This is a genomic window from Rhodocaloribacter sp., from assembly GCF_056451265.1.
In genome coordinates this window covers 1-57,671 of record NZ_JBWOPL010000025.1, presented here as the reverse complement: position 1 = coordinate 57,671, position 57,671 = coordinate 1, and the positions used below count along the sequence as shown (strand labels likewise).

The window sequence follows — 57,671 nt, the reverse complement described above, 5'->3', positions numbered from 1 at the left end:
CCTTGCGCTTCAGGTGATCTATCGGGGAGAAGCGGTGGACCTCCGGGGGCGGGAGCGCGTCGCCTTCGAAGCGAAAGGGCGGATCAACCGGAAAGACTTCGGCCTGACGTGGAACAGCGTCCTCGAAACGGGCGGTCTGCTCGTAGGCGAAGAGGTCGAGGTCATGCTCGAGGTTCAGGCCGTCCGGGAGACGCCGGGCGAGAAAAGCGGGTGATGCGGCGGCAGGCGGCGGCAGGCGGCTTTTCAGGCAAGTGCGAGCCGACGGGTGGCTTTTCTCCGAAATCCTCCTATTTTAATCGGCTCCGCCGGCAAGGGCCGGGCGGGCTTTTCCTGTCCCAATCATCGAGAAGACGCCATGATCCACCGTCACGCGCTCTTATGGATTGTCGTTGTGTTGTTGACTCTGTCGGCGTGCCGCCGCCCCGAGCCGCTCGGCGAGGCGGCCGCGGCGCTCGCCGACGGGTGGAACCGTCTCGCGCCCGGCGGAGCGACCACGTGCTCGGACGGGAGCGAGTATGCGTTCTTCGTCCGGCGCGGCGACCCGGAAAAATTGCTCATTCACTTCGAGGGCGGCGGCGCGTGCTGGACCGGCGAGACGTGCGACCTTCAGGCGAAGCCTACGTACGATCCGACGGTGGACGAGAAGGACAACCCCGCTCATCGAAACGGCATCTTTGATCTGGAGAACCCCGACAACCCGTTCGCCGGATACAGTATGGTCTTTGTCCCGTACTGCACCGCCGACGTGCATCTCGGCGACCGGGTGACGACGTACGAGGTGGCTGCCACGGACAGCACCGAAGCGCATACGGTGACGATCCGGCACAAGGGGGCCGTCAATGCGCGCGCCGTGCTCGACTGGACGTTCGAGAATTTCCGCACGCCGCAGGCGATCTTCGTGACGGGCAGCAGCGCCGGCGCCATTCCCTCGCCGTACTATGCCTCCATCGTCGCCGACCGCTATCCGGAGGCGCGCACGGCCCAGCTCGGCGACGCCGCCGGCGGCTATCGGCGTAACGATACGGCCCGGCAGATCGACGACCGGTGGGGCGTCATCGAGGTGGTGTCTCAGACGCCGGGCTTCACGCACATCACCCCGGACAACTTTTCGTACGAAGCCCTTTACGTGGCCGCCGCCCGGCGGCATCCGGAGATCCGCTTTGCCCGCTACGATGCCGCCGACGACGAGGTGCAGCGCTTCTTCCTCGGGCTCACGGGGGAGACGGACGCCCCGCTCGTATCCCTGATCCGGGCCAATCAGGCGGACATCGACCGCGAGGTGGACAACGTGCGGGCGTACCTCGCCCCGGGTACGGTGCACACGATCCTCTCACGCCCCGAGTTTTACACGTACGAGGTGAACGGGCGGCGCTTCCGGGACTGGGTTGCGGATCTGGCGGCGGGAGAGGCGGTGGCCGATGCGCTGTGCGACGCGTGCGACGCGCCCGCCGAGCCCGCGCTCGAGCACGCCACGGAATGAGCGAAGGAGGGGCGTCATGGACGTCGAAAGTCTGTACCGGTATTGCCACGCTCGCAAAGGCGTCACCGAGGGCATGCCCTTCGGCGAAGGCGTGCTCGTCTTCAAGGTGATGGGGAAGATGTTCGCGCTCATCAACCTGACGCGGTTGCCGCTGAGCGTCAACCTCAAGTGCGATCCCCTGCGCGCGCTCGACCTCCGCGAGCGGTATGAGGCCATCGAGCCGGGCTATCACATGAACAAGAAGCACTGGAACACCCTGCGGCTCGACGGCGACGTGCCGGACGACCTCGTGCGGGAACTGGTCGATCACTCGTATGCACTCGTCACGGCCAGCCTGAAGAAGGCCGACCGTGAGGCGCTGGCGCGGCTATGAAGCTCGACGTGCTCTATCTCGACAACCACCTGCTCGTCATCAACAAGCCGCCGGGTTTGCTCTCACAGGCCGATCGCACGGGCGACGTGGACGTGCTCACCCTCGGCAAGCCTTTTCTCAAAGAGCGGTTCCGGAAGCCGGGCAATGTCTTTCTCGGGCTCGTGCACCGTCTCGACCGTCCGGCGTCCGGGGTGATGGCGCTGGCGCGCACGTCGAAGGCGGCGGCGCGTCTGTCCGAGCAGTTTCGGAAGCGCACGCCGGAGAAGCGCTACCTCGCGCTCGTCGAGGGGCGGTGGGAGGGCGCGGGGGCGGCCGTCGATCACCTTGTGAAAGAGGGGCGGACGGTGCGCGTCGTGCCGGAGAGCTATCCGGGGGCGAAACGGGCTGAACTGCGCTGGCGGGTGCTCGGCACGGCAGAGGGACTGAGCCTCGTGGAGGTGGCGCTCGCCACGGGGCGTCCGCATCAGATCCGCGTGCAAATGGCGCATCGGGGCCACCCCATCCTCGGCGATGTCCGATACGGCGCCGCCCGTGAACTCGACGGGCGAAACCTGGCGCTTCACTGCTACCTGCTGGGGCTCACACACCCGACGCGAAAGGAGCCGATGCGCTGGTCCGCGCCGCCGCCCGCCGCGTGGGGCCGCCGCTTCCGCGACGAAGTCGCGCGCTTGCTCGCCTCGGCGTGAAGGCCGCTCACTCGTCGATGCGGTACGTCTGTACGCCTCGGGAGCACTCGCCCGGCCCCGGCACCACACAGACGCCGTCCGTTCGGAACGGGTCGAGCACGACCGGGAGGTACTGGTACGTCTCGAAATGCTTCGGCTTGCGGTGAAGGCGCTCGGCCATCGCGTGGCGGAACGTGTGATACGCTTCCCGGCCGATCAGGATGTATTTCGCTTCCGCGCCGGAAGCCCGGATCTGGCGGATCCCGTCGTCGATGAAGTCCAGGATCTCCTCTTGTGCGGGCGCGCGTTCGATGATGACCATGCGTAAAAGGACGTGAAAGGTTCGCGGGAGGACGCTTTCGGGGACCGTGAACGATGTCCGGGTTATGAATCGCCGGAGCCGGTCGATACCCGGAAGGAATATAGCACGCGACGATTTCGGACGCACGAGCGTCGATTCCGTGGCGTTCGGAGAGGCGCGGAGAAGGTGCAAAAAACGCTGTTTTCGAGAAGAAATAGCGATCCGGAGGCCTCCGGGGATTATTGAAAACTTCAATGACCCGGTGGAACTGGGTAGACTAAATTCTTTGTACCAAAGAGAGGAGAGAGATGCAGGGGGGGACACGAAAGACGTGGGGCCATGACGCCGCGAGAATTTTTGCGCAGGTACAGGTATGACGGACGGCTCGTAACGGGGGGCTATTTCCCTTCCGGTCCGCTTACCGTGAGCCGTGGCGATCGCGTCGGGGTGGTGTTGCTTTATCCCGGAGGACCGAGCGGACGAGACGACATCGCGCCCTATCTCAACCGCCTGTTCATGGATCCGGCGCTGGTCGATCTTCCGCTGGGCAAGGTCCTGCGTCCGATGCTCTGCCGCATGGCGGCGGCGGCGCTCTCGAAGTCCGTCGGCAAGGAATACGAGGCCATCGGCGGGCGTTCGCTCATCAACCGGTTCGCCAACGAACAGGCGCGGGTCCTCGAGACGGTGTTGAACCGGCGCTTCGGGGCGGACGGCGGAATCGAGTTCCGGACCTATCTCGCCGCGCGATACGGGCGGCCTTCGAGCGAGGAGACGGCCCGGCAGATGGAAGCCGAGGGCATCACGCACGTCGTCCTGCTCCCGCTGTATCCGCAGTACTCGAAAAGCACCTCCGGCTCCTCTCTGGTCTACTGGTGGACGCTCGGACAGGCCGGTGAAATCCCATCGTGGCCGACGACGTACGTCTTCGAATATGCGGCCCATCCCAAGTATATTCAGGCGCTCAGCGAACGCATCGACGAGGCCCTTCAGCGCTTTCCGCGTGGGGTGCGCGCCCGGGTGCATCTGGTCTTCAGCGCGCACGGCACGCCCCTCCGCGAGATGACCGAGCGTCACGATCCGTACTGCTGCCTCATCCACAGCACCGTGGACCGGGTGATGAAATACCGGGGGAACGACCACCCCTTCCACGTCGCTTTTCAGAGCAAGCTGGGGCTGGCCGAGTGGCTGACGCCCGGCACGTCGGAGAAGGTGCAGGAGCTGGCGCAGGCCGGACACGACGCCGTGCTCGTGGTTCCGATCACGTTCGTGCTGGATTGCCTCGAAACGACGTACAAGCTCGACGTGAAGCTGCGCGAGGAGGCAGAGCGTGCCGGGATCCGTCATTATGAGGTCTCCTCGGCTTTGAATTGTCACCCGCTCTTCATCGAGGCGCTGGCCGAGGTGGCGGTGTCTCAGCTTGTCGGGGACGAGGGCGAGACGCCGACGGCCCTCGGCGGCGACGGGGTGCCGCCCTATGCGCTGTGCCCGCTGAACGAGCGGGAAGCCTTTGCGGTGACGGATCGGACGGAGCGCTGTGAACAGTGCCCGGCGCTCATCGAAGCCCAAAAGTGGGCGTCGGCCGCCGGAACGGCGCATTCGGTTCGCGTCAAGCCCTCGCGCGGCTCCGACTGATGCCCCGACGCGCCGGAGCAAACATCTCGCTTCTTTTCGCGGGCGTCGCCGGTTCCGCGCTCCTCAGGACGCGAAGTATTGTTCCAACTCTTGCAACGTGGCGTCGGACGTGGAGAGGTCGCGCACGATGCGCCCGGCTTCGAGCACGGTGATCCGTTTGCATACCTCGGTGACGTGGACGAGGTCGTGGCTGGAGATGATCATCGTCGTGCCGTGGGCCGCATGGAGCATGCGCAGGAGCTGTTTCAGCCGGATCTGTGAGGGAGGGTCGAGGTTGGCGAAAGGCTCGTCGAGCAACAACAGGCGCGGACGAACGAACATGGCGGCGATGAGGCCGATCTTTTTGGCGTTGCCCATCGAAAGGTCGCGGATGAACCGGGTCGTCTCTCCGAAGACCTCGTCCGGATAGAACGACTGAAACGGCCTCCGTGCGACGGCCGCCTCGGATTTCGAGAGGCCGTAGATGCTTCCGATGAAGTCGAGGTACTCGTCCACCGTCAGGAAATCCATCAGGAACGAGGGATCGAGGTAGGAGCCGGTGTGAGCTTTCCACGCGTCGTTTCCGGCGACGTTGCGCCCGTCGATGTGGACCTCGCCTTCGGTGGCCGGAAGGAGGTCGAGCACGAGGCGGAGGAAGGTCGTTTTCCCCGCGCCGTTGCTGCCCACGAGTCCCACGATCTCGCCCTCCTCGATGCGGAGGGCGGGGACGTCGAGCGCGCAGTGCTCGCCGTAGGTTTTCTTGAGTCCGAGAACGTCTAGGGTCATGTCAGCGACGGAATCCTTCGGCCATGGCGAATTTATGGCGCGTGAAGCGTGAGGCAAAATACGCGACCCACAGGCGCACGAGCAAGAGGCTCGCCAGACCCAGCGCGCCGAGGATGATCAGACCGCTTTGCGGGGCGTGGCGGAAAAAGAAGAGGAAGAGGGTCGGAGGGAGGGCCGTGGGGACGAACCAGAGCCAGTGCGCCGCGGAGAAGCCTTCGTAGTTGAAGAATCCGCCGCTCTTCGAAGCATCGACCGGCCTTCGATTGCGGAGGGCCAGCGTCATCACCACCACCGTGGTCACGCCCGCATTGTAGAAGAGAAAGGCCGCGTGCAGGCCCAGAAGGTCGGGGCGGAACCAGAGGAAAAGGGGCAGGCTGAGGAGGAAAAGGGCCAGGCACGAACCCTGAAGGAGCAAAAGCTTGGCGAGGATGAGCTTTCCGGGGCTCACGTTTCGGGCGAGCAGGCCGTCGAAATAGCTGCTTTCCCAGCTGAACATGAGTTGCCCGTAGTTGAGCACGAAGCCCCCGGAAGCGAAGAGCCCGATGACGGCTCCGAGGAGGAATCCGTCTTTCACGGCGGGGTTGGCGAGGAAAAAGAGGAGGTACAGCGTGGAGAAGAGAAGTGAGATGAGCAGATAGTGCCGGGGACGGCGGTTCCGCCACATCATCCGCGCTTCGAGGAGGAGCAGTTGCCCCACCGGCCCGGCGTTTTCGAGCCAGGGGAGGCGCCAGGTGTTCCGTCGCGCGGGCCGGACGCGCTCTTCGGTGCGGAGGCGCTGAAGGAGCATCCGGTGGGAAGCCACGGCGAGCCAGACGGGGAGCGCGAGCACGAGCAGGAGCGCGGCCGTGCTGTCGTGGAGGAGCGCGTCGAAAAGGGCGGTCGAGGCGGTCTGCGCAAGGTGGTAGCCGAAGCGTTCATCGAGGTAGACGAGCGTGAGGAAGCCGCCCATCGTCAGAAGAAAACGGGTCTCATGGCGCGTGAGGACCGAACGGATGAGCAGGTTGGCGAAGTTGGAGGCGACGAGGGCGCACACGACCCCCGCGAGCCATGCCGCCGCTCCCGCCGACGGGTACGTTCCGAGGACGTACCGGCCCCAGAACGGCACGAAGAAGAGCAGGGGATACACGTTGTGCAGGCTCAGCAGCGAGGTCGCCTGAAAAAAAAGGGCGAGCCGAGACCGCGCGATGGGGAGATGGAGGTAGGGCCGGAGTTTCAGGCTCGGCGTCTTTTGAAACAGAAACCGGAGCGTGAACAGGCCGAAGAACGCCGGAAGCGCGTACGCATTCACGAGGGCGACGGGCAGATGCCCCGGCGCGAGCCGGCTTGCAAAAAGATCAAAGTACAGGCCGAGCACGATCAAAGTGAAACTCACATACAGTCCCATGACCGCGAAGACGGCCCACACGAAGAGGTTCTGCCGGGCCTTGAGCGAACGGAAGAACGTTCGCCACTGGTTCCGGGTCAACAGGCGATAGGTCACGGAAGGGCTCATAGCGGGTGAAAATAACCGTGCGCGCCGAAAAAACCCGCCTTCCCCATGAGAAAGAGGGGGCAGGTGGGGCGTACGCTCACAATTATTACGCCTTACTTTGCCGGGCCGCTCTCCTGGCGAGCGTCACGACCGGGAGGGGGCGAGGACCGTCGGGGTCTCGGACGCGGCTTCGGCAGGTGGTTCGGCCTCGTCCCCGGATCGGCGGATCAGATAGAAACCTGCATAAGCGTACCGGTTCAGGCGCGCGTCTACGGAGACCTCGGGGACGTAGGCGTGGCGCACGTCGTCGAGGGGGCGGAGGCCGTCGCAGCCGTTCCGGAGGACGGGGTCGAGGAGCGAGACGCCGTCGGGCCCTCGGAGGAGCACCCACGCGTGCCCCGGCCCCTGAAGCCCGCGCGCGGCGCAACGCCCGGCCACGAACTCGGCGTCATGCCCCATCTCAACGAGCTTCCGCCATGACCACAGAGCGAAGTCCTCACAGTCGCCCCGGCGCAGCTGCTCGAAGGTGAGCGGGTGCTGCCAGAAATCGACGTCGTGGAAGAGCTCCATGTCCCGCACGTACGCGCATCCGCGCAGCCAGGCCAGCATTTCCTCTATGCCCGAGACGGACACGCGGCTCTCTCCCTCGAAATACCACGAGAAGTCGCGCTGAGCGCCTTTGCCGTAGAGGGCCAGCGGGACGTCGTTGGGGAAGCGTTGCCAGGGGTCGTTGAAAGAGACGGTGCGCAGGAGCATGCGGGAGAGCGGCCGGGAAAATCGGGAGAGTACGTCGCGCAGCATCGGCATCAGGGGTGGGTGAACGTCGCGGGGCGAAGCATTCTGTACGGGCCATCGCGCCGTGGGGTTCACCGGACGAGCGACAGCGTGACGGAGCGGCTCCCGCCATCGGGTGTCGAGAGGCGGGCGAGGTAGACGCCGGCGGCCAGGGGCCGCCCTCCGCCGTCGGCGCCGTCCCAGCGTAGGCGGGTCGTTCCGGCAGGCGCGGGGCCGTCGAAGAGGATGCGCACGCGCCGTCCGAGCGCGTCATAGACGGCCAGGCGCACGCGCTCGGCTGCAGGGAGCGTGAAGGCGAGCGTCGTCTCCCCGGAGAACGGGTTGGGGAAGCCGGGTTCGAGTGCGGGCGCGGAGGACGGCGCTTCGGACGGCTCCACGGCGGTGACGAGGTCCGTCAGATTCGACAGATCGAGCCGGTAGATGCCGCGCCCGTGCGTTCCGGCCAGGAGCACGCGCTCGTCCGGGATGAACTTCAGGTCGTTGACGACGACGAAGGGCAGTCCGTCCATGAGCGCCTGCCAGGAGCGGCCCTCGTCGGGGCTCACGTAGGCGCCCACGTCCGTGCCCACGTAGATCACCTCGGGGAAGTCGGGGTCCACGGCGAGCGCGTTCACGGGAGCCTCGGGCAACCCCGCCGAGACGTCCTCCCACGTCGCGCCGAGGTTGCGCGTGCGGAAGACGTGCGGCTCGGCGCTCTTCCATTTGAGGCCGGAGAAACTCACGTACGCCGTTCGCGCCTGTACCGGATGCACGGCGATGCGGGTGACCCAACGCGTGGGAAGCGTCCCCGTGACGTCGCGCCAGGTTGCGCCGTAGTCGTCCGAGACCCACACGTTGCCGTCGTCCGTTCCGGCGTAAAGGACGTCGGAGTCCGAGGGCGCGACGGCGATCGCGCTGATCGTGCCGAGGAGCGGATAGGCGCCTTTCGTCAGGTCGTCGCTGATGGCCGTCCACGTGGCGGCGCGGTTGGTGGTGCGATACACGCGGTTCGTGCCCGTATAGAGCACCGCCGGGTCCTTCGGGTCGATCACGAGGGGCGCGTCCCAGTTCGTCTTTTCATCCGGGTCGATGCCGGTTTTCACCGAAACGAAGGAAGGCGTGAGGGTTTGCGAGCGCCGGAGGTTGCCCCCCTGCGTTTCGGCATAGATACGGTTCGGGTCTTCGGGGTCGATGACCACGTAGAAGCCGTCGCCGCCGAGGATCTTCGTCCAGTCGTCGAGGGCTCCGGTGAGCGTGCGGACGGTTCCGTTATCCTGCGTGCCGCCATAGAGACGCTCCGGATGGCTCGGGTCGAAGGCGATCTCGTAAAACTGCGTGTTCGGCAGGTCGCCCGCGCGTGTCCACGTCTCGCCGCCGTCGGTCGAGCGCGCGACGCCTCCGTCGTTGCCGTTGAGGAGCGTCTCGGGGTCGTCGGGAAAGAAGGTGAGCGCGTGATGGTCGACGTGGATGCCGGGCGTGGTGGTCCAGGTGGCGCCGCCATCGCCGGAGCGCATGAGGAGCACGTCCATCACGTAGACGACGTCCGGGTTCGTCGGATGTGCGCGGACCTGCCCGAAGTACCAGCTGAAGCCGCCGAGGCCCTGCGCGACGCCCCGGTTCGGGTCGGCGTCGCGCCAGGTGTCGCCGCCGTCGTCCGTGCGATAGAGGCCGAGGTAGCCCGCGCCGTCGGTGAAGAGGGCGTACAGCACGTCGGGATGATCGCGGCACAGGGCCAGCCCGATGCGTCCGATGTGCACGCGTCCGTCGAACCGGCGCTGCTTTTCGGGGTCGGGCAGGCCGTGCGCGGGGCCGAGGCGCTCCCACGTGTCGCCGCCGTCGCGGCTGCGCCAGACGGCGCTTCCTTCGCCGTAAAGGAACGAGCCGCTCACGCGCCGAACGCGCTGCCAGGTGGCGGCGAAGATCGTGTTCGGGTCGTCGGGGCGGATCACGACGTCGATCACGCCGGTGGAGTCGTTCACCGCGAGCACCCGCGTCCACGACGCGCCGCCGTCCTCGCTCCGGTAGAGCCCGCGCTCGGGCGTCGGGGCGAAATAGCTTCCCATCGCCGCCGTGAAGACGCGCTTCGGGTTCGAGGGGTCCACCACCACGCGCCCGATGCTCACGGTCTCGCCGAGCCCCATGAAGCGCCACGTCTCGCCGCCGTCGTCGGATTTGTAGAGGCCGCCCCCGGCGAAGTTGTTGTGTCCGCCGTTGGCCTCGCCTGTGCCCACGTAGATCACGTCCGGGTCGCTCGGGTCGAGTGCGAGGTCGCCGATGGTAAGAAGCGCCTGCTCGTCGAAGATCGGCCTCCACGATAGTCCCCGGTCACCGGAGGTGAACACCCCGCCGGTGGCGGCGGCGGCATACAGCCGGTCGGGATCGTCCGGTGCGACGGCCACGTCCACGACGCGACCGCCGACGTTGACCGGCCCGGCGAACGACCACGCGGCAAAGGTCCGTCGTTTGGGCGCGCGGCGGAGGGCCTTCGCCTGATCGAGGGCGTCGCGGAGGGCGTGCGGGTCGGCCCGGAAGTACGGATAGGTGCGCTGAAGCCACGCCCGCTCGTCGGGCCGCTTCTCCACGCGCGCCTCCTCCACGCGCGCCGGACGCTCAGGCACGGGGCGCAGCCAGAGCGCGAGACCGAGCAGAAGCACGGCCGAGAGGACGTGGAAGGGGCGTTTCATGGAGCGCGTACGGCGATTTCCGGAAAGGATACGCGATCCGGGACGTACGATCAGGGCCAAAAGAGATGCCGTCCCCCGGGGAGCTCCGGGGGCGGCTCTTCACTCATTGCACGGTGACGTGGATCTCGTCACGGTACTGATCCCCTTCGAGGGCCACGTGCGCGCCGTCGGCGAACTGAAGACGGAGCGTGTGCGGGCCGGGGGGAAGCGTCAGGTCGGCTTCGAGCGCACCGGTGCCGAAGTGGAGATGATGCTCGTCCTTCGGGATTACCTGCCCGGCAGGGACGAACGTCGTATCGACGAGGATGTGGAGATGGCCGGCCCCCTCCTTCACCTCGCCCGCAGGCTCCACCGAAAGGCCCTTCACGCCCATCACCACGTGAAACGTCGTGGGCACGACGGAGGAGTCGGCAGGCTCGACGAAGAACACGCGGACCTCCGGTGTGGATTCGGCGGCGGACGACTCGGCGTGCTCGGGCGTGGGCGACTCCGTTTGGCCGCCGCATGCGGCGAGCCCCAGTGAAAGAAAAGCGACAAGAACGGGAAAGAAAAGCGCTGACCGTTTCATGGTTTCGGTGGGTGGGATGGATGATGAGAAGAGACCGATGGAACAAAGATACTGAAGAAGATAACTCCCATGCATGTTCCGGGGAAAGCGTACCGGGACGGGCGCTCTCGCACGATCTTCATGGCGAAAAGCCGGGCGGGCGCGTATCTTCTCCCCGCAAAACCGCCCTTTCGCCGCCGCATCGTGCCAGGCTTGTGACCGAAGACCGCTCTCCGATAGCCCGCCTCGACGTCGAGAACGTGGGGCATCGTTTTGGCCGGCGCATTCTTTTTCGGAAGCTGACGTTTCGGCTCGAAGGCGGGCGCACGCTCGCGGTGACGGGCGCGAACGGTTCGGGCAAATCGACGCTCCTCCGGATCCTCGCCGGGGTGATGGAGCCTGTGCGCGGCACGGTGACGCTGACCGCAGACGGGCGCGTCATCTCCGCCGAGGAACGCCCCCTCCACACCGGCATGGTCGCGCCGTATCTGAACGTGTACGACGACTTCACGGCGCGGGAGAACCTCCGGTTCATCGCCCGCGCGCGTCGCCTCCCCGGGGCCGCCGCGCGCATCGAAGCCGCGCTGCGAGCGGCGACCCTTCTGCCTCGCGCCGACGACCGCGTGGCGACGTACTCGTCCGGCATGAAACAGCGCATCCGTTTTGCCGCCGCGCTTCTCCCCGACCCGCCGATGCTCCTCCTCGACGAGCCCACATCGAACCTCGACGCGCCCGGTCGTGAGATGGTGGCGCGGATCATCGCGGAGCGGCAGGCGGCGGGACGTCTCATCGTCGTCGCCACGAACGACCCGGACGAGGCGGCCCGGTGCGACGAGGCCTTGTGCGTGGAAGATTACCGCTGACGCGCGCCGCTCAGGCGCGGGCAAGCGCGAGCGTGGCCAGGTCGACGGCCGCGGCTCCCGCTTCGCGGAGCGCGAGCGCGGCGGCGGTGGCGGTAGCGCCCGTGGTCAGCACGTCGTCGACGAGGAGGACGCGCCGACCCGTGACGGCTTCCGGCGCGGCGACCTCGAACGCGCCGAAGACGTTTTCCCACCGGCGGCGACGGGAGAGGGTGGTCTGAGAGCGGGTGGCGCGGATGCGGCGGAGCGCTTCGGGACGGCACGGCGTCCCGAGCGTTTCGGCCAGGCCCTCGGCCAGGAGCGCACTCTGGTTGTATCCGCGTTCGTAGAGTCGCACCCGGTGAAGCGGCACGGGCGTCACGAGGTCCGGGCGCGGACGGGCGGAGGCCCGATGCGTCTGCCCGATGAGCGCGCCGAGTCGGCGGCCATAGGCGGGACGGTTGCCGTATTTGAGGGTGTGCTGGATGCGCCGGAGCGTGCCCCCCTGATCGAAGACCCACAGCGCGAAGGCGTCCTCGAACGGTGGGGCCGGGCCGGGCAGGGCGGCCAGCCGCGCGGCAAGGTCGGCGGCGTCGGCGCGCTCGAGGCGGCGGAGGCAGTCGCGGCACACCGGCCCGTCGTCCGCCGGAGCGCCGCACCCGAGGCAACACGGCGGCGCCAGGAGCCGGAGCAGGCCGCGCCACACCGTGCTTGCCGCCGTGGTCATCGCGGCCGGGACGTGTCGCAGAGGCGGGACGCGCATCGCGCCGTGGATTGGAAAATGGTGAAAAAAGAAGCGAGACGCGCCGATCCCGGCGCCGGGGTTCCCTATGCCGACGAAAACTTCGTATACTGAACGCGCATCGTGAAGACCGGAACCGCGCGCGCGTCGCCCCCCAATCTAAGACACGGAGAGAGATTCTGCATGACTACCCGCAAACGCAAAGGAATGCTCATCAAGAACACAAACCCGCGTCCGGTGAAGATCGCCATGGCGACGCGGACGCTGGTGCTCAAACCGGGCGAGGAGCAGTTGATCACGGCGGATGAGGTGCGCGATACGGTTTTGCGGGAAAAACTGCAGGTGCGCGCCGTCTCCATCGTGCGTCCGGCGACGGAATCGGAGGAGGAGGCTTTGCTTCGAGAGCAGGTCGGGACCGCCCACCGTGAGGAAGCCGACGGGGTGGACGAGGCGTGAGCGCCCCGGCAAGCACACGGTTTTGAGAATCATTTCGAGGCGAGCAGCATGAAGGTCCTGGCGCTGGAACCCTGGTACGGCGGTTCCCACCGCAACTTTCTCGACGGATTTCGCAAGCACAGCCGCCACACGATCCATCCCGTCACGATGACGGCGCGCTTCTGGAAATGGCGCATGCACGGCGGGGCGGTCACGATGGCGCGCAAGGCTCTGCAGGCGCTCGAGCAGGGATTCGTGCCGGACGTCATCTTCGCCACGGACATGGTCAATCTGCCCGCCTTCCTGGCTCTGACGCGCCGGCGCTTCGCGGGCATTCCGGTGATCTATTATCTCCACGAGAACCAGCTCACCTATCCGCTTCCGGAAGGGACTGAGCGGGACGAGACGTACGGCTACATCAACTACCTTTCGTGCCTCGCCGCCGACCGGGTCGTCTTCAACTCGCGCTTTCACCACGAGGAGTTCATGGAGGCGCTGCCCGTGCTGCTGCATCGCTTCCCGGACTACACCCACCTCCGCACCGTCCCCGAGATCCGGCAAAAGTGCGAGGTGCTGCATCTCGGCATGGACCTCGCCGCGCACGACCGCTACCGGGCGGACTATCCGGCGCACGAGTGGGGCCCGGGCATGAAGCCGCCCATCGTTCTGTGGAACCAGCGATGGGAGTACGACAAGAACCCGAAGGCCTTCTTCCGCCTCATGAACCGTCTCGACGACGCGGGCTTCCGCTTTCGTCTGATCCTTGCGGGCGAGCATTTCGAGGAGAAACCCTCCGAGTTCGAACAGGCCTTCGAACGCTATGCCGAACGCATCCTTCACTACGGGTATGCGGAGGATTTCGAGGAGTACAGTCGCCTGCTTCACCGCGCCGACCTCATCGTTTCCACTTCGCTCCACGAGTTCTTCGGCATCGCCGTCATGGAAGCCATTTATTGCGGCTGTCATCCCCTGCTTCCGAACCGTCTGAGCTACCCCGAACTCATCCCCGACTCGCTCCACCGCCCGCTCCTTCACGCGCCGGTGCTCTATGAGGACGAGGACGAGCTTTTTCACATCATGGCGGCCATTCTCAAGGGCGAGGAGCGCCCGCTGCCGGTGGACACGCTCCGAAGCATCCCGGAACGCCTCGACTGGCGCACGCACGTCCGGCGCTTCGATGACCTGGTCGAAAGCGTGGGCGTGCGGGAAGATGCCCCGGCGGCGTAAACGAAAAGCGCGCGAAGTTCGAGCTCCGCGCGCTTTTTCGGGAAAAACCGGACCGGGTCAGTCCATGTTCTCGATGAGGGCTTCGCCGAACTCGCTGCACTTGAGGAGCGTCGCGCCTTCCATGAGGCGGTGGAAGTCGTACGTCACGCGCTTCTGGGCGATGGTCTTTTCCATGGCGTGGATGATGAGGTCGGCCGCCTCGTTCCATCCCATATACCGGAACATCATCTCGCCCGAGAGGATGAGGGAACTCGGGTTGACCTTGTCGAGCCCGGCATACTTCGGCGCGGTGCCGTGTGTGGCCTCGAAGATGGAAGCGCCGGTGTCGTAGTTGATGTTTGCCCCCGGCGCAATGCCGATGCCGCCCACCTGCGCCGCGAGCGCGTCGGAGATGTAGTCGCCGTTGAGATTGAGCGTGGCGATGACGTCGTACTCGGCGGGTCGGGTGAGGATCTGCTGGAGGAACGCGTCGGCGATGACGTCCTTGACGATGATCTCGCGTCCGTCGTCCGTCGTGATGACCTGCCACGGGCCGCCGTCGAGGTCCTTCGCGCCGAAGACCTCTTTCGCCGTCTGATAGCCCCAGTCGCGGAAGGCGCCTTCGGTGTACTTCATGATGTTGCCCTTGTGGACGAGCGTCACGCTCCGGGCGTCGGTCTCGATGGCATGCTTGATGGCTGCGCGCACGAGCCGCGCCGTGCCTTCCTTCGAGACGGGCTTGATGCCGATGCCGCTCGTCTCCGGGAACCGGATGTTCGTCACGCCCATCTCGTCCATGAGGAAACGGATGACCTTCTTGACCTCGGGCGTTCCGGCGCGAAACTCGATGCCAGCGTAGATGTCCTCCGAGTTTTCCCGGTAGATGACCATGTGCACGAGTTCCGGGTGCTTCACGGGGGAGGGGACGCCTTCGAAGTAGCGGATCGGGCGCACGCACGCGTAGAGGTCGAGCTTCTGCCGGAGCGCCACGTTGAGCGAGCGGATGCCGCCGCCGACGGGCGTCGTGAGCGGGCCCTTGATGGCGACGAGGTGATCCCGGATGGCGTCGAGGGTGTCCTGCGGCAGCCATTCCCCGAACCGCTCATACGCCTTTTCGCCCGCGAAAACCTCGAACCAGACGATCTTTCGCGTGTCGCCATAGGCCTTGGCCACGGCGCTGTCGAAGACGTTCCGGGCGGCGCTCCAGATGTCCGGACCGGTGCCGTCGCCTTCGATGAACGGGATGATCGGACGGTCGGGCACGTGCAGGCGGTCCGCTTCCATGGTGATGCGGCTGCCTTCGGCGGGGGGCGTCAAATGTTCGTAATCGGACATGGCGGATGTGGATTTCGTGATCGGAAAAGGGAGTCGCGGGAGCGGCGCGGGAAAATACGTGTTCGGGGAATGGTAAGTGCGGTGGGAAAGGGGTGCGCGGCCTCGTTCGGGGCGATTTAATCAAAAAAACAAATCGCGACGGGAGAGGGCCTCAGAGCTTGCCGATGAGGCTCCGCAGGCGCAGTTCCCACACCTTGAGGGCGGCCTCGCGGACGATGGCTTTGCTCATCTTCGACTGCCCCTCGGTGCGTTCGGTGAAGATGATCGGCGCCTCGACGAGGCGGAAGCCCTTGCGCCAGGCCCGGTAGTTCATCTCGATCTGAAACGAATACCCGTTCGACTTGACGCGGTCGAGGTCGATGGCTTCGAGCACGCGGCGGTGAAAGCATTTGAAGCCCGCCGTCACGTCGCGGACGGGCAGGCGGGTGATGAGGCGCGTATAGATGCCGGCGCCGTAGGAGAGGATGAGCCGGGAGAGCGGCCAGTTCATTACCCGCACGCCGTCCACATAGCGCGAGCCGATGGCGAGGTCGGCGCGTCCCGATCGGACGGGTTCGATCAGACGGGGCAGGTCTTGCGGGTTGTGCGAGAGGTCGGCGTCCATCTCGCAGATGTACGTGTACTCGTGCGCGAGGGCGAAGCGGAAGCCGGCGAGGTAGGCCGTGCCGAGTCCCTGCTTGGCCGGGCGTTCGATGAGGTGAATGCGACCGGGAAAACGACGCTGAAGCTCGCGCACGCGCTCGGCGGTGCCGTCCGGGGAGCCGTCGTCGACGACGAGGACGTGCAGGCCTTCCGGAAGCGCGAGCGTCTGTTCGAGCACCGCCCGAATGTTTCGGGCTTCGTTGTACGTCGGGATGATGACCAGCGCGCGCCCGGCGATCTCATGGCCGGACCGATCGGCGGGCGGGGATGGGGAAGGCTCCAAAGCGAATCGGTGGTCCTGTTTATCGTGCGCCGGAATATCGCTAATAATTCGGCAAAAGACGAATGCCGTGTACGGGCGCGGTTTCGGGCGGTGGGGTTCCCCGGGTCTCCGGGGTCCGGGAGGCCTTCAGGCGTCGTTCCGGTCTTCCCCGTTCTTGAGGTGCGCGCGCAGAAACTCGATCGTGTGTTCGAGCAGTTCCTCCGGCGGGTTGACGGCCTCGTCTTCTTTGACCAGTTCGAGGGTCATCAGATATTGCTCAAAGTAGGGTTTGCACTTCGCGCACTGATCGAGATGCATTTTGAAGCGCGCCTGTGTTTCGGGGGGCAGCACGCCCTCGATATATTCGGCGAGAAAGCGGTTGACTTCCTGGCAGGAGGGGGAGGGGCGAAAGATCTCGCGTATTTTCTCAAGGAGATGAAGCATCTTGATGCGAGGTGAAGTCCTCTCGTTTACGGATGAAATCACGAGCGAAAGTAACGGTCGAGCAGGCTGCGGAGGGCCTGTCGCGCGCGGTGCAGGCGGACGCGCACGGCGCCGTCACTGATGTTGAGTATTTGCGCCACCTCCGCCGTCGAAAGCTCTTCGATGTCGCGCAGGGTGACGACGAGGCGATAGTCGGGCGGGAGTTTCTGTATGGCTTCGTGGACCAGCCGTTTGCGTTCGGAGCGTTCGGCCATTTTGTGCGGGTTCCAGGCTTCGTAGTTGCCGGTATGCATCCCCCGCGAGAAATCGGGCTGGAGCCGCTCGATGTCTTCGTCGGAGAGGGTATCGTATCGGCGTGATTTCCGGAGCGAGGCTCGCGCGAGGTTGATGCCGATGGCATAGAGCCACGTGGTCACCTTGGATTCCCGGCGGAAGGTGTGAAAGCGTTTATAGGCCTGCAGAAACGTTTCCTGCAACACACTTTCCGCTTCATGATGATCGTTGACGATCCGATAGATCACGCGATAGAGGCGCGTGCTCTCCTGTTGCACCAGCTGTTCGAAGGCCTTGGGGTCGCCTTCGAGGAGGGCCTCAAGATCTATGGGAGCGCGCGCGGACCGGGCCTTCGTACCCGGCTCTTGTGCTTGGGTCTGCTTGAGTTTAGGCACGTTACACCTGCTCGTTGTTCCTGCAAAAGATCGTAGCGCGTGTTACATGTTCGTTACATTTGGTGTGGGTGCATCTCCCGGAATGGACGCAGGTTCGGTTCGACGGGGGGCATGCGGGTGGTGGAATCGGGGCGGGAGTGGCGAAAGGCGGCGCCTTCGCACCGGCGTTGCGCCTCTTCAACGAGACGCCCCGGTTTGCGTTCCGTGCGCGAGGTTCCCATAAAGAACGGGTTAATGCTGGGTTTTGCGACTGCAAAAGTCTTATTTTCCCAAGCTCGCATCGAAAGGGCCTTCGCGTCGCTCTCCACCAAAATATCAGGACGACGAAGGCGGGTATAAGATGCACGTGCCATCCCCCGGACTACCACTCAAGCATGGAAACATATGGCCAGCGAGACGAAAAAGCGCACGCCGAAACACACGCCGAAACAGGCGGCGGATGAGGGACTCACGGCTGAGCAGCAGGACGTCGATATCCCGAAGAGCATCAGGGTCAACCGGACCTTCAAGACGTACCGGGCCGGGCAGTACGGTCACGAGGACGTCGGGCTGTCGGAGGAGGAGGTGCTCGCCATGTATCGGAGCATGCTGTTGCAGCGTCGCTTCGAGGAGCGCGCCGCGCAGATGTACGGCAAGCAGAAGATCGGGGGTTTCCTCCACCTGTACATCGGCCAGGAAGCCGTCTCCACCGGAGCGGTCAACGCCATCCGTATCGGGCGCGACTCGGTTATTACCGCCTACCGCGACCACGGCCACGCCCTCGCCCTGGGCATGAGCGCCGACGAGTGCATGGCCGAGCTCTTCGGCAGGATCGACGGGTGCTCGCGCGGCAAGGGCGGCTCGATGCACTTCTTCAGCGCCCGTCACCGCTTCTTCGGCGGTCACGGGATCGTCGGGGCCCATGTGCCGGTGGGCACGGGCATCGCCTTCGCGCACAAGTACCAGGCCGACGACGGCGTCTGCCTGACGTTCTTCGGCGACGGCGCCGTGGGGCAGGGCGCCATCCACGAGGCTTCGAACCTGGCGGCGCTCTACGAACTGCCCGTGGTCTTCATCATCGAGAACAACCAGTACGCCATGGGCACGGCCACGACCCGCGCCTTCGCCGAGACGATGTTCATCAAACACGCGCTCAGCTATCACATGGAAGCGTCGCTGGTCAACGGCATGGACGTCTTCGCCGTCTCCAAAGCCGTGCGGGATCACGTCGCGATGGCGCGGGACTTCAAGCCCTCGCTCCTCGAAGTGCGGACGTACCGCTATCGCGGGCACTCGATGAGCGACCCCGGAAAATACCGGACGAAGGAAGAGCTGGAACGGAAGAAGCACGAAGATCCGATTCTCCGCCTGAAAATGTATATCCTCGAGCACGAGATGGCCGACCTCGACGCGCTCGACGCGATGGACGAGGACGTGAAGGAGGAGGTGCGCCGCTCGGTCGAGTTTGCCGAGAACAGCCCGTTCCCGCCGCTCGAAAGCATTTACGAGGACGTCTATACGCAGAAGGATTATCCCTTCCTCGCGTGAGTTCAAGGCGCGAAGGGGGGCGGGCATGGTTCGCCGGCGCTCCGCTTCTCCTCGTCACCGGACCTTGAACCTGAACTTTAAACCAGAATCCACCCAATGGCTGAATTACAGTTTCGTGAAGCGATTCGCGCCGCCATGGTCGAAGAGATGGAGCGGGATGCGACCATCTTTCTCATGGGCGAGGAAGTGGCGCAGTACAACGGCGCGTACAAGGTGAGCGAGGGCATGCTCGACAAGTTCGGGCCCAAGCGCGTCATCGACACGCCGATCAGCGAGAACGGTTTTGCGGGCCTCGGCATCGGGGCCGCGCTCAACGGCCTGCGTCCGATCATCGAGTTTATGACGTTCAACTTCTCGTTCGTCGCCTTCGACCAGCTCATCAACAACGCCGCCAAGATCCGGTACATGTCGGGCGGGCAGTTCAAGATCCCGATCGTCTTTCGCGGGCCGAACGGCGCCGCCGGGCAACTCGCCGCCACGCACAACACCTCGACGGAGTCCATCTATGCGACGATCCCGGGCCTGAAGGTCGTTGCTCCGTCGAACCCGGATGACGCAAAGGGTCTGCTCAAATCGGCCATCCGCGACGACGACCCCGTCCTTTTCCTCGAAAGTGAGGTGATGTACGGCATGCGCGGCGAGGTCTCGGAGGACGAGGATTACCTCATCCCCATCGGCAAGGCGCGTGTGGCGCGGGAGGGCACGGACGTGACCCTCGTGGCCCACAGCAAAAGCTACTGGATCGCGATGCGCGTGGCCGACCGCCTCGCCGAGGAGGGCTACAGCGCCGAGGTGATCGACCCGCGCACCATCCGTCCGCTCGACATCGACACCATCGTCGATTCCATCCGGAAGACGAACCGGTGCGTCATCATCGACGAGAGCAACCCATACGCGAGCATCTCTTCGGAGATCACCTATCAGATTCAGGATCGCGCCTTCGACTTCCTCGATGCGCCCATCGTGCGGATCACCGCCAAGGACACCCCGGCGCCGTACGCGAAGAACCTGATGGAGTATTACATGCCCCAGGAGGACGATGCCTACCGGGCGTGCAAAAAGGTGATGTACGTCGATTAAGTACCGGATCCCGGTAGGCGGGACGTCTCGCGCGCTCCGTTCGCGGCATCCAGACTCTGAACTCCCAAATCGAAGATCGTATTATGGCTATTCCTGTTGAAATGCCGAAGATGAGCGACACCATGGAAGAGGGGGTGCTCGTCAGCTGGCTCGTCGACGAAGGCGCGAAAGTGTCGGCGGGGGACGTCATCGCTCAGGTGGAGACGGACAAGGCGACGATGGACCTGGAGGTGTACGACGACGGCGTTTTGCTCAAGAAGGTGGCGCAAGAAGGCGAGGCCGTGCCCATCGGCGGGCTGATCGCGGTGCTCGGCAAGGAAGGAGAAGACATCTCGGACGTCCTGGCGAAGTACGGCGGCGACGGCGGGCCGAAGGCGGCTCCGCCGGAAGCGCCTGCGCCGTCCGAAGCGCCCTCCGGTGACGGCGCCGAGTCGGTCACGATCGCGCCGGTGAAGCCGGAGGCGGCGCCGGCGGACGGGCGGGTGAAGGCCTCGCCCCTGGCGCGGAAGATGGCGACCGAGCACGGCATCGAGCTGAGCGACGTGCGCGGGAGCGGCCCGGAAGGGCGCATCATCAAACGCGACATCGAGGCGGTGCTGACCGAGCGACCCGCTGCGCCGGAGGAAGAGAAGGCGGCTCCCGCTCCGGTTCCGGCTCCGAGGCCCGCTCCGGCTCCGGCGCCCGCACCGGCCCTGCCCGGCGAGGCGTACGAAGTGGTGCGGCTCTCGCAGATGAGAAAGGCCATCGCCCGGCGGCTGGCGCAGAGCAAGTTTACCGCCCCGCATTTCTATCTCACCGCCGAGATCGACATGGACAAGGCCGTCGCCTTCCGGAGCCAGCTCAATGCGCTGGCCGAGGCGCAGGGGCGCGGCAAGATCTCTTTTAACGATCTCATCACGAAAGCCTGCGCGCTGGCGCTCCGGCAGCACCCGTACGTCAACGGATCATATCTGGAAGAGGAAGGGGAGATCCGGCTCTACCGCGAGGTGCACGTGGCCGTGGCCGTCGCCGTGGACGAAGGGCTGATCACGCCCGTCATCCGGAACGCCGATCGGAAAGGACTGGCGCAGATCGCCGAGGAGACGCGCGAACTGGCCGAAAAAGCCCGGAATCGGCAGCTTCAACCGGAAGAGTATTCGGGCGCAACCTTCACGACGAGCAACCTCGGTATGTTCGGCATCGAAGCGTTCACGGCCATCATCAATCCGCCGAACGCCTGCATCCTCGCCATCGGCGCCATCCGCGACGTTCCGGTGGTCAGGGAAGGCGAGGTCGTGCCGGGCAAGCGCATGAAAGTGACGCTCTCGTGCGACCACCGCATCGTCGACGGGGCCGTCGGTTCGCGCTTCCTCACCACGGTCCGGGATTACCTCGAAGAGCCGCTCAACCTCATGCTCTGAACGGGCGTGCGTCAGACTATCAAGGGCGGTTCCGGCCATCGGAATCGCCCTTTTCTCATTTCAGAAGCGTCAGAAGACCGGAAAGGATGTGAAGTTCTCCCCGGGCACGTACAACCACTCGAGCAACGTACAGACCGGAGCTGAGTCCCCTTGTGTTCACTTCGAGGGGGCGCAGAAACCCTGCCGGTAGTGTTTTCGGAGACGATGCAAGCACTCTACGGCCCATCCCGTCATACACCTCTACGCTGATCTCGGCAGTGACGGGAAGGTCGATCAGGAGGCGGGTCGAAGCATAGAACGGGTTAGGATAGTTGCCCGCCAGTCGGAACGATGGGGGGAGCGCTACGCTCCCCGCTTCGACGCTTACAAGTGTGCCTCGCGTAAGGGTGATCGTGGCCGCCTCACTCGCTGATATGGCTTCTCCGTCGTCGGCCGCGACGCGGTGATACAGGGTCGTTGTAGCGCCCAGGTTCAGACCGGCGGCATCGAGGAGGGCCGCGAGGGCGCCGAGGTCTGTTTCATAGCGGGTGACGGAGCCGGTATCCTGGCGTAGCAGGCAGCAGGCTTCAAAGTCGTCGGTTTCGTTCAGTTCCCACGTATACGTGAGGGCAGGGCTGTCAACGTCCGAGGCGGGTTGCCACGTCACGATGAACGGCGTGGCCGGGTCGAGGGGATCCGCATTCGTCTCGCCTCCGACCCGGAGGTTCGCGCCGTCCTCAGGCATGATGAAGACGGGTGTAGGGAACACCGGGGGGTCATTGACCGGAACGACGGTGACTGTGACGGTTCCCGTCGCCACTTCTCCAAAGCCGTCGTCAATCGTATAAGTAAAAGTGTCGGTCCCAAAATAATCAGTTTCGGGGGTATACCGAATGATGCTTGCGCCGAGGGTCTCGGCGGCGCCATGGGTGGGGGGCGAGACGGCGATGACTGAAAGAGCGTCTCCCTCAGCGTCCGTATCATTGCGGAGCACGTCGAGGTCGAGGGGGGTGTCTTCGTCCGTTTCGGCAGCATCGTCTTGAGCCTCGGGAGCTGTGTTCTCCGCAACGGTTAGGGTAAACGATTGTTGGTCCGAGCCGCCCTTTCCGTCGCTGACGTCGAGAAGAACTTCTTGGTCTCCGATATCGGCGGAAGTCGGGGTTCCGGTGAGGGTGGCCGTGCCGTCGCCGTGGTCGGTGAAGGTTAGCCAGCCCGGCAACGTGAGGGCGTTGAAGGTCAGAGGGTCGCCGTTCTCGTCTTCAGCGGTGGCGGTATAGACATACGTGCGATCCACCACGGCGTGGGTGGCCGGATCGCTCGTGAATTGGGGTGAGGCGTTTGGGATCTCGACGGTGATCTGCCCTTCGACGAGGGTCACGGGAAGGTTCGAGTTGTCGGTGCTGAACTCGTTCCAGAGGAGGGCGCTCGTTCCGGGGGCCTTAAGCGAAACTGTCAGATTGATCAGTGTTCCGGCGCCGGTCAGGGGAGTGAAGCCTGCTGCCGCGACCTTGAATTCCCCAGCAGCCGGGCTGTTGGAGAACACGATCATATTGTTGGAAAGGGTTCCGGCCCATAAGGCGCCCGTGACGTCGATGACGCCAGGGTCGAAGTTGATCGTGAATTGATAACCGTTGACGGTCTTTCCTGTGAGATCGGTGACTGCGACGGGAACAGTGAGCAGGGTCCCGGGTGCTCCCGAACGCACGGGGAGGGACACCGTGATCTGGGCAAGTGCTCGGCTCGGGGGGAGAAGGAGGAGAAGGACAAGCACGCCGAATCGAATCATCAGCCGTTCTGACAAAGGCAATGGGAGGGAACGCGAGGCATCGACAGAGGCGATGCAGACAGGGCGATCGTTGCCTCACCTGAACGTCCGGAAGCAAAGAGCGGGCTTCAACCCCCGGAGGAGGTTGATGCCCGCTCTTCTGTCCGGAGAGAGTGCGAAGAGGCTATTTCACGAGCAGCATGCGGCGGATCGCCTCGAAGGAACCAGCCTGGAGCCGGTACAGGTACACGCCGCTCGGCAGATCCTTTGCGTCGAAGGCGATTTCATATTGCCCGGCCTCCTGAAACTCGGAGACCAGCACGCGCACCGTCCGACCGAGTGCGTCGTAAACCGTCAGCTCCACGCTGGAAGCTTCCGGGAGCGTGTACTGGATCTGGGTAGTCGGATTGAACGGGTTCGGATAGTTTTGCTTGAGCGCATAGCGATCTGGCAATTCGCCTACCGACAGGGGTTCGAGGGTCTGCGTCAGGCCTTCTGCCGTGTGCAAGACTCCCTTGAGAGACGAGTACCCCTTCTTGTTCATCCGGAACGTGACCGAGCCGATCTGCCCGGTGTTGATCGGACTCGAGCCGATGGCAATCAGGTGAAGCTTCCCGTCGTCCACCTGATGCACATTCATCCAGTCTTCAGGCGCGCCGGTGATCGTCACGTCTTCAACAGAGAGTAAGTCGGGGTTGAAGGAGAGCGTCAGGTCGAATCCGCGTGTGGTTCCGGAGACCAGAGTGATTGGGAGCGTGATCAGGGAAGCCTCCTCCTCGGGTGTGGACCAAGTGAAGGTCGGCGCCTGGACGTTCAGATTCTGGAAGCGTTTCGCCTTGGTTGCATCGCCACAACCAGCCTCGATCGGGAAGCAATCAATGATGCCGGTGGTGAACTGATAGATCAGTACCGCATCCAGGATGTCCACAACTCCGTTCCCGTCCACGTCGGCATTGTCCGAGATGTCCGAGATGTTGCCGACGATAAACAGTCCGATCTGGAAAATATCGCTCAGGTTCACGGCGCTGTCTTCATTGGCGTCGCCGGGCAAGCCGGGCGGATCGTAGACGGCGATCACCTCCTGGAATTTTTTCATGGTGACGTTCAGGGTCTGGCTCGTCGTGGAAAGAACGCCGGTATTTATCCAGTGCGAGAATGGGTTGCCGTTCGGCGCCGTGGCCGGAGCCGTGAGATCCACGGAACTCCCGAGCGTATAGATGCGGATAAACCGCGTCGAGGCGCTGCCATGGCCGCGATTGTCGACACGGCTAAGGGTGATGGGAACTCCTAGGAGCGGATTGGCCGAGTTGACGAACATACGTCCCTCGTCGGAACTCAAGGCAACCCCGCCGACGCCTTTGAAACCGAAGATAAACGTGTTTGGCGTTCCGAGCGTTGGGCCGTCCGTCGTGTTGGGTTCTCCGAGTGAGAAGACCTCGGCGCCCACGTCGGTCAGAGCGGCAATAGCGTCGGATTCAGTGGAAGCGGCGCCGTAGAAGATGGTAAACTCCTGCATATCGCCAGGCGCTAGTTCGCCGAAGCCGAAGTCGAAGAGGGCACCGTGATCCGCAGGGCCACTGTCTACAAAGTCGCCTGTGGCGATGATGGAACTAGGGCCGGAGAGGGGATCGGAAGAAGCAAAACCATTGTCGCTGGTGAAGAGGACACTGGTGGCGGAGGCCCCTCCCTGGATGGTCACGAACTCGGCAAATGCGGTAGGTTCGATGTCCCAATCCATCGTTCGACGATAGAGCAGATCGATGGTGGCGCCGCTGATGTTTTCTATGGTAACGGTTGCTTCATACAGGAAGGGGCTAAGAGAAGGATGGTAATCATGGGTGACGCGCATGACGCCGCCGATATTGACGACCGAGACGGCTGTGTTAGCGTCCGCAGTAAAGCTCTCGACCGTGATGTTTTGCACGCCGCCGATAGATTCGTTGGCCGACCCGCTCACGCCAGAGATGCCGTCGGCAGCGCCCCAGCCCTCACAGAGACAGCCGGGCGCTGTAGCCTCGGCGCCTGTTGGAATGTAACGAAGGCCGACAAATGTAGTCCCGGTCCCTGAGGATGGGGCACCGCCGGGCACATTCAAGTGCCCCTCATCATGGACGCCGAGTTGAATGGTGCCGTTGTCGATAATCGCTGTCGTTTGAGAAAAAGAAGTTGAGACGCTGAAGCTCAAAAAAACTCCGAGCGCGAGGATAAGCAGGGGTTTCTTACGCATAACGAACCTCGTCTGAATGGGAGAACACAGACAGAACCTTGCAGAAGGGCAATGAACAACCCGGGAGAAAAGGTGGTCTGTCGGGAAGATCCCCCCGTTCCAGCACCAACCACTACTCCCAGAGCGAATGAGGTACATCCGCTCCTTTTCAGGATTGAAAGCGGTTCAATACGTTTATCTGAAGACCTGTCTCAACGCTCGAATAATAGAACGTCGACGACAAGTCCAAGAGGTCGACAACGGACAGAAGACGAACATACGCTCTGAGGGGGAGCCGCATTTTCTTGCCGTATAAGCTCCAAATATTAGCCAGAGAGCACTAAATGTCCGGTTCCAAACATACTGACCTGAGGTGCAAAGGTCAAGATGTCCACACGGAGAAGATGTTATCTCGGGACGCGATAATATGGTGACGACCCCGGGGCATTCGGAATGGCGCCGACCGGAAGAAGAAATACAGGGGGTCTTCACAGGAGCGATCCGGAAAAGCTCGCATGAAAACCTGTAAATTATGAGGCGCGGTGTGGTCATGTTGCCCGCCGAATAGGGGCATCCTTGCAATGGCACGGGAATTATGGTCATCGCTCACATTTCGGACATTCACTTTGGCAAGATCGCGCATCCGACCATTGTGGAAGATCTGGTGGCGGACGTCAACGCGCGGGGCGTGGGCCTCGTCGCGGTCAGCGGTGATCTGACGCAGCGGGCGCGGCGGTCGCAGTTCAAAGCGGCCCGCGCCATGCTCGACGCCTTCGAGGCGCCCACGCTCGTGGTGCCCGGCAACCACGACGTCTTCGCCTGGTGGCATCAGCCCATCTCCCGCATCTTCGATCCCCTCCGTCGGTACCGGCAGTACATCACGGACAATCTCATGCCGACGTTCGTGACGGACGAGGTGGCCGTGCTCGGGATCAACTCGGCCTATGGACTCACCATCAAGGGAGGGCGCATCGACGAGTCTTCTCGGGAGATGATCCGGTCCTTCTTCGCCGCAGAGGGTGAGGGGCGGTTCAAGGTGCTCGTGGTCCATCATCACCTCACAAAGATCCACGCGCTCGGACGGCACGACATCGCCCGGCATGCGAGGCGCACGCTCGACGCGGCTATGGATGCTCGCGTCGACCTGATTCTATGCGGGCATCTGCACGTCTCGCACATCGAACCGCTGGAGATCGTTCCCGGCGCGCACCGGCTCGTCATTGCGAGCGCCGGGACGGCCACGAGCAGTCGGGGGCGGAAGGAGCACCGGGACACCAATTTCTATAATCTCATTACGGTAACGGAGCAGGCCTTCGTCGTGGAAGAACGCCGCTATGACGTGGAAAAGGGCAGATTCGTCGAAGAAAGCACGACCCGCTTCGAGCGGATGAGCGCCGGAAACTGAGCGTTCATGCCTTTGGTCTCGATGATATGAAAAGGCCCCGGCGTCGTGAGATGCCGGGGCCTTTCTTTCTCCGAGCATGGCGTGCTCCGGCCCAAGAAAAAGCCCCGACGTCGTGAAGACGCCGGGGCTTTTCTTTTACCGTTCAGCGTGAGCTGAAGACGCTTACTTGAGGAGCGTCATCGTGCCCGTGCTGACCCAGGTCTGGTTCGGCGCAGAGGCCGTCAGACGGTAGAGGTAGGTGCCGGAAGCAAGGTTGATCGCATTGATCTGAACCGTGCGATTGGCGCCGGCCTGCATGGTCTGACGCGGCACCGTCAGCACCTGGCGACCCAGCATGTCGATGACCTGGATGGTGACCTCGGCGGTCTCCGGCAGATCAAACTGGATCGTCGTGGAAGGGTTGAACGGGTTCGGGTAGTTGCCTTCGAGCGCGAACTCGGTCGGGATCTCGGCAACTTCCTCCTCGTTGGCCGTGACGACCGTGCCGAGGCGAACCGTGCCGTCGAGCTGGACGACCATCACGTTGGCGCCCCGCGAGCCGCTCTGACCGACCGGCGGATTGAGGAGACCGTGGGCGATGGCCATCACGGCTTCTCCTTCCAACCCGGTCATGTCAACGGAGGTCGCGAAGGTCTGGTCGGTCGTGCCGGTCGGCAGGAACTCCAGCGTGTGGAGGCCCGCGTCCACGGCCATGTAGCCGTCCGAGCTTTCGCCGAAGTCAACGTTTTCGAGGATCAGCGGACCCTGGCCCGAGATACCCTCGAAGAGGCGAACGTCGAGCGCGCCGGCATCAGAGATACCGTGCAACAGCGCAACGTCCACGAGCGTCGGGTCGGAAGCGACCGTCTCGACGTCCGTAGCGACGACCAGTTCGGCATTGCCTGCTCCGTCATCAAGCACGACGGCGACGTTGCTCTGATTCTCCGTCAGTTCGAGATCCGCCGAAAGGAAGGCATCCGCCGAGCTGGAACTGCTGCTCGGGGCGACATCAATGGCGAAGGTGGCCGTACTGCCGGTGCCCTTGCTGGCAATGTCAACCGCGATAAGCGACGTGGCTTCGCGATAAGTCAGGTCATCCAACGACAGCACGCCGTCGATGTAGACGTCGACATCGCTGAAGTCGGTGCTTGCTGCCGCATGAATCACCTGCAGGAAGCTCAGCCCCGTGGCGTCGTTGACACCGAAGCTGAAGAGCGCTCCCTGCGACACGAGACCACCTTGCGTGCTGGTTACACGAACGAGCGGATCGTTGTTTGGAGGCGTCGTTGCGAAGTTGTCGTACGTGCCTTCCTGAAGCACCCACTGGTTGGTCACATCGCCATCGAGGCGGCGCACGATTCGAATGTTCTGAACATCATCGAAGTTCGTGAAACCGTCGCCTTCGAGTTCGAGGCCGAACGTCTGGGATGCCCCGAAACCAGTGGACGAGGTGATCAGCCAGTAGAAGTTGGCCGTTCCCTTGATTTCGCCGATCGGGAAGCCAGAGAAACCAGCCGGACGCTCATCCACGTGATTCACCGTGATGGTGGCGTTCGTAATGGCCGGGTCGCTGTCCTCAAACGTGATGGCGGCGAAACGGTAGGCGTCCATACTGCCAACCGGGTATTCAAAGCGTCCATTGCCCGGGAAGGCGCCGCCGGGGGTGCCAGCCGGAACGAAGATCGAAACGTTGCCAACCACGTGGCTCAGTTCGCCTTCGTCAACCATTCGCGAATAACCCTGGGCAGCAAACGGCGTGGGCAGCAAGATGCTGTTGCCTTCGCCGGTGATCAACAGACCGCCCCAGAGGTTCAGCATGGTCCCGATCGTGATCACGTCCGAGCGCGAGTCGTCCAACATGACCCAGGGCGTGTTGCCGTCCGCGTCAGGCGTCTGGTCGAGCGTGATGGTGTCGGGGAAGATGCTGCCGTTGAGGGTAAACATCTGCTGGAACCCATCAAACGTGATCGCAGCGGCGCCGAGAACGCCGGTCGTCACTTCCACATCGCCGGCCGCCACGAGCGTGCCGCTCAGGGTGCCGCCGAGGGTGGTGTTGCCGTTCACGTCGATCGTGCCGCCGTTATAGTCGCCGTCGAGGATGGTATCGCCACCTACATTGACGTTGACAATATCGACCGCGCCGAATCCGAAGTCCGAGCCGATGGCCGCATCCGAATTGACCGTCAGATTCCCGTCGACCGTCAGCGTGGAGCCGAGGTCATTCAGGAAATTGACCAGGGTGCCGACCGTGTTGGTCGAGTTCGGGTCAAGGGTCTCGCTGATGCTGGCATCACCGGAGACCGTCAGGTCGGACCCGTTGAGGTCGAGCGCGGGGTTGGCGTCAGCGAACGTCTCACTGAGAGAGACATCCAGCATGGTTGCGTTCCGCGAGGCGTGCAGCGTCAGGGTGTTGTCGCTACCGTTCACGTTCAGGGCGATGTCGACGCCGTCCGGATACTCACCCGACTGCGTCATGTAGCCGCCGCCACTGATGTCGTACGTCAGCGTCCAGCTCGTGCCCTGGAGGTTGGAGCCGTCGCCGGTTCCGTCTTCCGCGTCCGAGATGTTGTTGCCGTTATCGTCATTGACGGTGCCCTGCGAGCGATTGACGTAGCCGCCGTCCGCGATGGTCAGCGTTTCCGTATCGGTCGTGTTCAGGTTGCCGGTCATGAGATCGACGCCTTCGTTGGCCGTCGCGGCTTTGTCGAGCACGACGTCGCCTGCGCCCGGATCGATCACCAGCGCGCCGAGGTCATCGGGATCGCCCGGAAGCTCGGTGTCCGTGGTGACGGCGGCCAGGTAATGCACGTCCACCCACCCGTCATCCGGGAAGATCGGCGTCTGCGGTTCGGGAACCGTGGCATCCTGGATCGTGCCGTCGCCATCGCGCACGATGATGGCATCAGCCGAGAAGGAGATGTTGCCATCGGCGTCGGCGAAGAGCAGGTTGCTGGTGTTTTCACCGAAGGTGAACATGCCCGAGACGTTGAACACCTCGGTGCCCGCGTCGCCGTCGGCAGTGACGTCATTTTCGATCCGCAGGTACGGGATGTCGAGACCGTCCGCAAAGGTGAAGGTCTGCGCCGTGCCCGCGTCGAAGATGAATTCGCCGCCGGAGGACATGAACGAACCGGCGTTGTAGTCGAACGCCGTTCCGGCATTGGTCAGCAGGATGTCGATGCCGCCCTGGTCGACCGTGCCGTCGTTCATCGTGAAGAGCGTGGTCACTTCCACCGTCGAGGCGTCGCCCGTCAGGGTGAAGGTGCCCGATGCGTTCTTGCGCAGGCTCGGCAGCGTGACGTCCTGCTCGAGGTTGGCCGTGAGGCCGTCGTTGACGGAGAACGTGCCAACCGTGCCGTACCCACCGGCGCCGGCGACGTAGTTCCACTCGGTCCCATTGTGACGGAACGTCTGACCGTTGAGGTCGATGTCGCCCGTCGTATGGGTGAGGCGATCCGTGACGCCGGAGTAGCCGAGGAGGGTCACCGTGTTGCCGGCGCCCGCGTCTACCATCAGGCGAGGCAACTTGGCATCGACGAAGTCGCCGTCGACGTCATTGTTGATGGTGCCGGCGGTGAGGAAGTTGAAGTAGCCGCTTCCATCACCGTTGAACTCGGCCGGGGAATCGGACGTCAGGTCGGCGTTGTACAGGTTGACGTCGTAGTCGCCACCGGCAAACGTGCCGGCGGTCACGTTGAACGTGCCGGCGCCCGCGTTTTCGCCGATGTCGATGGACGTCGTGAGGCTGACGTCGCCGCCGGTCTGGCTGTAGTTGTCGATGTCGCCGGCGGTGTCGGGATCATCGGCGGTGTCGGTGTCGAGACCAACGCTCACGGTGCCCGTGGTGACGTTCAGGTTGCCGATGGCCGCCAGCGTGTTGATGTCGAACGTGTCGCTGGAGTTGACCGTCAGCGTGCTGACCGTACCGCTGCCGCTGATCGAGCCCGAGCCGTTGATGTCGAAGCTCGCAGTGCCCGAGACGGCGCCCGCGACGCTGTGCGCCACGTCCGTGCCGGTCGAGGTCAGCGTCCAGCCGTTCATGTCGAGGTCCGAGCCGCTATTGACGGTCAGGTTGCCGGCGAACGAGTGGTCGGCATCGAGCTGCGTGGCAAAACTGGTGGTCGCAACGGTGACGTCATTCACGAAGGAATCGTCCCATTCCGTGCCGGTCTGCGCCACGGCGCTCTGGTCGCCGAAGTACTCGAGGTCGTAGGCCGTGCCCGACGTGTTGAACGTGCCCGCTCCGGTGAAGAAGCCACCGTCGCTGCCGTCCGGACGGATGTCGGGGCCGACCTGGTTCGCCAGGTTGCGGCGAATCATCGGCATGCCGTTGGTCGTGCTGAGGTCGAAGGCCTGGCCGTTGAGGTCGATGCCGCCCACGAGGAAGGTGAGCGTACCCGACTGCGTGATCTCGAGGTTGATCGCGTTGATGGTGACGTTCTGATCGTCAGCCGCCTGCGAAATCTCGATGTTGCCGTAGAGGCCGTTGCCTTCCATCGTCTGGGCAGCGCCGGCGGGACCGGCGAAGATCACCTTGCCGTCGGGGCCGGACGTGTACGTGCCGTCATTGAGCATCGTCGACGTGAGGCCGATCAGGCGGATGAGGCGATCGCCGAGATCCATGCTGGCGTTGATGCCGATGGTGAAGTCGTTCTCCACTTCGAGGGAGCCGTCTTCGAAGATCACGTGCGTGCCGAGGCCCTGGATCTCCGCGTTGTAGACCGTGAAGTTGGGTCCACCCTGGAAGATCTGGTCGCCCTGGCCGATGAAGCTGAGCATGCCGGTGGAGCGGATGACCGTGCCGCCGGTGCGCGTGAAGTCGCCTTGCAGGCTCAGCGTGTTGGCGCCGCCGAAGTCGAACGTGCTGGGCTCGACCTGCATGAAGGCGCCCGAGACGGAGACGTCGTCGCCCATCATGAAGGTGCCGTCCGTGAGGTCGAACATCCCGGTGATGGTCAGCGAGGTGCCGGCGGTGTTGGTCACCGTGCCGGTGCCGCTCACGGTCAGGTTGCCCGAGACGGTGGTGCCGGCGAGACCGTTGAAGGTGATGGCGCCGCCGCCGCTCGTCGAGACGTCGCCGCCGAAGGTCGTGGTGCCGTTGAAGGTCGTCATGCCCGAGGCCACGCTCGTCGTGCCGCCCACGTCGGGGCCGTTCACGTCAAGCGTTGCGCCTCCGGTGACGTCGACGTTGCCGTCGATGCCCGAGGCCGTCGTGACGGTCGTCACGCTGGCGGCGCCGTTGACCACGAGGTCGCCGTTGATGCTTCCGGCGGAGTTGACGCTATGCGTGCCGCTGGAGTTGATCGTGACGGTGCCGGTGATCTGGCTGGCATCCACCGTGGCGTCGCCGTCGGTGACGGTGACGTTCGGGAGGGCGCCGCCCGTGCCGCCGCCGACGCCGTCCACGTCCACCGTGGCGGTGTCGAGGAGGTCGACCGTACCCGAGCCCGTGATGTCGCCGGCGTTGGCATAGGTGCCGGTTCCGTCGAGGGAGAGGGTGTAGCTGCCGGTGTCGACGGTGGAACCGACGACGTTGGTGAGGTCACCCTCGAGCATGAGGTCGCCCCAGAGGGTGTAGGTGCCGTTGTTGGTCAGGTCGCCGCCCACGGTAGAGGCCGAGGCGCCGCCGACGTTGAACGTGCCCGTCGTGGCATTGTCCGTGGACACGAGCACGCGGTCGGGGTCGCCGTTGCCGACGTCCGAGAGCACGCCCGTGGTGACCGTGCCGGTGCCGCTGTTGAGGATCGTGCCGGTGAAGTCGTTGTCGCCGGCCGTTCCGTTCGTGGCGCCGACGTGGTTGAACGTCGTGCTCGAAGCCGAGATGGCGCCGTCGGCCTGGTTGTCGACGATGGCGCCGAGGTCGGCCGAAGCATCCACCACGAGCCCGCCGTCAAAGGCCAGCGTGCCCGAGTTCGTGTTCATGATCATCGCCCCGCCCGCGGAGGAGACGGTGAAGACCGACGAGAACGTGGCGTCGCCCGTTCCGGTGAGCATCAGCATACCGCCGTCGTCCAGGGTGTGGGCCGCCGAGCTCGTGTACGTGCCGGCAGTCGTGTTGATGGTCAGCGTGCCCGCGGCCAGGTCCGTCGGCAGTTCGCCGCCGGCATCGACCGTGTCGTCACCGGTAATGGTGATGGTGCGGTTGGCCGTCGCATACGTCGGCGTGACGTCGAACGAGCCTTCCGTGTCACGGTTGATCGTCACGACGAGGTCGTCGATCGTCGTCGGCACGTCGATCGAGAACGTCCCGGACGTGATCGTGATCGTGTCCAGGAAGCCCTGGTTGCCGGGGAAGTTGGCCGGGTCATTGACGAAGCCGTCGCCGAAGTAGACGGTCGGGCTGGTCGCCGTGCCACCGGTGATGGTGACGCTGTTGCCCGTGCCCGCCGCGACCTCGAAGCTCTTCTCCGGGAAGCGGAGCTCGTCGTTGCTGGCGAAGGTGTCGATGGCGAAGGTAACGCTCTTGCCGAGGTCGGCCAGAAAGATACCGTCGTTGTCATCCGATTGGAAGTACTCACCGGCGGCGGTGCAAACCGTCGAGCCGTCGGAAGCATTGTTCCAGGCATTCTCAAACGATTGCCACGCCGTCGTGGGCGTGAGGCCGTCGTTGAGGTCGGAGCCGTCGGTGACGTTGAGGTAGTAGTCACAAGTCTGGCCATAAGCCGTCGTACCCACGGTAAACGTGAGCAGAAGCAAAAAGCCAAACTTGCCAAGGCGTTGTAGCAGTCTCATGGAGTCTCCTTAGCGTTGGTGAAATAGGACGAAAAGTTATGTTGAGCGTGCGTTTTCGGTTGATGAAACAGACGAAAGAACAGAAGGCCTTTCCCGTGCGGGTGCGCGCGCAGGCGCACGAGCGAAAAGAAAGAACGAACGATCCCTCCTCCATCCGAGAAGGGGCCGAAAAGATTTGCTTGCTGAAGAAAGCGGGACCGCCGGAACGATACCGACGTGGGCGCAGCCTCTATGCATGGAGGCGAGTGGGTAGAAGTACAGGCTAATTTCTCCCGCGAATGACCTAAATGTCAAGCGAATTGGAGAAAGAAGGCCGAAATTTACGCGGATTATACATACCGTGTCGAACGGAGGACCCTCCCCTTTCAGGGAGGTGCATTTTCCGCCGCCGGGCTTATGCGCATACTACACCGCCCGGATTCCCCATACCCAAGCCTTTCCGCGAGAAATTCGGCTTTTTGGGGAGCGAAGGATCCTTTCTCCGAACAGGCGTGGCATCAGGGGATTCCCGGAGCGCAGGAATCGATGGAAATTACACAAGTATATATGAATGAAAGCTTTGTGTTCGAGCAGGGCGGTGAAGCGGAGGGACAAGTGGTGGAGGGCGAGAAAGCCTGATGTATCGTAAGGATAATTATTTTAATACTTTATGCGTAAAAGGAGGCCGCGGCATGCCGGAGGACGCATACCTTGAGGGCGGGGAAGGGGGCCCGGGGGCGTTCCCTGGGGAGGCCGTCCTGTATTCGAACGTGTCGGAGGGGCTGATCGCGGTGGGGCTGATGCTGGGGACGTACGCCCTCTTCGGGGTATCCCCGAGCGCGCCGTTGCTCACGCTCGCTTTCTGCGGAACGTTTCTGGTGTATCAGACGGATCGCCTTCTCTGGCCTTCGGCGGAAGACGCGGTCAACCGCCCGGGACGCGTGGCGTGGGCGCGTCGGCATCGCGGCTATGCGTGGGGAGGAGCTCTGGCGGCGGCGGCGGCAGGGCTGGCGATGCTTCCGGAGCTGCGCCCGGCCACGCTGCTGTGGGGAAGCGCCGTGGGCAGTCTCGGGGTGCTTCACGTGGCGCCGCTTCTGCCCGGGCGGCGACGGCTCAAAGATCTGGGACCGTTCAAACCGTTCTTCATCGCACTGGCATGGGGGGCGGGAAGTGTGGTCCTGCCCGTGGTCGAGGCCGGCGGATCGCTCACGGTCGTAGTGGGGGGCGCCGTGCTCTATCGCGTGCTCTTTATCCTGCCCAACGTGCTTCTGGCGGACTGGGCAGACCGGCAGGGAGACCGCGCCGCGGGTCTGCGGAGCCTGGCCAGTGAATGGCCAGGGCGGCGGTGGCGTGCCTTGGGGGCGGCCTCGGCGTTGCTGGCGGCGATGGGAGCGGGCATTGCCGTGTGGAGCTTCGGGGGGCCGCGCCTGCTCCTCCTCGACGCCGTCGGACCGCTTCTGATGACGGGCGCGGTCCTGCGCACGCCCGCGAAGGCGTCTCTGTTCTCCGGCTTCCTGATCGACGCCATCGTAGGCTGGCCCGCCGTGACGGCGCTCTGGGCGTGGCTGTCGTGAGCCGGGGGCTGCCGGCGGCGCCCGCGGGATCTCCGGGAGGCGCTGCTACATATTACGAAGGGGACGCGCTCCGGCGCATGGAGGGGAAACGCAATCGCACCCCTGCCGTATGACGCCTTCCGGACTTCGCCTCAGGGTATGGAGAATTACCGTTGACGCGGGGCGCTTCGAACATAGATTTAGTTTGAAAACAGAGGGCGAGCCCAGGCCCGCCGGCCTACGATACGATAGATGATGATGATGAAACCGACAGCCCGTTACCGTCTGCTGCTCACCGCATGCTTTGCCGTTGCCACGGCGGCCTACGGACAGGACACGCTGCCCATCCAGATGGATGTCGATTACGCCGCATTTGCCTTCGACGATCAGCAATCCCTGATGGAGGTTTATCTGGCCTTTGAGGCCTCGAGCCTGACGTATGCGAAAGAGGAGGTCGGTTACCGCGCGCGTTTGCCGGTGGACCTGGCCCTGATGCGAAGCACCGTGCCCGGCCTGCCCGGCACGCCGGAGGATCCCGTCTGGCAGGATTCCATCGCGCTCGAGTTCGTGGTGCCGGATACGAGCAGCATCGTTCCCGGTCAACGGTTCATTCATCAGGTGCGGGCCGTCGTGCCGCCGGGAGAGTATGTGCTCGACGTGGCGATCCCCGCCGACGCGGCCTCCCGGCGCGCGGCCCTGACGCTTCGCCGGGACGCCGTCATCCCCGACTTCTCGAACCCGAACCTCGTCGGCATCTCCGACCTGACGCTCGCCACGGACATTCGGCCGAGCTCTGATCGGAGCAACCTTTTCTATAAAAACGGTCTCATCGTTCGTCCGAACGCCAACCAGCTCTTCGGCAACGGTCTCTCGCGTCTCTTCTATTATGCCGAGACGTATCACCTCAGCGAGGCCGTCGTCGAAGCGGACGCATACACGCTGCTCGTCTACGTCGCCGAGGTGAACCTTCCGCAGCCGTTGCCGGGGATGGAGCAGCGCACCCGCCGTCCCGTGCGCTCGCCGGACGTGATCGTGGGGCAGTTCGACGTGAGCAACCTTCCGAGCGGATCCTATTTCCTGCGCATTGCCTTGCTCAACGATGCGAACGAGGCGCTCGCCGAGCAGTCCCGCAAATTCTTCGTCTATAACCCGGGGGTGAAGCGCGCCGCGCCGCCGGCTCTGGAGGTGGCCTTCGAGAACAGCCCGTATGCTTCCATGTCCGAGGAAGAAGTGGAGCAGGCCCTCCGGCACATCGACCTCATCGCCTCCGAGCAGGAGCGGCAACGGATCAAAAAACTCAGGGAGCTTGAAGCCCGGCAGCATTTCCTGATGAACTTCTGGAACAAGCGCGACCCGAACCCCTCGACTCCGACCAATGAGTACAAGGACGAGTTCTACCAGCGGGTGCAGTATGCCAACGACCGGTACACCAGCCGGAACACGGAGGGGTGGGAAACCGACCGGGGGCGCATCTTGATCAAATATGGTCTGCCTTCGAACATCGAGCCGCATCTCTTCGATCGGGGTGTGCGCCCGTATGAGGTCTGGGAGTACAACAACATTCCCGGTGAAGGACAGGCGCAGTTCATTTTCGCCGACCGAAACGGCTTCGGTGATTTCGAACTCATCCATTCGACCGTGGCGGGTGAGCGGAAGCTGGCGAACTGGCAAGAGGAACTCCGGCGCAATTGAAAGGGCGCGAAAGCGTTGCGTGATGCCGTTCGTCTATGGAAAAATGTCGTTCGTCGAAAGAAGGGCGCGTTTGGTCGAAGGGGAGGAGCGGTGGAGGCGCGTCGGGGCTAAATTCGCATCGGGTGAGCTACTTTAGGCCTCTTAAAGGGTGATGTCTATCCAGTAGCTGTACAAATGCCCGGTCTCGAAAGAGGCCGGGCATTTTACATTTGCGCAGGATCGTGGGGCGGCGCGTCAATGCGCCACGAGGTCGAGCAGGTGGGCGACCGCTTTCCGGAGTTCGCGGCGGTCCACGATGAAGTCTACGAAGCCTTTCTCCTGAAGGAACTCCGAGCGCTGAAACCCTTCCGGGAGGTCCTGCCCCATCGTTTCGCGGATGACGCGGGGGCCGGCGAAGCCGATGAGGGCCTTCGGTTCGGCGAGGTTGAAGTCGCCGAGCATGGCGAAGGAGGCCGTTACGCCGCCCGTGGTGGGGTTGGTCATGAGTGAGATGTAGGGCAGGCCGCATTCGGCCAGGCGGGTGAGGTGGGCGCTGGTTTTGGCCATCTGCATGAGGCTCAACGCGCCTTCCATCATGCGCGCGCCGCCGCTCTGCGAGATCACGATCAGCGGCGTTCCTTCCGTGTACGCCCGTTTGATGCTCCGGGCCACCACCTCGCCCACCACCGACCCCATCGACCCGCCGATGAAGGAGAAGTCGAGCGCGGCCGTGGAGACGCGACGGCCTTCGATGTCGCCCATCGCCGCTCGGGCCGCGTCGTGCAGACCGGTTTTGCGGCGCGACTCGTGCAGGCGGACGTCGTACGGCTTGCGATCGACGAAGGAGAGCGCGTCGGTGGAGAGGAGTTCCTCGTCGAAGAGTTCGAAGCGGCCCTCGTCGTAGAGCAGCCGGAAGTAGCCCAGGCTGTCGAGTCGAAAATGATAGCCGCACTTCGGGCACACCTTGAAATGTTCTTCCAGCGCGCGCCGGTTGATGATTTCCTTGCAGTCCGGGCATTTGATCCATTGCCCTTCCGGCGTCTCGTTCTGTCCTTCTCGGTTGGTGCGGATGCCGGCGCCTTTTCGTTTGAACCAGGCCATGTCGGTTTACCTTGGGTCGGTTGCCTTGCGGCGCGTGGGGAAACGGGTTGCGGATGAGCCCTGGAAGCGCACGGCTTCGGGCGGCTAAAAGGGAAGACGTTCGAAGGCCGAGCGGGTGTTGCGACGGGCGACGAACGCCTTGAGGTAAAACGGCTCGAAGGCGCCGACATCTTCCGTTTCGCCACGCGCGAGGCGGTCGTGCCCGAGGCGGGCGACGGCGGCGGCGTCGGGCGGGAAGGCGTCGGGCGGGAGCGTGCGCAGCCGGGCGCCCCACGTCGGCGCGAGGGTCTCGGCGCTCGCCGGCGCGCCTTCACCGACGAGCCAGAGCCGTCCGGCGGTTTGTACGGGCAACCACGTCGGAAGATCGCGTGTGGGGAGGGCCGTCGTCTCGGCTAGGGGCGTCAGCCCGGCGTCCGTGCCGACGCGGAAGGCGGCGGCGTACACCTCGTCGCGGCGGGCGTTGAAGGCGGCGCAGACGACGTCGCCGGGGTCGGCGGCCGGGATCGCCGTCGCGGCGAGGGCTTCGAGTGTGGGCACGCCCACGAGCTGCGCGCCCACGGCCAGCGCCAGTCCCTTGGCCGTGCTCACGCCGATGCGCAGGCCCGTGTACGAGCCGGGCCCCATCGAGACGGCCACCGCGCCGAGCGCGCCGGCTTCGAGGCCTCCGTACCGGAGCGCATCGCGGATCAGTGAGACGAGTTGCTCGGCGTGCCTGCGCGGGCGCGCCAGCGTCAGCGTCACCGTCACGCGCGCGTCTTCCATCAGCGCCACGCCGCATACGTCGGTGGCGGTTTCTATGGCAAGCAGGGGAGCGGGCATCGCAGCGGAAAGGATGAGCGGGCGGGACGCGCGCCGGCGGCGAATCGAACCCCGCCTTCCGGAACACTGCTCAAATTACAAAATAATGAAGAAGGTCAGGATTTGATGCCGTTGCCGGCGGCCCGACTTCTTGACTATTTCTCATTCGAACGTATTTTACACGAATTGAAAACCCTTCGGGTTCTGGGTGCTCCGTGCAGGGTAGGCACGGCACTTTGATGGAGACGCCACCGGCTCCCGGCACAGGAGCCGAGTGGCGATTTTTTCCGTGGCATGTTGAAATTCACCGCCCGGTGCGGTCAAACGAGGAGTGGCGCTTATGAATGTCTACGATGCAGATCACATCCGGAACATAGCCCTGGTGGGTCATCAAGGAAGCGGGAAGACGATGCTGGCCGAGGCGATGCTCTATGCCAGCGGCGCTTTGCAGCGCATGGGGGCAATCGAGGAGGGGAATACCGTCAGCGATTATCACCCGAGCGAGAAAGAGCGGCAGATGTCCGTCTTCACCTCGCTTTTGCATGCGGAGTGGAAAGGGCACAAGATCAACATCCTCGATACCCCGGGATATCCCGATTTCATCGGTGAGGTGATCGCGGCGCTCAAGGTGGCCGACACCGCGCTGTACGTCATCAATGCGGCGGAAGGGGTGCAGGTGGGCACGGAGCTGGCCTGGCGCTCCGGCGAAGACCTTCAGAAGCCCGCCATGTTCATCATCAACCACCTGGACAAGGACAAGGTCGATTTTCGTTCCGTCGTCGCGCAGATCCAGGACCGCTTCGGGCGCGGCGCGACGGTGGTGCAGTTGCCCGGCGGCAGCGGTACGCGGAGCATCATCGACGTGCTGGTGATGAAGCAGATCACCTTCGATGACAAAGGCAGACCCTCGTTTAGCGACATTGCCCCGGATTTTCTCGAAGAGGCGGAAGCGCTTCACAACGAACTCGTCGAGAACATCGCCGAGAACGACGAAAGCCTGATGGAGTTGTATTTCGAGAAAGGGGAACTGAGCGAAGACGAGATGCGGCAGGGGCTGCACGAAGCCATGCTCCGGCGTGAGCTCTTCCCCATCTTCCTGACGAGCGCCACGAAGAACATCGGCGCTTCCCGGTTGATGAGCTTCATCGACAACGTGTGCCCGGCGCCCGCCGAGATGCCCCCCGCCGAGACGGTCGAGGGAGAACCGGCGCCTGCGGATCCGAACGCCGATCCGGTCGCCTTCATCTATCGCACGATGGCCGAACAGCACGTGGGCGATTATTCCTTCTTTCGCGTCTATGCGGGCACGCTCCGGCAGGGACTCGACCTCGAAAACGCGCAGACGGGCAACATCGAACGCCTCGGACAACTTTATGCCATCAACGGGCGGGACCGCGAGCCCGTGGAGCGGATGCTCGCCGGCGACATCGGCGCGCTCGTCAAACTGCGGCACACGCACACGAACGACACGCTCCACAAGAAAGGCAGCCGGGTGGTCATCAAACCCATCGAGTTTCCCGAACCACGCTATCGCGTGGCCGTCTCCCCGACGCGGGAGGGCGAGGAGGACAAGCTGGCGCAGGGCCTTCAGCAGATCGCCATCGAGGATCCGTCGCTCCAGATCATCCACGATCCGCTGCTGAGTCAGATCGTCATCGGCGGGCAGGGCGAGATGCAGCTGGAAATTGCCAGATATCGGATGAAAACACGCTTTGGCGTGGACATCGAGTTCTCCCGGCCCAAGGTGGCCTATCGCGAGACGGTGCAGACGAAAGCGCGCGCCAAGTACCGGCACAAGAAACAGACCGGCGGCGCGGGGCAGTTTGCCGACATCGCGATGCTCGTCGAGCCGCTCGATGGAGCGTTCGTGCCCGATCCCGACATCAGTGTGCGCGGGAAGGCGGAGATGGAGATGCCGTGGGGGGCGAAGGTCGAGTTCATCGACGCCATCGTCGGCGGCGTGATCGACATGCGGCGGTTTTTCGGAGCCATCCAGAAAGGGGTGGCCGAGGCGCTTCAGAAAGGCCCCATCGCCGGCTATCCCGTGGGCGACATCCGCGTGGTCATCTACGACGGCGGGATGCACTCGGTGGACTCGAACGAGAATGCCTTCAAGACGGCGGCGCGCATGTGCTTCCGCGAGGCGTTCCGGCAGGCGAACCCCGTGCTGCTCGAACCCATCGACAACGTCGAGGTCCTCGTGCCGGACACGTACACCGGCGACGTGATGGGGGACCTCAACACCCGGCGCGCCCGCATCCAGGGCATCGAGTCGGAGGGGCCGTTCCAGAAGATCGTCGCCCAGGTGCCGGAGGCGGAACTGTACCGTTATTCGACGGCGCTTCGCTCGCTCACGCAGGGCCGAGGCCTGCACCGCGCCACCTTCAGCCACTACGAGCCGATGCCGCGCCACGTGCAGGAGAAGGTGGTGGCCGAAGCGGAAGCCCTTCAGGAAGCCTGATCGCTTTTTCGGCAAAGAGAAAGGGCGGTTCCGTCGAGGCGGGACCGCCTTTTTCGTTTGCGGTCAGAAGTTCTTTCCGAAGCGACGGGGAAACGGCTGCCGCGCGATCGGTCGGCGTTTCGGTCAGGCAGCGCGACGCCGGCTCGGAGGCGCGGGGGCAAACGGCGGCGAGAGCGGTTTGGGAGCCGGATGCGCGCGGGGCAGGGCCGGCCGCCCGGCGTCCCGTGCGGAGAGACGGCTCAGTCCGAGAAGCATGAAGGATACGGCGGCGGCCCCCCCTCCGATGAGCCAGAAAAGGAGCAACCACGTCCAGAATGCGCCTCCGGCGGGGCTTCCGGCAATCCATCCGGCAACGCCCGAGCCGAATGCAACCCCGGCCCCGACGCTCACGAGCCAGGGGAAAAGATAATGTCGGGTGATGCGGGATCCTTTCATGACAAACCGGCGGACCATGCTAGGGTAAATCTTTCGCGCTCGTGGACATCAAAGAGTATGCCCGACCGGACGGCTTTGCTTCGGGACGGGCCCTGGTCCGGTTCCCGGCGGGCGGCTGCGGCGCGTGAGAGGCGCCATGCCGAGATGCGCGCGGCTCCCTTGAAGACGGGCGATGCTCACGGGGGCGGCGAAGGTGCGCGTAGCCGATAAACGTGACCGTGGCGACCATCGCTCCGGCGAACCAGAACGACAGTAGCCGGACCGGAAGCTCGCCGCCCGTCAGAAACATCGCGAGCAACCCTGCGCCCGTGCCCGCCGACACGGCCAGGAACCAGGGAATCAGGTAGGCGATAGGGGCGAGGCGGTGTCGCATCAAAGGTGTTCCGTGAGAGCGAGTATTCGAGGAGGCTCAACCTTAAATACGGAAAAGACGCCCAAAAGGCTCTTTTGTGATGCAATCTCTGGCGTCTCCCCGTTGCATGGGAGGTGCGGGACGTGCGCGCGTTTCGCCGTTCGTGAGGGTTCCGCCGGGCGAGGCGCCTCAGAGGTCGCCGAGCCGGGGGCGGAGGAGGAGTTCTTCGACCACGGTGCGGTCGCTGAGGCGATAGACGTCCACGGCGGCGCGGGCGACGTCTTCGGGGGGCATGAAGCGCTCCTGCGGGAGATCGACGCCATCCCAGCTCGGCGTGAGGGTCGCGCCGGGGAGGAGCGCGGTCACGCGGATGCCCCGGTCCTTCGTGTCTTCTCGGACGGCGCGGGCCAGCCCGAGCACCCCGTGCTTGGCGGCGCAATAGGCCAGCCCGCCGGGATAGGCTTTGAGCGAAGCGACGGAGCCGAGGAAAAAGAGGTGTCCGCTGCCGCGCGCGACCATCGCCGGGAGGAAGGCGTGCGTCACCACGAAGGCGCTCGTCAGGTTGACGGCCACCTGGGCGCGGAAGGCGTCCGGGGTGGTGCCGAGGGCGTCGCCGGGCTCGAAGCGGCCCGCGTTGTTGACGAGCACGTCGGGCGCGCCCCATCGGTCGAGGATCGTCCGGGCGGTCTCGGCTACGGCGCCGTCGTTCGTGACGTCGCAGGGGAAGACCTCGGCGCTCGCGCCGAGGCGGCGGCAACGCTCGGCCACGCCTTCGAGGCGGGCACGGTTGCGGGCCAGGAGCGCCAGGCGGGCTTCCGGCTCGGCGGCGAAGGCCTCCGCCATCGCCGCGCCGATGCCCTGGCTCGCGCCGGTGATGAGAATGACGGGCATACGCTTTTCGGGGTCGGTGGGCTCAGCCGTGGCCGTTGATCAGACGCATGAACTCGCCGCGTGTGGTGGCGTTGCGGAGAAACTCGCCGCTCATGGCGCTCGTGGTGGTCATCGAGTGCTGTTTTTGCACGCCGCGCATGACCATGCACAGGTGCGTCGCCTCGATGACCACGGCCACGCCGAGCGGCTGAAGCACCTCCTCGATGGCGTCGCGAATCTGAAGCGTGAGCCGCTCCTGCACCTGCAGCCGCCGCGCGAACACGTCCACCACCCGCGGCAACTTGCTCAACCCGACGATCTTTCCGTTCGGAATGTAGGCCACGTGCGCCTTCCCGAAGAAAGGGAGCATATGATGTTCGCACAGGCTGTACACTTCGATGTCCCGGACGAGGATCATTTCATTGTATGCCTCCTCGAAGAGCGCGCTCGTGAGGATCTCGCGCGGGTCCATCATATAGCCCTGCGTGAGGAACTGCAGGGCCTTGGCCACGCGCTCCGGCGTCTTCTTCAGGCCCTCCCGCTCCGGATCCTCCCCCAGCGTTTTCAAAATGCCGTGAACGTGGTCGCCGATCGTCTCCGTGGATTCGGGACAGTAGATCTCGCGCCGTTGATACATGGCCGGGGCTGCGCCGTTGATCTCGTCGGGTGTCAGGCGCTTGAGGGCGTGCTCGTCGGAAGGTCGCATCGGGTTCGGAAAGTCGGTGGTGAAAGTCGAGGGGCGGGTCATTCGCCGCGATACTCGACGCTGTTGTTTTCGGTTTCGATCAGGCGGACCGCGTGGAGCCGCCCCGCAGGCAACGCATCGACCAGCTCGCCCCAGATGGCCACGGCAAAGTTCTCCGTCGAAGGCAAGAGGCCGCGCATGAAGTCCACGTCGAGGTTCAAGTTGGCGTGGTCGCACTTCGAGAGGATCTTCTCTTCGAGCAGACGCTTGAGCCGGCTCAGGTCGATCACGAAGCCCGTCTCGGGATCCGGCTCACCGGCCACCGTGACTTCGAGCGTATAGTTGTGTCCGTGCCAGTTTGGATTGTTACACTTGCCGAACGTGGCGCGATTCCATTCGTCGGAACGCTCCGGGTTGTGGAGGCGATGAGCCGCGTTGAAACGCACTTTCCGGGTGACGTAAACCGTGGGCATCAGCGTCGGAAGTCGGGTGGAGAGGATGAGATTGTATCGTGTGTATACATTAAATGTTTCGACGATCAATGAAAACCGCCGCCATGGCCCCCCTCGGGGGGAACGGTGGACAATGGGACGAGAAGCGGGCGCGATTGTTCTTTCGCATGCCCGGCCGGGGGTAACATACGGGAAGGGGGGCGCGTCCGAAGGCGCCGTCGAAATTAAACCACTTTGCGCTATATTGGCGGCCATCATAGGATCAAAGAAAAACAGGCTATGGAAGAGAAAACGCTTTTTCAGAAAATCGCCGACCGGGAGATTCCGGCGGAGATCGTGTATGAGGACGAGTGGAGCGTCGCTTTTCGCGACATCAACCCGCAGGCCCCGACCCACCTGCTCGTCATCCCCCGCAAACCCATTCCGTCAATCGACGCCCTCACGGAGGAAGACCGGATGCTCGTGGGACACCTGCACCTCGTGGCGAAGAAAGTGGCGGAGCAGGAGGGGCTCGCGGGCGGGTATCGTCTGGTGATCAACAACGGCCCGGACGCGCTTCAGACGGTCCCGCACCTGCACCTGCACCTCATCGGCGGGCGGAAGCTGAGCTGGCCGCCGGGGTGATTTTTTTGGAGGGCGCGTGGCGCGGCCCTACCCGACACCGGCGGACGAGGGGGGGCTTCGCAGGCGCGCGGCACTATGGACGACGGGAGCATTGTGGAGCACGGGAGCACGAATGCGAAAATGCGAGGCGGATTTGCCGCACTTGTGGCGTTTTTGGTGTGCTCCTGCGTGCTCCCGGTTGTGCAGGCCCAGCCGGTCCGGCAATTCTCGGCAGGCTTCGAACGCGACGTGAACCGCTATCGATGGAGCGCCGACCTCCGGTTGGACCAGCGCTTCGGTATGTGGGACGTAGCCCTGACGAACCGTTTTTCTTCGGACGCTTTCATCCTGTTCGCGGACGAGCTCAGCTTTCGGGACGAGAACCGGCTCGTATGGCGGGCGGGGCGCCCGGTGGGTCCTCGCTTCGCGCTTCGGTTCCACGGCGAGGCGGCCTGGTTCAGCCTCAGCCGTGTCTTCAGCCAGGCCGTATATGCGGGGCTTCGGTTTGCGCCGCGTCCGTACGTGTGGGTGGAGCCGATGGCGGGCGCGGCGTGGGATCAGCGGCCCGGCGCGTTGATCGAGGCGGGCCGGGAAGCGCCCCTCCGGACGGATGCGGGGCCGGCCTTCGGGTTGCGTCTCGGCGCGACCCCGCCCCTCATCAACGGCTATCGGATCCACGTCGAGGGCGAGGGAGCGTGGCAGTTGATCACGCCCCGGCGGGCGCGGGCGCTGCGCCTCCGCGGGCGGGCCGAACGCTCGTTCGAAGGAACGCGCTTTACCTCCGAGGTGCGCCTCTCTTCCTTCCGGCGCGACGCCTATCAGGCCGTCTCTTTCCTCAACCGGAACACACCGACGGGCCGTCTCTCCGAAACCGTGGAGGCCACCACGAGCGACACGCTCACGGCCGCCCTCGAACTCGACACGCCGCTTTTTCGGGGCCTCCGGCTGCTCACGCGCCTCGACGCCTCGGTCAACGGCCGATTCGTCCGCACCCTACGCGCCCCCGCCGACGTGCTCTTTTTCGACTCCGACTTCAAACGCCGCTCGTTCGATCTCGAAACGGGCGTGCGTTATGAGACGCCGGATACGGAGGTGCGGCTCGGCCTTCGGGGCGGGGCAGAGGTCGAACGCCGCATCCTCGCCAACCGGGAGGCGTTGCCCACCGCGCAGGCGGCCCAGAAAAGCGACCTCCTTCGTCAGGCCGACTTCGATCGCGGGCACCTCACCCTCTTCGGGCGCGCCCGCGCCAACCTCACGCGCCTGCTCGCCGTGAACTTCGACGGCTCGGCGAGCGTCCTTCGTCACGACACCCCCGAGGTCAACCCCGACGACCGGGACGAGGTCTTCTACAACGGTTCCTTCGGCGCGCTCCTTCGCCTGAGCCGCTACTTCCAGGCCGAGGTGCAGCTTTTCGGGTCGTATTTCCACACGGTTTATCTCCGGGCTGCGCGTTCCGCCGAGAACAACGTGCAACGCTCGCTCCGGCTCCGCCCGGCCGTCACGTGGACGCCCGCCCCGCGCACGCGTATGCGCCTCAGTTCGGAAGTGCGGGCCACCTATACCGTGGACGACTTCGTGCTCCCGGGTCGCCGTCCGACGGATCAGTCGGCGCGGGAGATGCGGTACAACCTCGACGTGACGCACGATTTCGGCATGGGCGTTCAGGTGCGGGCCGCCGGAAGCCTGGGTGAACTTCGCCTCGGACGTTTCCTCAGCGACCGGTTCGCCGAAATCCCGTTCGACACGCTCCGCACCTACAGCGGATGGCTGCGCCTGCGGACCGGACGACGCGTCGCCGCCGAGATCGGTTTTCGGTTCTTCATCCGGAGCGACTTCGACCGCGCCACCACCGTCCGCTACCCGCGCGTGGACGCCGCCGGCAATCCGCTCCGGGACGAGGCGGGCAACACGCTGACGACCACCATCACCCGGCCCGGTCGCGAGCGCATCGAACAGGTGGGCCCGACGTTCGCGCTCGAGTGGCCCATGCGCCGACAATCCGCCCTCCGCCTCGACGGCTGGCTCACGATACAGCACGTGCGGCAGCGCCTCTATGGCGGCCTTCCCGAAGGCCTCGCCGACCACATCCGGCGCGCGGGACGACGCGGCGTCCGAACCCTCATCCCCAACCTCGCCGTGTCGATGCTGTGGGTCTTCTGACCCCCCGAGCCTTCGTAAAGGAAGGCGGATCATCGGTTTTCGTATTTTGCAGAGCGTCTCGCGCACGGTGTGGCCCGGCGCTGCACAACCCTTCACAACCTTCCGGCGTTTCCCATGAAAACCTTAGGCGTCACCGGCGGCATCGGCAGTGGCAAGACGGCGGTTTGCCGCATCCTCGAAGAGCTCGGCGCGCGGGTGTTCTACGCCGACGCCGAGGCGAAACGGCTCATGGAGGCGGACCCCGAGGTGCGGGCCGAGATCGTCGAGGCCTTCGGGCCGGAGAGCTACGATGAACGCGGGCGGCTGAACCGTGCGTACCTTGCCGGGAAAGTGTTCGGCGACGCGGCCAACGTGGCGCGCATCAACCGGATCGTGCATCCGCGCGTGTATGAGGCGTTCGAGGCGGCGAGGCGGGTCGCCGAGGCGGAGGGCGCGCCGCTGCTCGTCAAGGAGGCGGCCTTGATCTACGAGTCCGGAGGCGACCGCCACCTCGACGCCGTGGCCGTGGTGGATGCGCCCGAGGACGAGCGGGTGCGCCGCGTCGTCGCGCGTGACGGCGTGACGCCCGAACAGGTGCGCGCCCGCATGGCGCACCAGCTTTCGCCCGCAGAGCTTCGCCGCCGCGCCGACTACGTCATCGAGAACACCGGCTCGCTCGAGGACCTCCGCCGGCAGGTCGAGCGGGTCTACCGGGACGTCGTCGGCGCTCCCGCCCGGCAGTGATGGGCCCGGCCGCGCCGGGTGGGATGGCCGCTCCTCCGGCACGTCGTCCGCCTCGGCCCGGACGCACAGTGATTCCGTTCGGGAAGGCCGCCGAACCGGCTGCCTCGACCCTCGACGCCTGACTTCCCGGTCTGGAAACCGTATCTTCTCGCGGCTTTTCTCCACCACACGTTGCGCCCTGAATGGATATTCCAGCCCTTGGCGACGCCCTTCCCCGACGGGGTAGCAAAGGGCTTCGCGCGTTCGGGAAGTTTGTGCTTGCGCTCTTGGGATGGCGCTTCGAGGGAGCGCCGCCGAACCTTCCGAAGCTCATCATCATCGTGGCTCCGCACACGTCGAACTGGGATTTCGTGGTGGCGATGGCGGCGGCGCTCGCGCTCGACCTCCGCGTGCACTGGCTCGGCAAGCACACGATCTTTCGATGGCCTTTCGGCGGGGTTCTCCGAAGACTCGGCGGCATCCCCGTGGACCGTTTCGCGCGGCAGGGCGTCGTCTCTCAGGTGGTCGAAGCCTTTCGGGCACACGACCGGTTCGTGCTCGGCCTTTCGCCCGAGGGCACGCGGAAGAAGGTGGCGCAGTGGCGGACGGGTTTTTACAACATCGCGCGCGCAGCGAACGTGCCCATCCTTGCCGTCGCGCTCGACTTCGAACGGAAGGTAGTCGTCCTCGGCCCGCGCTTCGAAGCCACCGGCAACCTCGAAGGCGACGTCGAAAAGATGCGGGCCTTCTTCGAGCCGATCAAAGGCAAGCGTCCGGAACTGTTCTGAGCGGGTCAACCGGACCTCAGACGGTCGGTAGCTTGATCAACTCCTCCTCTTGCTCCCTTTTGAGATAGGCATACGGGTCGTGCCGGATCGCGCCTTCGGGCAAGACCTCCCAGAAGTCTCCCAGGTCCTTCTTGATGATGTTGAGGTAAAAGTCCGGGATGACGTCCGTTTCCTGTTCCATGAAGCGGCGCACGGAGCGGTCGGTGTCCATCAGGCGGCGCAACATCGTATGATACTTGATCCGCCCGAACCCTTCCGAGGAAACGGACCGCACGACGTTCATCCACCGGGGGATGAACATCCGGTTGGCCTTCAGCCGACGTCCGATCATCTTCCAGGAGAAGGAATACTTCATCAGGTCGATGAGGCGGTCGTAGAAGTCGGGCCACGAATAGTTCTTGGGCCGGACGTTCATCGCCTGGTTGTTGTTGAGGAAGTGGAACGGGAAGCCGATGACCCGTCCTTCGCGCTGGAACTCGAGGTTGAGGGGGGCGGCTTCGCCGAAGGCCGAGAGCAACGAGTAGGCCGGGAATGCGCCGGGGCACTTGTCCAGAAACTGCTTGGTCAACTCGAACGGCTCGTCGCCCGCGTCGCTGTCGAGGCCCAGCACGAAGTTGGCCTGGAGGTAGGGGATGTGCTCCATGATCATGTTGACGTGCTCGGCCACCTGTTCCATCTTCTCGTGCGCCCGCTTCTTCCCCGTTCTCGACTTGTTGCCCATGTCGTACCAGGATTCGATGCCCGGCAGGATGGCCTGGAAGCCGGCCGCGCGCAGGCGCTTGACGTTCTTCTCGGACAACAGGGAGAGGCTGCTCTCGGCCACGAAGCGTATGTTTCCCTGCGGGACGGCCTCCTCGATCACCGAGAGGTAGTCGTCGAACCGGATGCCGAAGTTGGGGTCGTGCCACCCGACGATGGGGTCTTTCACGGTCTGGTGCAGGAACTGCAGGTCTTCGCGGATCTGGTCGTAGCTCAGCGGCTGGTAGTCGACGACCGAATCGATACAGAAACTACAGGTATAAGGGCAGCCCAGGCTTCCGATCATGGGCACGATCCGGAAGCTCGTCGCCGTCTTGTTGATCGTGGGCAGGAGGAACTTCCAGCGCTCCCGGACGCCGGGCAGGTAGCCGGGTTGTTGGGGAGCGCTGAGGCGTCTGCCGAGCGGCCGGTGGGGACTGCATTCGCGCAGGACCTCATCGACGATCTTCTTGTCGGTGAACCCCAGCACGTAGTCGAAGTATTTCCGGGCGTCGTCCGGGTAGCACCGGGCATGGGGCCCGCCCAGTACGGTTACCGCGCCGCGTTGGCGGAACAGGTTGCTGATGGCGTAAGACAGCTGTGCGGCCCGTGTGAACGCGCCGATGAACAGCACATCCATGTCTGCGGGCAGCTCCCGGGTCAGGTCTTCGACCCCGGTATAGCAGACGAAGTGCACGGTATGGCCCGCTTCTTCGCACCACACGGCAAGGGCTTGCGGCATGATGCTGGCCAGGTTGCCGTTCATCACGCGGCCATAGAGGGAAGGCTTCGGAGCCTGGGTGACGAGATCGAGAATGCCGATACGGAGTTTTTTCACGCGGATTCAGCCTTATGGGTGGGAAGAGAGGGAAGGGACGGCTTCGGCGCAGGAAAAGCTAGGGGGGCATGATCTCATCGGGCTGTGAACGGTGCAAATGCTTTCCTGAGACTCGGAAATATATCCTTTATATGCAAGGGGGTTCGGCAAATGCACGCCGGTTGGCGCAAACCCGAGAACGGGCGGCGTGGGTATGAAAAAGCCCGGCGCTTCGTGGGAAGGCCGGGCAGGGGATGGCCAAAGTCGGGCTCATTTGAGCAAAGTGGCGGTCCGTGAGCTGATGAAGCCGCTTCCGGTCATGTGCACGAAGTAGAGGCCGCTGACGAAGCCGGAGGCATCCCAACGGACGGAATGCCGGCCTGCCGGGTACACGCCGTCGGCCAGGGTAGCGACCTGCCGGCCAAGAATGTCGTAAACGCCGATTCGGATGTGGTCGGGCTGAGGCAGGGCAAAGCGAAACGTCGTGACGGGGTTGAACGGGTTCGGGTAGTTTCCGAGCAGCATGTAGGCTTCGGGAAGATCTGCGTCATCTTCGGTACCCACGATGGAGCCGCGTGTCAGGGTAATAGAGGCTGTGTTGCTCATCGTCTGAGCCTGACCGTCCGACGCGACGACCCGGTGGAACAAGGTGACCGAGCCAAACGGATCAACGCCGTTGTTGGTGAGCAGCCCTGCAAGGGTTCCATAATCGACTTCGAAAAGGGTCGAAGCGCCGACGTTGGTGTCGAGGTCGGCATTCGGCAAAAGCATCACCGAGAAATCCTCGGCGTCGGAGAGCTGCCAGGTATAGTTGGTCTCATCTTATACTGACCCCTTGAGATCATGTCCCACCAACACGACGTTCAATCATGAACCCATCGTCGAGGTGAGCACATGGAACCACTACCCAACGAACCGATCAAGCGCTGGACGACCAAACGTCGCAGCATGCTCGTTCTCAGCATCCTGCAAGGAGAAACGTCGGCCCAAGAAGCTGCGCGTAAGCACGGGCTCAGCGTCGTCGAGATCGAAGACTGGCGCGACCGTTTTCTCGCTGGAGCGGAGAACAACCTGCGCACTCGACCACGTGGTGAGGGGGCCATGCGCCGCGAGGAGGTCAAGCAATTGCAACGCAAGATGGGTGAGCTGGTGATGGATAATGGCATTCTCAAAACAGCGCTCGAACTGAAGGGCTTGCGCCCCCCTTTTGCACCGACGAACTCGGACGAATAAAGCAGATGGTCCCCCATGCGTCACACTGCAGACTGGCCCATGTGCTGGAGGTAGATCGTCGTCGTTTCAGCGAGGTCTATTAGCAGCAGGCCTAATGCACGGCATCACGAGACATCGATGAGGAGGTAGCGACCCGTTGTCACTGCTTGATCCAGGCGCATCCCACCTTCGGCTATCGCTGCATCTGGGCGCTTTTGCGCTTCAAGGAAGGCATCCGTGTGAATCGCAAGAAAGTGCAGCGGATCATGCAAATACGGGGTTGGCAGTGCACAAAGCGTAAGACAACGCCGCGCCCGAGAGTACGCAAGAGCTGGCGTCAGGCTAGCGCCAGTAACCTGCGCTGGGCCATGGATGTGACGCACATTGCTTGCGGCCGGGATGGCTGGGGCCACCTGGTGGCGGTGATTGACTGCCATGACCGCGAGATCATCGGGTGGGAGTACGCCTTGCGAGGCCGAACCAAGGAAGCTGAAGGTGCAGTCGAGCAAGCCTGTATCAAACGCTTTGGTACGCCGCGACCTCAAGGGCAAACGCCGGTGATCCGCAGTGACAACGGGCTCATCTTCCAGAGTCTGAGCTTCCGTGAGGCCTGTCGGTTCTACCGGCTGGATCAGGAGTACATCACCCCTTACACGACGAAGCAGAACGGGATGATCGAGCGCTTCTTCCGCAGTCTCAAAGAAGAGTGTGTATGGCAGCATCGCTTCCAGAGCTTCGTGGAAGCGCGCCGCGAAATCGCGCGTTGGCTGCGTTGGTACAACCGCTAGCGGCCACACCAAGCCCTGGACTCCCGCAGTCCGAGACAGTACCGTCAAAAACTACAGTTGGTGGCTTGATTTCAAGGGGTTACTACACTTTCTCCGTCTGGCAGGGGGGGTAAAGACTTTGAATTTGTTGTATTTAAGAACAATTTCTCGGACATTGAAAACAAAGCTAATACCGAATCACTTACGCCTTGGAACTTCATTTGGGTGGGATTTTCAGGATGATGTCACCGTCATAGGAATTGCTGTTTTTACGAACTCCCGAAGAAAGGGATTCAAAACTCATGTCGTTTATCGGGGTAATTACACCCCTATTCATTTCAAATACTGTCCATAATGTTCCTGGCTGATTAGGGGGGACATTGAAGGTGGCAACCAAGTCGTTTCCTCGATAGACACGGACGATAGCACCCGAATTACTAAGGAAGTCACTAAAGATTGAATTACTATTTGTGAAATCATGTACAGAGTATCGATATAAGCCATTGATTTCCTGGAAAAGTGTCACCGTTTCTGGGCCGAAGCCATCGGTGTCATCCAGGTCGAGATTGGCATATTGATTTACAATTCTATTTGCATAATAGACGTGGAATCGCGATCCGTTAGGTAGGGGGCCGGTCAGGTGGGAATCCAGGTCTCTAGGGCTTTCCCCCCAGGTAAGGATGATGCGCGTTTCATCGCTGCTCAGGAGGGGTGTAATGCTCGCATTCTGCCCTGAAGTGGTCTGGCCTCCGAGTGAGACAATGGTAAAATATGTCGTATTATATCCAGAACTGCTTGCTTCTGCCGTGTAATGACCGGCATTCAGGTTACTGAAAATATAACGACCGCTCCCATCTGTGCTTGTCGAACGGAGAATGCTACCTTGGCGTGCGTTAATACCGGATCGAAGTCGAACTGTAAGGCCAACGACAGGCTGCCCATCCAGGGCGTTTACAATGGTGCCGGATACCTCACCCTGCCCAGAATGACGCTCATCGATTTGTAGGACCGACTCTAAAAAGGTTGTCTGATCGGCAAGTACTTCGACATTTTCATAGGAGGTTGTCAGGTATCCGGTCCTGGAAAACTGCACGCGGTATCCCAAGTGAGGAGGTACCTGAATCGTATAGGTGCCATCGCTCTCCGTCAGGCCTTCCGCCATGATTAGGTTTCCATTATACACTTGTACGCTGACGCCCGCCAACGCTGTTCGGCTGGCAGCATCGCGCACGCTACCGGAAAGGGTACCCGGTCGATTGAACGAATTTTGCGCCTCTGCCAGCAACCTTTTATAGTCGATCAGGTCGGGTTGCGAATACTCGGCAATACGCCGGCTGAAGATGTCAATGAAAACCCCTACATCGACTTTGATACCTCCGAACAACTGCCACCAGGGATTTGCATTGATGTCGGCATTGAATTCGGAGTAGCCTTTTATATTGGCATAGGGCCCCGCGATCCCATAAACCAAAAAGCTAATATGTGGCGCTGCGTAGGCCTCGGTATTCGCTGTGGCCGATACCGTGGGAGATCGAAACTGGAAGCCGGTAGTAAGGTCGCTGAGCGGGGTCCACCGTCTATTGGAATAGGTGACGCCGGCCGTAAGTGTAGCGGTTGCCGTTGCGCCAGTGCTCATGCCAATGGTCACCTGTCCCTGAGCGCCGACATGAACGGCGAGGGTAGGGGTAATGACGATGGGCACAAAGCCCGCCCATACGGTGATCGGAGATACGTTCCACCGGAAAACCTCTATGTCTCCCTCAAAGTTGACCAGGTCGAGCGTGGCGTCGAGGTTGATTTCAGCCGTGAGCGTATTGGACACCGAATAGGAGAGTTCTTCCAAGTGCCCATCGGAAACTGACAGATTGAAAGTGAAGGTGGGCTCGAAATCAATACGCCCGGAAGCGCGAATTTGGTCATTGGTAGTTTCTTCATTGTCGTCGCCATCATACACAACGACGTTATACATATCGAGGGCGAAAGCGGCATGGTTGTTCTTGCCTGCTCGTCGAGTCGACGAGACGCCGGGAACGAGAGCCTTTCCCGCAGAAATATTATCGGGCGATAGGACCTGGGACAGCTCAATGCTTGCATTTACCAACCCCTCTTCGAGCGTGGCCGTCGTCGTCAGCACGCGCACGCCGGATCCCTGTGATTCCAGACGAGAGACCTTACGCAGCACGCCATTGGGGGTAAGTGTACTTACGCCACTAATCAGAATATCGCCGGGGGAAAGCGAAGACAGCGTAGCGTTCATTTGATTGAAGGTAAACGTAGTGCCATCGTCAGAGACGGAGGCAAGCAGGGCTAAGGTCGAGTCTGCCAGCACCTTTGTCTTTCTGGAAATGGTTGCTTCTCCAAAGGCTTGTTCCTCCAGTAATGGGGCCGTATCTCGCTCGAACTCGGTCGGAGAACTTTCACAGGCAGCCAGGAGGAGAATACCGGGCAGGAAGAGGTAAATGAGAAAAATGCTACGGCGATTCATCGACTTGATTCACGATTGTAGAAGTATGGAGGGCGTATTCATTTCGACAATTTGTTTGCCGGCGAGATCTGACCGGGCGCATACCGGAAGCGCGTATACGTGACGACGAAATAGGTATTTCCTTGCCGAACGACCGTTGTGAACGAGTTGGGCAGGGATTGTTTTCGATATTCATTAGAGAAGCGAGAGCCGTAATAAGACAAGATCAAGGTATAATAGTTGTCTTGCCCATCTTTGCCTTTTTGCCAGAATACCTTACCCTTCGTGCCAGGCTCCCCGGACATGATCTGATAGGTTCCGCGCCAGCCATAACCATCCTGATAACCGTATTCAAAATGGGCCAATTGGGGCGTAGTTTCGTAAAATATACCTTTTTTAATTTGCCCAGAAATCGATGGGTTATCATCAGTATAATAGGAAGGTTTTTCCTCCCAATCGATGGCTATGTAAGACATTCCATCTTCTCCCGGTGCACCAGAACAGGCTAATTCGATCAAGGAGAAGAAGAGCAATATGTATAAACAAAGGTAACCTGGCAGGGAGGATTTCATAATGAATGATGTCGGCTATTTTGTAGAAAGAGTATGGGCAAAGCTATGAATGTCGGCGAAAAGGCGGTTAGAAGTCGACACCGTCCTCGGAGCGTGCGATGTTGATCCGATGATCGTGCTCGCCGATCCAGCCGACCAAAAGGACCTCTCCGAACGAAGCCATGGCGGGTGACTTCTTGGTGGTTTGATCAAGCCGAATTTTGCCACTCCAGTCGACGCCTTCTTCGGAGCGCATGACATTGAGTTTGCCGTTTCGGCGTCCGACCCAAGCCAGGTAGAGACGATCTCGAAAAGAACACAAGGCAGGACCGTCGTCACTTTCTTCGTCAAGGCGGATCTTGGCGCGCCATTCTATCCCGTCACGCGAGCGCATGATGTTGAGTTTGCCGTTCCCCACGCCGGTCCAGGAGATATACAGGCGTCCGTTGTGTGCAGCAATGGCCGGGCGATCTTGTGCAGTTTCTTCGAGTCGGGTTTTGCTTTCCCAGTCGATTCCGTCTTCGGATTGCAGGATGTTGATCTTTTTGTTGCCGCGTCCGCGCCAGATCAAATAGAGTGTACCGTTTAGGGTGGCCAGAGCTGGTTCGAGATCGCTTTCTTCATCCAGGCGAATCTTAGTGCGCCATTCCACCCCGTCGCGTGAGCGCATGACGTTAATGTGCTTGTCGGTGCCGGTCCATGCGATGTAGACATACCGGCCCAGGGATGCCAGGGCTGGCGGATGCTTGCTCCGTTCTGCCAGCCTGGTTTCGGCTTCCCAACTCACTCCATCATAGGATTGCATGACATTCAAATGGTCGTCAGTCCCGGTCCAGGCCAGGATGGCTGTGTCTTGGTGATGCGTCAGTGCCGGCCCATACCAACTGGTCTCGTTGAGTCGTTGGGCATGTGCATTAGCTACAAGAAGCCCGGCTACAAGCCAGAAGGGCGCATGACAAATTGCACTTTTTAGCGTATGTCGCGTGGAGAAAAGCTCTTTTTTCGGCCAGTATTGACGATTCCTGAAGGATCGGACGATCCCGGTGCGGGATATTTGTGCATTCTGACATGCACCAAGCCAGAATCTCAAGTTCGTTGTCACCTTTTGGGGCAGAGTTGACATTGCATAATCTCTCTATTGTGAGGGAGTCAGAAATCTTATTTCACAAGAGAAAAACCTCATATTAACAATATTGGGAAATTATTTTGTTATTTATGATTTAATGGGATTCTATATTGGATAGAGAGTCTAGAGTGGATAGAGAATCTAGAATGTTTTCCATAATAGATTTGAAATTTTCATCATCGTAACCGAAATCCTCGAAACTGCTTTGGTATTCTAGGGCGGACTGTTCGTTTGCGATAGTCAGTGCAGCAGGCTTTGGCAATCCTATGGGCTCGTTGATCCCAGAATGTATTCTCCATGCCTTAGTGATTTCCCACTCATTGAGGAGGGAGTCAATTTTTACCGAATAAAAATAAATAGTTGTATCTTCTTCTTCAATCGTAGCCTTAAAGGTAAAATGGTCTGGATGCGTGATGAAATTTGGATTATATATTTCTATAGTTCCATGCCAGTTCTGGGGAATGCCGGGTAATTCCCCGCTTTCATGAAGTGCCTTTAGAAATAAACCTGCTCGAATCTGCTTTAGAGATACGTCGAGGTATTCATGGCGACTAGTAGAATCCAGAGTAGCCCATGTTGAGGATATTGAGTTCGAGAATCTTGGTGAGGATGTTGAATTCACGGGTTTGTTGCATCCGGCTATACAAATAGCGCATAACATCGAAATGACAAGATTATACCTAACACAGTGAAGTGTGAATAATTTATAATAAATATTCTGATACATATTGTTACCTTATTTTTAATTTTTTGAATTGTATGGCGAAAAATTTGAAGTACATTGAGGGCTTACATCCTTCTTAACGTTCTGTAGGGCAATCGTGCAGGCACCTTTTTGGATGTTTTCAGCGGTTACAGTTACAGGGCCAGGGCATGTCAGAGTACATGTCCCCTCTATTAATTGATCATCTAATTGCTCCTGAAGTATATCGCACCCTGAGATAATTGCAAAGATTAGGGGGAGTATCAGGGCTAGAATGTATGACTTGTTAGGAATGTGAGTGCTTAGCATGGTATCTGTCGGTCTTATGGATTGCATTTGCTTTTGACTATTCTGTTGAGTTCTGTGATGTCATCTTGCCAAAAAGTCCAGGTGGGAGGATTATGCCTGGATCGTTCATATGATGAGTTTTTGAACGGGTCTCTTGTTTTAGTCTCGAAAATCAGTATTCGAGTGTTATCAGTAGAGTTAGAAGATTGTAATTTGGCCTTTATCTTGATCTCGTACTATGTCGCTCCTTTATCTAGTAAATTATTCAATGCAGTTAAGAGGCCTCCTTTCTTCGGTTCTTGTCTCTTGCTTCCACGGCGAAACGCCGTCGACAGTTCTCCTGAGGATCTTTCTGCAATATCAAACTCTAATCTTTCGAGAGCAGATGCTGTCACGTCGAGAGGGTTGCTGCATGCTTCGGTGATTGCAATAGTCCAAGATGTATAGCCCGGGTCAATGGTTGATGTGTAAACACTTTTAAGGCTACCGCACCCAGATATCACGAATAGCGCTAGACAAAGAAGAAAAGCTCTCATGACAAAGTCCTTTGCTAAAATGTTGGAACTGTCATGTGATCGATAACAAGCTCTGTGCCACATAGATTGCCTTCTTTCGCAAACCTGCTTGTATTGCAGAAGACGTATATCAGCTATTTAACCAGGACATCCCGTAGAGCGTATGACAAATTGCACTTTTTAGCGTATGTCGCGGGGGCAAAGCCCCTTATTTAGGCCAATATCGACAATTCTGAAGGATTGCATGATCTCGATGTGGGATATTTGTGCATTCTGACATGCACCCCCCTTAGTTTCTCAAAGGTAACTTCTGTCCCTTGAATGTGGCGTAAACGCAACCATAATCCCCCCCGATGTTGCCCATGTGCAACATGGCGCGGGCGTGGGCGGCAAAGAAAAAAGCCCGACGCTTCGTGGGAAGGCCGGGCGGCGGAGGGAGCGGGGCTTCGGGGCTCAGGCGTCGGGGGCGAGGCCGTAGCGTTTCATCTTCTTCCAGAGGTGGCTGCGGTCGATGCCCAGGGCGTCGGCGGTCTCCTGGATGC

48 protein-coding genes (1 of these 48 running past the window's edge) are annotated in these 57,671 nt (G+C 62.4%); 21 read left to right on the top strand and 27 right to left on the bottom strand.

Annotated features, from left to right (window positions below):
* The 4 genes from AC1HIY_RS03655 to AC1HIY_RS03640 form a co-directional block, all read left to right on the top strand.
* Positions 1-214 carry the 3' portion of a YceI family protein gene (locus AC1HIY_RS03655; RefSeq protein WP_479575349.1) on the top strand. The gene continues 353 nt to the left of window position 1, outside the view, so only the last 214 of its 567 coding nucleotides appear in the window; the start codon falls outside the window, past its left edge; the stop codon is at positions 212-214.
* A 141-nt stretch (positions 215-355) separates the two neighbouring features.
* Positions 356-1,480 (top strand): pectin acetylesterase-family hydrolase, encoded by a 1,125-nt coding sequence (locus AC1HIY_RS03650; RefSeq protein WP_479575348.1) that lies wholly within the window; start codon positions 356-358, stop codon positions 1,478-1,480.
* A gap of 16 nt (positions 1,481-1,496) precedes the next feature.
* Positions 1,497-1,853 (top strand): MmcQ/YjbR family DNA-binding protein, encoded by a 357-nt coding sequence (locus AC1HIY_RS03645; protein WP_479575347.1) that lies wholly within the window; start codon positions 1,497-1,499, stop codon positions 1,851-1,853.
* Positions 1,850-2,539, top strand: coding sequence for an RluA family pseudouridine synthase (locus AC1HIY_RS03640; protein ID WP_479575346.1), 690 nt, complete (start codon positions 1,850-1,852; stop codon positions 2,537-2,539). Before AC1HIY_RS03645 ends, AC1HIY_RS03640 begins: the two co-directional genes overlap by 4 nt.
* 7 nt (positions 2,540-2,546) lie before the next feature.
* Here the strand turns inward: AC1HIY_RS03640 and AC1HIY_RS03635 are convergent, their stop codons facing one another.
* On the bottom strand, positions 2,547-2,840 hold the full coding sequence (locus tag AC1HIY_RS03635) for a family 4C encapsulin nanocompartment shell protein (protein WP_479575345.1): 294 nt from the start codon (positions 2,838-2,840) through the stop codon (positions 2,547-2,549).
* A gap of 402 nt (positions 2,841-3,242) precedes the next feature.
* Here AC1HIY_RS03635 and hemH point away from each other — a divergent pair, with 402 nt between their 5' ends.
* The gene (gene hemH, locus AC1HIY_RS03630; RefSeq protein ID WP_479575344.1) at positions 3,243-4,451 is read left to right on the top strand and encodes a ferrochelatase; all 1,209 of its coding nucleotides are present in this window, start codon (positions 3,243-3,245) and stop codon (positions 4,449-4,451) included.
* A 63-nt stretch (positions 4,452-4,514) separates the two neighbouring features.
* Here hemH and AC1HIY_RS03625 read toward each other — a convergent pair whose 3' ends face one another.
* The 5 genes from AC1HIY_RS03625 to AC1HIY_RS03605 form a co-directional block, all read right to left on the bottom strand.
* Positions 4,515-5,216: an ABC transporter ATP-binding protein gene (locus tag AC1HIY_RS03625; protein ID WP_479575343.1), complete on the bottom strand. Its 702-nt coding sequence runs from the start codon at positions 5,214-5,216 to the stop codon at positions 4,515-4,517.
* A 1-nt stretch (position 5,217) separates the two neighbouring features.
* Positions 5,218-6,708 carry a DUF5687 family protein gene (locus AC1HIY_RS03620; protein ID WP_479575342.1) on the bottom strand — a complete coding sequence of 497 codons (1,491 nt, stop codon included), beginning with the start codon at positions 6,706-6,708 and terminating at the stop codon, positions 5,218-5,220.
* Between the two features lie 123 nt (positions 6,709-6,831).
* Positions 6,832-7,488 carry a transglutaminase-like cysteine peptidase gene (locus AC1HIY_RS03615; protein WP_479575341.1) on the bottom strand — a complete coding sequence of 219 codons (657 nt, stop codon included), beginning with the start codon at positions 7,486-7,488 and terminating at the stop codon, positions 6,832-6,834.
* Positions 7,489-7,553: 65 nt separating this feature from the next.
* Positions 7,554-10,145, bottom strand: coding sequence for a VPS10 domain-containing protein (locus tag AC1HIY_RS03610; RefSeq protein WP_479575340.1), 2,592 nt, complete (start codon positions 10,143-10,145; stop codon positions 7,554-7,556).
* A 103-nt stretch (positions 10,146-10,248) separates the two neighbouring features.
* Positions 10,249-10,713 (bottom strand): DUF4399 domain-containing protein, encoded by a 465-nt coding sequence (locus AC1HIY_RS03605; protein ID WP_479575339.1) that lies wholly within the window; start codon positions 10,711-10,713, stop codon positions 10,249-10,251.
* A gap of 194 nt (positions 10,714-10,907) precedes the next feature.
* Here AC1HIY_RS03605 and AC1HIY_RS03600 point away from each other — a divergent pair, with 194 nt between their 5' ends.
* Positions 10,908-11,555 carry an ABC transporter ATP-binding protein gene (locus tag AC1HIY_RS03600; RefSeq protein ID WP_479575338.1) on the top strand — a complete coding sequence of 216 codons (648 nt, stop codon included), beginning with the start codon at positions 10,908-10,910 and terminating at the stop codon, positions 11,553-11,555.
* A gap of 10 nt (positions 11,556-11,565) precedes the next feature.
* On the opposite strand, the gene AC1HIY_RS03595 is transcribed toward AC1HIY_RS03600, so the two are convergent.
* Entirely contained in the window at positions 11,566-12,294 is a 729-nt protein-coding gene (locus AC1HIY_RS03595) for a ComF family protein (RefSeq protein ID WP_479575337.1), read from the bottom strand.
* A 162-nt stretch (positions 12,295-12,456) separates the two neighbouring features.
* Between AC1HIY_RS03595 and AC1HIY_RS03590 the strand changes: the two genes are divergently transcribed.
* On the top strand, positions 12,457-12,729 hold the full coding sequence (locus tag AC1HIY_RS03590) for a hypothetical protein (protein WP_479575336.1): 273 nt from the start codon (positions 12,457-12,459) through the stop codon (positions 12,727-12,729).
* Between the two features lie 48 nt (positions 12,730-12,777).
* Positions 12,778-13,935 carry a tRNA-queuosine alpha-mannosyltransferase domain-containing protein gene (locus tag AC1HIY_RS03585; RefSeq protein ID WP_479575335.1) on the top strand — a complete coding sequence of 386 codons (1,158 nt, stop codon included), beginning with the start codon at positions 12,778-12,780 and terminating at the stop codon, positions 13,933-13,935.
* A 57-nt stretch (positions 13,936-13,992) separates the two neighbouring features.
* Here the strand turns inward: AC1HIY_RS03585 and icd are convergent, their stop codons facing one another.
* The 4 genes from icd to AC1HIY_RS03565 all read right to left on the bottom strand — a co-directional run bounded on the left by icd (position 13,993) and on the right by AC1HIY_RS03565 (position 17,265).
* Complete coding sequence (gene icd / locus AC1HIY_RS03580) at positions 13,993-15,249, bottom strand: NADP-dependent isocitrate dehydrogenase (RefSeq protein ID WP_479575334.1); 1,257 nt, start codon at positions 15,247-15,249, stop codon at positions 13,993-13,995.
* 151 nt (positions 15,250-15,400) lie between these two features.
* Positions 15,401-16,174, bottom strand: coding sequence for a polyprenol monophosphomannose synthase (locus AC1HIY_RS03575; RefSeq protein ID WP_479575333.1), 774 nt, complete (start codon positions 16,172-16,174; stop codon positions 15,401-15,403).
* A gap of 126 nt (positions 16,175-16,300) precedes the next feature.
* Positions 16,301-16,597, bottom strand: a complete 297-nt coding sequence (locus AC1HIY_RS03570; protein ID WP_479575332.1) for an anti-sigma factor family protein — start codon at positions 16,595-16,597, stop codon at positions 16,301-16,303.
* A gap of 38 nt (positions 16,598-16,635) precedes the next feature.
* Complete coding sequence (locus AC1HIY_RS03565) at positions 16,636-17,265, bottom strand: RNA polymerase sigma factor (RefSeq protein ID WP_479575331.1); 630 nt, start codon at positions 17,263-17,265, stop codon at positions 16,636-16,638.
* Between the two features lie 384 nt (positions 17,266-17,649).
* On the opposite strand from AC1HIY_RS03565, the gene pdhA reads away from it, so the two are divergent.
* The 3 genes from pdhA (at position 17,650) to AC1HIY_RS03550 (ending at position 21,272) form a co-directional block, all read left to right on the top strand.
* Complete coding sequence (gene pdhA, locus AC1HIY_RS03560; protein ID WP_479575330.1) at positions 17,650-18,792, top strand: pyruvate dehydrogenase (acetyl-transferring) E1 component subunit alpha; 1,143 nt, start codon at positions 17,650-17,652, stop codon at positions 18,790-18,792.
* A gap of 96 nt (positions 18,793-18,888) precedes the next feature.
* The gene (locus tag AC1HIY_RS03555; RefSeq protein WP_479575329.1) at positions 18,889-19,872 is read left to right on the top strand and encodes a pyruvate dehydrogenase complex E1 component subunit beta; all 984 of its coding nucleotides are present in this window, start codon (positions 18,889-18,891) and stop codon (positions 19,870-19,872) included.
* 83 nt (positions 19,873-19,955) lie between these two features.
* Positions 19,956-21,272, top strand: a complete 1,317-nt coding sequence (locus AC1HIY_RS03550) for a pyruvate dehydrogenase complex dihydrolipoamide acetyltransferase (RefSeq protein ID WP_479575328.1) — start codon at positions 19,956-19,958, stop codon at positions 21,270-21,272.
* A gap of 55 nt (positions 21,273-21,327) precedes the next feature.
* Here AC1HIY_RS03550 and AC1HIY_RS03545 read toward each other — a convergent pair whose 3' ends face one another.
* Positions 21,328-23,037 (bottom strand): tandem-95 repeat protein, encoded by a 1,710-nt coding sequence (locus tag AC1HIY_RS03545; protein ID WP_479575327.1) that lies wholly within the window; start codon positions 23,035-23,037, stop codon positions 21,328-21,330.
* A 163-nt stretch (positions 23,038-23,200) separates the two neighbouring features.
* Positions 23,201-25,243 carry a T9SS type A sorting domain-containing protein gene (locus AC1HIY_RS03540; protein ID WP_479575326.1) on the bottom strand — a complete coding sequence of 681 codons (2,043 nt, stop codon included), beginning with the start codon at positions 25,241-25,243 and terminating at the stop codon, positions 23,201-23,203.
* A gap of 574 nt (positions 25,244-25,817) precedes the next feature.
* Here AC1HIY_RS03540 and AC1HIY_RS03535 point away from each other — a divergent pair.
* Positions 25,818-26,627, top strand: a complete 810-nt coding sequence (locus AC1HIY_RS03535; RefSeq protein WP_479575325.1) for a metallophosphoesterase family protein — start codon at positions 25,818-25,820, stop codon at positions 26,625-26,627.
* Positions 26,628-26,789: 162 nt separating this feature from the next.
* Here the strand turns inward: AC1HIY_RS03535 and AC1HIY_RS03530 are convergent, their stop codons facing one another.
* A complete protein-coding gene (locus AC1HIY_RS03530; RefSeq protein WP_479575324.1) occupies positions 26,790-33,338 on the bottom strand; it encodes a T9SS type A sorting domain-containing protein in 6,549 nt (2,182 codons plus the stop codon).
* Between the two features lie 671 nt (positions 33,339-34,009).
* On the opposite strand from AC1HIY_RS03530, the gene AC1HIY_RS03525 reads away from it, so the two are divergent.
* Entirely contained in the window at positions 34,010-34,891 is an 882-nt protein-coding gene (locus AC1HIY_RS03525; RefSeq protein WP_479575323.1) for a UbiA prenyltransferase family protein, read from the top strand.
* A 237-nt stretch (positions 34,892-35,128) separates the two neighbouring features.
* The gene (locus tag AC1HIY_RS03520; RefSeq protein WP_479575322.1) at positions 35,129-36,562 is read left to right on the top strand and encodes a GWxTD domain-containing protein; all 1,434 of its coding nucleotides are present in this window, start codon (positions 35,129-35,131) and stop codon (positions 36,560-36,562) included.
* A 234-nt stretch (positions 36,563-36,796) separates the two neighbouring features.
* Here AC1HIY_RS03520 and accD read toward each other — a convergent pair whose 3' ends face one another.
* Positions 36,797-37,642 (bottom strand): acetyl-CoA carboxylase, carboxyltransferase subunit beta, encoded by an 846-nt coding sequence (gene accD, locus AC1HIY_RS03515; RefSeq protein ID WP_479575321.1) that lies wholly within the window; start codon positions 37,640-37,642, stop codon positions 36,797-36,799.
* An 84-nt stretch (positions 37,643-37,726) separates the two neighbouring features.
* Positions 37,727-38,461: a tRNA (adenosine(37)-N6)-threonylcarbamoyltransferase complex dimerization subunit type 1 TsaB gene (gene tsaB, locus AC1HIY_RS03510; RefSeq protein ID WP_479575320.1), complete on the bottom strand. Its 735-nt coding sequence runs from the start codon at positions 38,459-38,461 to the stop codon at positions 37,727-37,729.
* Positions 38,462-38,780: 319 nt separating this feature from the next.
* On the opposite strand from tsaB, the gene fusA reads away from it, so the two are divergent.
* Positions 38,781-40,901, top strand: coding sequence for an elongation factor G (fusA, locus tag AC1HIY_RS03505; RefSeq protein ID WP_479575319.1), 2,121 nt, complete (start codon positions 38,781-38,783; stop codon positions 40,899-40,901).
* 123 nt (positions 40,902-41,024) lie between these two features.
* Here the strand turns inward: fusA and AC1HIY_RS03500 are convergent, their stop codons facing one another.
* The 4 genes from AC1HIY_RS03500 to AC1HIY_RS03485 form a co-directional block, all read right to left on the bottom strand.
* Positions 41,025-41,336 carry a hypothetical protein gene (locus tag AC1HIY_RS03500; RefSeq protein WP_479575318.1) on the bottom strand — a complete coding sequence of 104 codons (312 nt, stop codon included), beginning with the start codon at positions 41,334-41,336 and terminating at the stop codon, positions 41,025-41,027.
* Positions 41,337-41,877: 541 nt separating this feature from the next.
* Positions 41,878-42,579, bottom strand: a complete 702-nt coding sequence (locus AC1HIY_RS03495; protein ID WP_479575317.1) for an SDR family oxidoreductase — start codon at positions 42,577-42,579, stop codon at positions 41,878-41,880.
* A gap of 22 nt (positions 42,580-42,601) precedes the next feature.
* Positions 42,602-43,195, bottom strand: coding sequence for a GTP cyclohydrolase I FolE (gene folE / locus AC1HIY_RS03490; protein ID WP_479575357.1), 594 nt, complete (start codon positions 43,193-43,195; stop codon positions 42,602-42,604).
* 107 nt (positions 43,196-43,302) lie between these two features.
* Positions 43,303-43,716, bottom strand: coding sequence for a 6-carboxytetrahydropterin synthase (locus AC1HIY_RS03485; protein ID WP_479575316.1), 414 nt, complete (start codon positions 43,714-43,716; stop codon positions 43,303-43,305).
* Positions 43,717-43,974: 258 nt separating this feature from the next.
* Between AC1HIY_RS03485 and AC1HIY_RS03480 the strand changes: the two genes are divergently transcribed.
* From AC1HIY_RS03480 to AC1HIY_RS03465, 4 genes are all read left to right on the top strand, one after another.
* The gene (locus AC1HIY_RS03480; RefSeq protein ID WP_479575315.1) at positions 43,975-44,319 is read left to right on the top strand and encodes a histidine triad nucleotide-binding protein; all 345 of its coding nucleotides are present in this window, start codon (positions 43,975-43,977) and stop codon (positions 44,317-44,319) included.
* A 168-nt stretch (positions 44,320-44,487) separates the two neighbouring features.
* Entirely contained in the window at positions 44,488-46,458 is a 1,971-nt protein-coding gene (locus AC1HIY_RS03475) for a hypothetical protein (protein ID WP_479575314.1), read from the top strand.
* Positions 46,459-46,572: 114 nt separating this feature from the next.
* The gene (gene coaE, locus AC1HIY_RS03470; protein ID WP_479575313.1) at positions 46,573-47,181 is read left to right on the top strand and encodes a dephospho-CoA kinase; all 609 of its coding nucleotides are present in this window, start codon (positions 46,573-46,575) and stop codon (positions 47,179-47,181) included.
* A gap of 254 nt (positions 47,182-47,435) precedes the next feature.
* Complete coding sequence (locus AC1HIY_RS03465; protein ID WP_479575312.1) at positions 47,436-47,948, top strand: lysophospholipid acyltransferase family protein; 513 nt, start codon at positions 47,436-47,438, stop codon at positions 47,946-47,948.
* Positions 47,949-47,964: 16 nt separating this feature from the next.
* On the opposite strand, the gene AC1HIY_RS03460 is transcribed toward AC1HIY_RS03465, so the two are convergent.
* Together AC1HIY_RS03460 and AC1HIY_RS03455 are read right to left on the bottom strand one after the other, a co-directional pair.
* Positions 47,965-49,524: a B12-binding domain-containing radical SAM protein gene (locus AC1HIY_RS03460; protein WP_479575311.1), complete on the bottom strand. Its 1,560-nt coding sequence runs from the start codon at positions 49,522-49,524 to the stop codon at positions 47,965-47,967.
* Between the two features lie 249 nt (positions 49,525-49,773).
* On the bottom strand, positions 49,774-50,274 hold the full coding sequence (locus AC1HIY_RS03455; protein ID WP_479575356.1) for a T9SS type A sorting domain-containing protein: 501 nt from the start codon (positions 50,272-50,274) through the stop codon (positions 49,774-49,776).
* Between the two features lie 123 nt (positions 50,275-50,397).
* Here AC1HIY_RS03455 and AC1HIY_RS03450 point away from each other — a divergent pair, with 123 nt between their 5' ends.
* Both AC1HIY_RS03450 and AC1HIY_RS03445 read left to right on the top strand, forming a co-directional pair.
* Entirely contained in the window at positions 50,398-50,736 is a 339-nt protein-coding gene (locus AC1HIY_RS03450) for a transposase (protein WP_479575310.1), read from the top strand.
* 113 nt (positions 50,737-50,849) lie between these two features.
* Positions 50,850-51,503: an IS3 family transposase gene (locus AC1HIY_RS03445; protein WP_479575355.1), complete on the top strand. Its 654-nt coding sequence runs from the start codon at positions 50,850-50,852 to the stop codon at positions 51,501-51,503.
* A gap of 196 nt (positions 51,504-51,699) precedes the next feature.
* Here AC1HIY_RS03445 and AC1HIY_RS03440 read toward each other — a convergent pair whose 3' ends face one another.
* From AC1HIY_RS03440 to AC1HIY_RS03420, 5 genes are all read right to left on the bottom strand, one after another.
* On the bottom strand, positions 51,700-53,967 hold the full coding sequence (locus AC1HIY_RS03440; protein WP_479575309.1) for a carboxypeptidase regulatory-like domain-containing protein: 2,268 nt from the start codon (positions 53,965-53,967) through the stop codon (positions 51,700-51,702).
* 38 nt (positions 53,968-54,005) lie between these two features.
* Positions 54,006-54,518, bottom strand: coding sequence for a hypothetical protein (locus tag AC1HIY_RS03435; protein ID WP_479575308.1), 513 nt, complete (start codon positions 54,516-54,518; stop codon positions 54,006-54,008).
* Positions 54,519-54,585: 67 nt separating this feature from the next.
* Positions 54,586-55,620, bottom strand: coding sequence for a hypothetical protein (locus tag AC1HIY_RS03430; RefSeq protein ID WP_479575307.1), 1,035 nt, complete (start codon positions 55,618-55,620; stop codon positions 54,586-54,588).
* 97 nt (positions 55,621-55,717) lie between these two features.
* The gene (locus AC1HIY_RS03425; protein WP_479575306.1) at positions 55,718-56,245 is read right to left on the bottom strand and encodes a hypothetical protein; all 528 of its coding nucleotides are present in this window, start codon (positions 56,243-56,245) and stop codon (positions 55,718-55,720) included.
* Between the two features lie 1,337 nt (positions 56,246-57,582).
* Positions 57,583-57,669, bottom strand: coding sequence for a helix-turn-helix domain-containing protein (locus tag AC1HIY_RS03420; RefSeq protein WP_479575354.1), 87 nt, complete (start codon positions 57,667-57,669; stop codon positions 57,583-57,585).
* Between the last annotated feature and the right edge of the window lie 2 nt (positions 57,670-57,671).

Bases quoted from the DNA above. Each gene is read 5' to 3' on its own strand.
- AC1HIY_RS03650 (WP_479575348.1), top strand. From the start codon at position 356: ATGATCCACCGTCACGCGCTCTTATGGATTGTCGTTGTGTTGTTGACT.
- AC1HIY_RS03645 (WP_479575347.1), top strand. From the start codon at position 1,497: ATGGACGTCGAAAGTCTGTACCGGTATTGCCACGCTCGCAAAGGCGTC.
- AC1HIY_RS03640 (WP_479575346.1), top strand. From the start codon at position 1,850: ATGAAGCTCGACGTGCTCTATCTCGACAACCACCTGCTCGTCATCAAC.
- AC1HIY_RS03635 (WP_479575345.1), bottom strand. From the start codon at position 2,840: ATGGTCATCATCGAACGCGCGCCCGCACAAGAGGAGATCCTGGACTTC.
- AC1HIY_RS03625 (WP_479575343.1), bottom strand. From the start codon at position 5,216: ATGACCCTAGACGTTCTCGGACTCAAGAAAACCTACGGCGAGCACTGC.
- AC1HIY_RS03620 (WP_479575342.1), bottom strand. From the start codon at position 6,708: ATGAGCCCTTCCGTGACCTATCGCCTGTTGACCCGGAACCAGTGGCGA.
- AC1HIY_RS03615 (WP_479575341.1), bottom strand. From the start codon at position 7,488: ATGCTGCGCGACGTACTCTCCCGATTTTCCCGGCCGCTCTCCCGCATG.
- AC1HIY_RS03610 (WP_479575340.1), bottom strand. From the start codon at position 10,145: ATGAAACGCCCCTTCCACGTCCTCTCGGCCGTGCTTCTGCTCGGTCTC.
- AC1HIY_RS03605 (WP_479575339.1), bottom strand. From the start codon at position 10,713: ATGAAACGGTCAGCGCTTTTCTTTCCCGTTCTTGTCGCTTTTCTTTCA.
- AC1HIY_RS03595 (WP_479575337.1), bottom strand. From the start codon at position 12,294: ATGCGCGTCCCGCCTCTGCGACACGTCCCGGCCGCGATGACCACGGCG.
- AC1HIY_RS03590 (WP_479575336.1), top strand. From the start codon at position 12,457: ATGACTACCCGCAAACGCAAAGGAATGCTCATCAAGAACACAAACCCG.
- AC1HIY_RS03585 (WP_479575335.1), top strand. From the start codon at position 12,778: ATGAAGGTCCTGGCGCTGGAACCCTGGTACGGCGGTTCCCACCGCAAC.
- icd (WP_479575334.1), bottom strand. From the start codon at position 15,249: ATGTCCGATTACGAACATTTGACGCCCCCCGCCGAAGGCAGCCGCATC.
- AC1HIY_RS03570 (WP_479575332.1), bottom strand. From the start codon at position 16,597: ATGCTTCATCTCCTTGAGAAAATACGCGAGATCTTTCGCCCCTCCCCC.
- pdhA (WP_479575330.1), top strand. From the start codon at position 17,650: ATGGCCAGCGAGACGAAAAAGCGCACGCCGAAACACACGCCGAAACAG.
- AC1HIY_RS03555 (WP_479575329.1), top strand. From the start codon at position 18,889: ATGGCTGAATTACAGTTTCGTGAAGCGATTCGCGCCGCCATGGTCGAA.
- AC1HIY_RS03550 (WP_479575328.1), top strand. From the start codon at position 19,956: ATGGCTATTCCTGTTGAAATGCCGAAGATGAGCGACACCATGGAAGAG.
- AC1HIY_RS03545 (WP_479575327.1), bottom strand. From the start codon at position 23,037: ATGATTCGATTCGGCGTGCTTGTCCTTCTCCTCCTTCTCCCCCCGAGC.
- AC1HIY_RS03540 (WP_479575326.1), bottom strand. From the start codon at position 25,243: ATGCGTAAGAAACCCCTGCTTATCCTCGCGCTCGGAGTTTTTTTGAGC.
- AC1HIY_RS03535 (WP_479575325.1), top strand. From the start codon at position 25,818: ATGGTCATCGCTCACATTTCGGACATTCACTTTGGCAAGATCGCGCAT.
- AC1HIY_RS03530 (WP_479575324.1), bottom strand. From the start codon at position 33,338: ATGAGACTGCTACAACGCCTTGGCAAGTTTGGCTTTTTGCTTCTGCTC.
- AC1HIY_RS03525 (WP_479575323.1), top strand. From the start codon at position 34,010: ATGCCGGAGGACGCATACCTTGAGGGCGGGGAAGGGGGCCCGGGGGCG.
- AC1HIY_RS03520 (WP_479575322.1), top strand. From the start codon at position 35,129: ATGATGAAACCGACAGCCCGTTACCGTCTGCTGCTCACCGCATGCTTT.
- accD (WP_479575321.1), bottom strand. From the start codon at position 37,642: ATGGCCTGGTTCAAACGAAAAGGCGCCGGCATCCGCACCAACCGAGAA.
- tsaB (WP_479575320.1), bottom strand. From the start codon at position 38,461: ATGCCCGCTCCCCTGCTTGCCATAGAAACCGCCACCGACGTATGCGGC.
- fusA (WP_479575319.1), top strand. From the start codon at position 38,781: ATGAATGTCTACGATGCAGATCACATCCGGAACATAGCCCTGGTGGGT.
- AC1HIY_RS03500 (WP_479575318.1), bottom strand. From the start codon at position 41,336: ATGAAAGGATCCCGCATCACCCGACATTATCTTTTCCCCTGGCTCGTG.
- AC1HIY_RS03495 (WP_479575317.1), bottom strand. From the start codon at position 42,579: ATGCCCGTCATTCTCATCACCGGCGCGAGCCAGGGCATCGGCGCGGCG.
- folE (WP_479575357.1), bottom strand. From the start codon at position 43,195: ATGTATCAACGGCGCGAGATCTACTGTCCCGAATCCACGGAGACGATC.
- AC1HIY_RS03485 (WP_479575316.1), bottom strand. From the start codon at position 43,716: ATGCCCACGGTTTACGTCACCCGGAAAGTGCGTTTCAACGCGGCTCAT.
- AC1HIY_RS03480 (WP_479575315.1), top strand. From the start codon at position 43,975: ATGGAAGAGAAAACGCTTTTTCAGAAAATCGCCGACCGGGAGATTCCG.
- coaE (WP_479575313.1), top strand. From the start codon at position 46,573: ATGAAAACCTTAGGCGTCACCGGCGGCATCGGCAGTGGCAAGACGGCG.
- AC1HIY_RS03455 (WP_479575356.1), bottom strand. From the start codon at position 50,274: ATGCTTTTGCCGAATGCCGACCTCGACACCAACGTCGGCGCTTCGACC.
- AC1HIY_RS03450 (WP_479575310.1), top strand. From the start codon at position 50,398: ATGGAACCACTACCCAACGAACCGATCAAGCGCTGGACGACCAAACGT.
- AC1HIY_RS03440 (WP_479575309.1), bottom strand. From the start codon at position 53,967: ATGAATCGCCGTAGCATTTTTCTCATTTACCTCTTCCTGCCCGGTATT.
- AC1HIY_RS03435 (WP_479575308.1), bottom strand. From the start codon at position 54,518: ATGAAATCCTCCCTGCCAGGTTACCTTTGTTTATACATATTGCTCTTC.
- AC1HIY_RS03430 (WP_479575307.1), bottom strand. From the start codon at position 55,620: ATGTCAACTCTGCCCCAAAAGGTGACAACGAACTTGAGATTCTGGCTT.